General features: G+C 64.7%; 54 protein-coding genes and 1 tRNA gene (2 of these 55 only partly in view). 27 read left to right on the top strand and 28 right to left on the bottom strand.

Annotation, left to right across the window (positions count from 1 at the left end):
• The 3 genes from FMZ75_RS02120 to FMZ75_RS02110 form a co-directional block, all read left to right on the top strand.
• Positions 1-575, top strand: the 3' portion of a protein-coding gene (locus tag FMZ75_RS02120; protein WP_142863338.1) for a hypothetical protein. The gene continues 49 nt to the left of window position 1, outside the view; only the last 575 of its 624 coding nucleotides appear in the window; its start codon lies off the left edge, out of view; the stop codon is at positions 573-575.
• Positions 576-1,091: 516 nt separating this feature from the next.
• Complete coding sequence (locus FMZ75_RS02115; protein WP_166141135.1) at positions 1,092-2,492, top strand: pitrilysin family protein; 1,401 nt, start codon at positions 1,092-1,094, stop codon at positions 2,490-2,492.
• A gap of 17 nt (positions 2,493-2,509) precedes the next feature.
• On the top strand, positions 2,510-3,790 hold the full coding sequence (locus FMZ75_RS02110) for a pitrilysin family protein (RefSeq protein ID WP_142863336.1): 1,281 nt from the start codon (positions 2,510-2,512) through the stop codon (positions 3,788-3,790).
• A gap of 525 nt (positions 3,791-4,315) precedes the next feature.
• On the opposite strand, the gene FMZ75_RS02105 is transcribed toward FMZ75_RS02110, so the two are convergent.
• Positions 4,316-5,407, bottom strand: a complete 1,092-nt coding sequence (locus FMZ75_RS02105) for a PAS domain S-box protein (protein WP_166141134.1) — start codon at positions 5,405-5,407, stop codon at positions 4,316-4,318.
• A gap of 588 nt (positions 5,408-5,995) precedes the next feature.
• On the bottom strand, positions 5,996-7,240 hold the full coding sequence (locus FMZ75_RS02100) for an AAA family ATPase (protein WP_166141133.1): 1,245 nt from the start codon (positions 7,238-7,240) through the stop codon (positions 5,996-5,998).
• A 135-nt stretch (positions 7,241-7,375) separates the two neighbouring features.
• Here FMZ75_RS02100 and FMZ75_RS02095 point away from each other — a divergent pair, with 135 nt between their 5' ends.
• From FMZ75_RS02095 to FMZ75_RS02075, 5 genes are all read left to right on the top strand, one after another.
• Entirely contained in the window at positions 7,376-8,263 is an 888-nt protein-coding gene (locus tag FMZ75_RS02095) for an IS1 family transposase (RefSeq protein ID WP_166141132.1), read from the top strand.
• 269 nt (positions 8,264-8,532) lie between these two features.
• A complete protein-coding gene (locus FMZ75_RS02090; protein ID WP_166141131.1) occupies positions 8,533-9,396 on the top strand; it encodes a Bro-N domain-containing protein in 864 nt (287 codons plus the stop codon).
• Between the two features lie 474 nt (positions 9,397-9,870).
• Positions 9,871-10,170 carry a hypothetical protein gene (locus FMZ75_RS02085; protein ID WP_142864615.1) on the top strand — a complete coding sequence of 100 codons (300 nt, stop codon included), beginning with the start codon at positions 9,871-9,873 and terminating at the stop codon, positions 10,168-10,170.
• Positions 10,171-10,299: 129 nt separating this feature from the next.
• Positions 10,300-11,451 (top strand): FIST N-terminal domain-containing protein, encoded by a 1,152-nt coding sequence (locus FMZ75_RS02080; RefSeq protein ID WP_142864614.1) that lies wholly within the window; start codon positions 10,300-10,302, stop codon positions 11,449-11,451.
• Between the two features lie 18 nt (positions 11,452-11,469).
• On the top strand, positions 11,470-12,348 hold the full coding sequence (locus FMZ75_RS02075; protein ID WP_166141130.1) for an aldo/keto reductase: 879 nt from the start codon (positions 11,470-11,472) through the stop codon (positions 12,346-12,348).
• Positions 12,349-12,920: 572 nt separating this feature from the next.
• Here the strand turns inward: FMZ75_RS02075 and FMZ75_RS02065 are convergent.
• Positions 12,921-12,997 (bottom strand) — tRNA-Asp (locus FMZ75_RS02065).
• Positions 12,998-13,300: 303 nt separating this feature from the next.
• On the opposite strand from FMZ75_RS02065, the gene cydP reads away from it, so the two are divergent.
• From cydP to FMZ75_RS02015, 10 genes are all read left to right on the top strand, one after another.
• The gene (gene cydP, locus FMZ75_RS02060) at positions 13,301-13,471 is read left to right on the top strand and encodes a cytochrome oxidase putative small subunit CydP (RefSeq protein ID WP_166141129.1); all 171 of its coding nucleotides are present in this window, start codon (positions 13,301-13,303) and stop codon (positions 13,469-13,471) included.
• 21 nt (positions 13,472-13,492) lie between these two features.
• Complete coding sequence (locus tag FMZ75_RS02055) at positions 13,493-15,055, top strand: cytochrome ubiquinol oxidase subunit I (RefSeq protein WP_108915815.1); 1,563 nt, start codon at positions 13,493-13,495, stop codon at positions 15,053-15,055.
• Positions 15,056-15,236: 181 nt separating this feature from the next.
• Positions 15,237-16,376: a cytochrome d ubiquinol oxidase subunit II gene (gene cydB, locus FMZ75_RS02050; RefSeq protein WP_166141128.1), complete on the top strand. Its 1,140-nt coding sequence runs from the start codon at positions 15,237-15,239 to the stop codon at positions 16,374-16,376.
• 33 nt (positions 16,377-16,409) lie between these two features.
• Complete coding sequence (cydX, locus tag FMZ75_RS02045) at positions 16,410-16,511, top strand: cytochrome bd-I oxidase subunit CydX (protein ID WP_024878255.1); 102 nt, start codon at positions 16,410-16,412, stop codon at positions 16,509-16,511.
• Between the two features lie 197 nt (positions 16,512-16,708).
• Positions 16,709-17,077 carry a 30S ribosomal protein S13 gene (gene rpsM, locus FMZ75_RS02040; protein ID WP_018267193.1) on the top strand — a complete coding sequence of 123 codons (369 nt, stop codon included), beginning with the start codon at positions 16,709-16,711 and terminating at the stop codon, positions 17,075-17,077.
• 124 nt (positions 17,078-17,201) lie between these two features.
• Positions 17,202-17,591, top strand: a complete 390-nt coding sequence (rpsK, locus tag FMZ75_RS02035) for a 30S ribosomal protein S11 (protein WP_018267194.1) — start codon at positions 17,202-17,204, stop codon at positions 17,589-17,591.
• Between the two features lie 89 nt (positions 17,592-17,680).
• Positions 17,681-18,700, top strand: a complete 1,020-nt coding sequence (locus FMZ75_RS02030) for a DNA-directed RNA polymerase subunit alpha (protein ID WP_108915574.1) — start codon at positions 17,681-17,683, stop codon at positions 18,698-18,700.
• 173 nt (positions 18,701-18,873) lie between these two features.
• Positions 18,874-19,290 (top strand): 50S ribosomal protein L17, encoded by a 417-nt coding sequence (gene rplQ, locus FMZ75_RS02025; protein WP_166141127.1) that lies wholly within the window; start codon positions 18,874-18,876, stop codon positions 19,288-19,290.
• A 5-nt stretch (positions 19,291-19,295) separates the two neighbouring features.
• On the top strand, positions 19,296-19,703 hold the full coding sequence (locus tag FMZ75_RS02020; protein WP_166141126.1) for a DUF4260 domain-containing protein: 408 nt from the start codon (positions 19,296-19,298) through the stop codon (positions 19,701-19,703).
• Positions 19,700-20,374 carry a hypothetical protein gene (locus FMZ75_RS02015; protein ID WP_166141125.1) on the top strand — a complete coding sequence of 225 codons (675 nt, stop codon included), beginning with the start codon at positions 19,700-19,702 and terminating at the stop codon, positions 20,372-20,374. The genes FMZ75_RS02020 and FMZ75_RS02015 overlap by 4 nt, the downstream gene beginning before the upstream one ends.
• 12 nt (positions 20,375-20,386) lie before the next feature.
• Here FMZ75_RS02015 and FMZ75_RS02010 read toward each other — a convergent pair whose 3' ends face one another.
• Positions 20,387-22,144, bottom strand: a complete 1,758-nt coding sequence (locus FMZ75_RS02010) for an ABC transporter ATP-binding protein (RefSeq protein WP_166141124.1) — start codon at positions 22,142-22,144, stop codon at positions 20,387-20,389.
• A 244-nt stretch (positions 22,145-22,388) separates the two neighbouring features.
• Between FMZ75_RS02010 and FMZ75_RS02005 the strand changes: the two genes are divergently transcribed.
• The 5 genes from FMZ75_RS02005 to FMZ75_RS01985 all read left to right on the top strand — a co-directional run bounded on the left by FMZ75_RS02005 (position 22,389) and on the right by FMZ75_RS01985 (position 25,714).
• Positions 22,389-23,816 (top strand): Do family serine endopeptidase, encoded by a 1,428-nt coding sequence (locus tag FMZ75_RS02005; RefSeq protein WP_166141123.1) that lies wholly within the window; start codon positions 22,389-22,391, stop codon positions 23,814-23,816.
• Complete coding sequence (locus FMZ75_RS02000) at positions 23,816-24,142, top strand: hypothetical protein (protein ID WP_166141122.1); 327 nt, start codon at positions 23,816-23,818, stop codon at positions 24,140-24,142. Before FMZ75_RS02005 ends, FMZ75_RS02000 begins: the two co-directional genes overlap by 1 nt.
• A gap of 43 nt (positions 24,143-24,185) precedes the next feature.
• A complete protein-coding gene (locus FMZ75_RS01995) occupies positions 24,186-25,025 on the top strand; it encodes an RDD family protein (RefSeq protein WP_166141121.1) in 840 nt (279 codons plus the stop codon).
• Positions 25,026-25,053: 28 nt separating this feature from the next.
• Complete coding sequence (locus FMZ75_RS01990) at positions 25,054-25,350, top strand: hypothetical protein (RefSeq protein ID WP_142864214.1); 297 nt, start codon at positions 25,054-25,056, stop codon at positions 25,348-25,350.
• A 106-nt stretch (positions 25,351-25,456) separates the two neighbouring features.
• Positions 25,457-25,714, top strand: coding sequence for a hypothetical protein (locus tag FMZ75_RS01985; protein WP_166141120.1), 258 nt, complete (start codon positions 25,457-25,459; stop codon positions 25,712-25,714).
• Positions 25,715-25,724: 10 nt separating this feature from the next.
• On the opposite strand, the gene FMZ75_RS01980 is transcribed toward FMZ75_RS01985, so the two are convergent.
• A complete protein-coding gene (locus FMZ75_RS01980) occupies positions 25,725-26,411 on the bottom strand; it encodes a response regulator (protein WP_108915638.1) in 687 nt (228 codons plus the stop codon).
• 156 nt (positions 26,412-26,567) lie between these two features.
• Between FMZ75_RS01980 and FMZ75_RS01975 the strand changes: the two genes are divergently transcribed.
• Genes FMZ75_RS01975 through FMZ75_RS01965 form a run of 3 tightly spaced genes read left to right on the top strand, consistent with a single transcriptional unit; the run spans position 26,568 to position 28,978 of the window.
• Complete coding sequence (locus FMZ75_RS01975; RefSeq protein ID WP_166141119.1) at positions 26,568-27,212, top strand: thiamine phosphate synthase; 645 nt, start codon at positions 26,568-26,570, stop codon at positions 27,210-27,212.
• Positions 27,209-28,102 (top strand): tetratricopeptide repeat protein, encoded by an 894-nt coding sequence (locus FMZ75_RS01970; protein WP_166141118.1) that lies wholly within the window; start codon positions 27,209-27,211, stop codon positions 28,100-28,102. The genes FMZ75_RS01975 and FMZ75_RS01970 overlap by 4 nt, the downstream gene beginning before the upstream one ends.
• A gap of 6 nt (positions 28,103-28,108) precedes the next feature.
• Positions 28,109-28,978: an alpha/beta hydrolase fold domain-containing protein gene (locus tag FMZ75_RS01965; protein ID WP_166141117.1), complete on the top strand. Its 870-nt coding sequence runs from the start codon at positions 28,109-28,111 to the stop codon at positions 28,976-28,978.
• 77 nt (positions 28,979-29,055) lie between these two features.
• Here the strand turns inward: FMZ75_RS01965 and FMZ75_RS01960 are convergent, their stop codons facing one another.
• The 20 genes from FMZ75_RS01960 to msrB all read right to left on the bottom strand — a co-directional run bounded on the left by FMZ75_RS01960 (position 29,056) and on the right by msrB (position 52,610).
• The gene (locus tag FMZ75_RS01960) at positions 29,056-30,360 is read right to left on the bottom strand and encodes a UDP-glucose/GDP-mannose dehydrogenase family protein (protein ID WP_166141116.1); all 1,305 of its coding nucleotides are present in this window, start codon (positions 30,358-30,360) and stop codon (positions 29,056-29,058) included.
• A gap of 102 nt (positions 30,361-30,462) precedes the next feature.
• Positions 30,463-32,742 (bottom strand): NADP-dependent malic enzyme, encoded by a 2,280-nt coding sequence (locus FMZ75_RS01955; RefSeq protein ID WP_166141115.1) that lies wholly within the window; start codon positions 32,740-32,742, stop codon positions 30,463-30,465.
• Positions 32,743-32,914: 172 nt separating this feature from the next.
• Positions 32,915-34,024: a GTP-binding protein gene (locus FMZ75_RS01950; RefSeq protein WP_166141114.1), complete on the bottom strand. Its 1,110-nt coding sequence runs from the start codon at positions 34,022-34,024 to the stop codon at positions 32,915-32,917.
• Between the two features lie 10 nt (positions 34,025-34,034).
• Complete coding sequence (locus FMZ75_RS01945; RefSeq protein WP_166141113.1) at positions 34,035-34,586, bottom strand: DUF3617 family protein; 552 nt, start codon at positions 34,584-34,586, stop codon at positions 34,035-34,037.
• Positions 34,587-34,669: 83 nt separating this feature from the next.
• The gene (locus FMZ75_RS01940) at positions 34,670-35,605 is read right to left on the bottom strand and encodes a metal ABC transporter substrate-binding protein (protein ID WP_142864714.1); all 936 of its coding nucleotides are present in this window, start codon (positions 35,603-35,605) and stop codon (positions 34,670-34,672) included.
• 1 nt (position 35,606) lies between these two features.
• The gene (locus tag FMZ75_RS01935; protein WP_108915636.1) at positions 35,607-36,476 is read right to left on the bottom strand and encodes a metal ABC transporter permease; all 870 of its coding nucleotides are present in this window, start codon (positions 36,474-36,476) and stop codon (positions 35,607-35,609) included.
• Positions 36,466-37,224 carry a metal ABC transporter ATP-binding protein gene (locus FMZ75_RS01930; protein ID WP_166141112.1) on the bottom strand — a complete coding sequence of 253 codons (759 nt, stop codon included), beginning with the start codon at positions 37,222-37,224 and terminating at the stop codon, positions 36,466-36,468. Before FMZ75_RS01930 ends, FMZ75_RS01935 begins: the two co-directional genes overlap by 11 nt.
• Positions 37,225-37,235: 11 nt before the next feature.
• Positions 37,236-37,409, bottom strand: coding sequence for a hypothetical protein (locus tag FMZ75_RS01925; RefSeq protein ID WP_158271729.1), 174 nt, complete (start codon positions 37,407-37,409; stop codon positions 37,236-37,238).
• Between the two features lie 49 nt (positions 37,410-37,458).
• Positions 37,459-38,736 carry a glycerate kinase gene (locus FMZ75_RS01920; RefSeq protein WP_166141111.1) on the bottom strand — a complete coding sequence of 426 codons (1,278 nt, stop codon included), beginning with the start codon at positions 38,734-38,736 and terminating at the stop codon, positions 37,459-37,461.
• Between the two features lie 220 nt (positions 38,737-38,956).
• Entirely contained in the window at positions 38,957-39,391 is a 435-nt protein-coding gene (locus FMZ75_RS01915) for an endonuclease domain-containing protein (protein WP_166141110.1), read from the bottom strand.
• Positions 39,392-39,608: 217 nt separating this feature from the next.
• Positions 39,609-40,583: a CoA ester lyase gene (locus tag FMZ75_RS01910; protein WP_166141109.1), complete on the bottom strand. Its 975-nt coding sequence runs from the start codon at positions 40,581-40,583 to the stop codon at positions 39,609-39,611.
• A 27-nt stretch (positions 40,584-40,610) separates the two neighbouring features.
• Complete coding sequence (locus FMZ75_RS01905; RefSeq protein WP_166141108.1) at positions 40,611-43,361, bottom strand: phosphoenolpyruvate carboxylase; 2,751 nt, start codon at positions 43,359-43,361, stop codon at positions 40,611-40,613.
• 187 nt (positions 43,362-43,548) lie between these two features.
• Positions 43,549-44,436, bottom strand: coding sequence for a succinate--CoA ligase subunit alpha (gene sucD, locus FMZ75_RS01900; protein WP_142862962.1), 888 nt, complete (start codon positions 44,434-44,436; stop codon positions 43,549-43,551).
• A 22-nt stretch (positions 44,437-44,458) separates the two neighbouring features.
• The gene (locus tag FMZ75_RS01895; RefSeq protein ID WP_166141107.1) at positions 44,459-45,628 is read right to left on the bottom strand and encodes a malate--CoA ligase subunit beta; all 1,170 of its coding nucleotides are present in this window, start codon (positions 45,626-45,628) and stop codon (positions 44,459-44,461) included.
• Between the two features lie 48 nt (positions 45,629-45,676).
• Entirely contained in the window at positions 45,677-46,306 is a 630-nt protein-coding gene (gene fchA, locus FMZ75_RS01890; RefSeq protein ID WP_108915553.1) for a methenyltetrahydrofolate cyclohydrolase, read from the bottom strand.
• A 17-nt stretch (positions 46,307-46,323) separates the two neighbouring features.
• Positions 46,324-47,184, bottom strand: coding sequence for an NADP-dependent methylenetetrahydromethanopterin/methylenetetrahydrofolate dehydrogenase (locus FMZ75_RS01885; RefSeq protein WP_142862960.1), 861 nt, complete (start codon positions 47,182-47,184; stop codon positions 46,324-46,326).
• A 221-nt stretch (positions 47,185-47,405) separates the two neighbouring features.
• Positions 47,406-48,347 (bottom strand): D-2-hydroxyacid dehydrogenase, encoded by a 942-nt coding sequence (locus FMZ75_RS01880; RefSeq protein WP_166141106.1) that lies wholly within the window; start codon positions 48,345-48,347, stop codon positions 47,406-47,408.
• A gap of 118 nt (positions 48,348-48,465) precedes the next feature.
• Positions 48,466-49,659, bottom strand: a complete 1,194-nt coding sequence (locus FMZ75_RS01875) for an aminotransferase class V-fold PLP-dependent enzyme (RefSeq protein ID WP_036293367.1) — start codon at positions 49,657-49,659, stop codon at positions 48,466-48,468.
• 148 nt (positions 49,660-49,807) lie between these two features.
• A complete protein-coding gene (locus FMZ75_RS01870; protein ID WP_166141105.1) occupies positions 49,808-51,532 on the bottom strand; it encodes a formate--tetrahydrofolate ligase in 1,725 nt (574 codons plus the stop codon).
• A 667-nt stretch (positions 51,533-52,199) separates the two neighbouring features.
• Positions 52,200-52,610 (bottom strand): peptide-methionine (R)-S-oxide reductase MsrB, encoded by a 411-nt coding sequence (gene msrB / locus FMZ75_RS01865; protein ID WP_166141104.1) that lies wholly within the window; start codon positions 52,608-52,610, stop codon positions 52,200-52,202.
• A 176-nt stretch (positions 52,611-52,786) separates the two neighbouring features.
• Between msrB and FMZ75_RS01860 the strand changes: the two genes are divergently transcribed.
• Positions 52,787-54,277 (top strand): hypothetical protein, encoded by a 1,491-nt coding sequence (locus tag FMZ75_RS01860; RefSeq protein ID WP_166141103.1) that lies wholly within the window; start codon positions 52,787-52,789, stop codon positions 54,275-54,277.
• Between the two features lie 179 nt (positions 54,278-54,456).
• On the opposite strand, the gene FMZ75_RS01855 is transcribed toward FMZ75_RS01860, so the two are convergent.
• From FMZ75_RS01855 to FMZ75_RS01845, 3 genes are all read right to left on the bottom strand, one after another.
• Positions 54,457-55,146: an MOSC domain-containing protein gene (locus FMZ75_RS01855; RefSeq protein ID WP_166141102.1), complete on the bottom strand. Its 690-nt coding sequence runs from the start codon at positions 55,144-55,146 to the stop codon at positions 54,457-54,459.
• Positions 55,147-55,245: 99 nt separating this feature from the next.
• Complete coding sequence (locus FMZ75_RS01850) at positions 55,246-55,482, bottom strand: thioredoxin family protein (protein ID WP_142862950.1); 237 nt, start codon at positions 55,480-55,482, stop codon at positions 55,246-55,248.
• A gap of 130 nt (positions 55,483-55,612) precedes the next feature.
• Positions 55,613-56,220 carry the 3' portion of a MarR family winged helix-turn-helix transcriptional regulator gene (locus FMZ75_RS01845; RefSeq protein ID WP_246728720.1) on the bottom strand. It continues 76 nt past the right edge of the window, so the window shows 608 of its 684 coding nt (coding positions 77-684); its start codon lies beyond the right edge, outside the window — the gene reads right to left on this strand; its stop codon occupies positions 55,613-55,615.

The following is a 56,220-nucleotide window of genomic DNA, read 5'->3' as shown; positions in this document are numbered from 1 at the left end:
TCACGCTCGTCCTTCTCGGGGGAGCGGGGGTCGCGCCGGCCGCGGCCTATGACGACAAATCGACGGTCACTTCGGTGCTGGGCTTCATCGGCGTCTATTCCGACGATGAGGAAAATCAGAAGATCGTCTTCCGCGAGCATCCCAAGATCGTCGTCCCGCCCAATCGACAAGCCCTTCCCTCTCCGCAGGCGGAGACCGCGCGGCCCGCCTCCTGGCCGGTGGACCAGGAGATCGCCCGCCGCAAAGGCTCCCAGGCGCCGGCGCGCCAGCCGGGGCTCAATGAAAATCCCAATGTCGCCGGCTCCAAGAATGGCGAGCATGACGGGCCGCGCAAATGTCTCGTCGCGGCGGCGGACGGCCATTGCACCATCGCCACCGACGCCGATGAGCCCGGCGCCGCCAGCGCGGCCAAGACCCGCGGCGCGGGAGAGAGCTCGACCCGCTCCTATCTGACCGAGCCGCCGCAGGCCTATCGCCAGAAGGTCGCGGGCGGCAAGGGCGCCAAGGAACAGGAAGAAAAGCCGGGCTGGACCAATCCGATCGGCATGATCGGCAGCCTTTTCGGCGGCTCCTGAGCCGCCGATCTCGCGCCCCGCCGCTCAACCGCCGCTCAGCACGATGCGGCGATGCGTCGGCTGCAGCGGGCGGGCGTTCATCGGGAACAGCGCCTCGAGGGCGTCTATATTCGGCTTCGCCACTGCCGCCGGCTCGGCGAAGACCTTCCAATGCCCCACTTCCGAACAGGCAGCGTCGTCAGCGAGCCCTCATAGCGGAAGAATTTCTCTCCCATGGGCAGCAGAACCGAGGCGTCGAGCGGCGCCTTCGGCGCGGCCCTGCCCTCCTCCTTCGCCATCAGCGCCGAAAACGCCTTGTTCGACGTCGCTGGATAATGAGGGTCACAGCCGCGGCGACGCTGGCGCGCCCGGTTTCCGCCCGGCGCCTGACAGGCCTCGCATTCGAGCTTATATAGGTCGAATGCTTCCGTCGAAGCGTCCGAACGAACGCGACCCGAACTGGCGCCGAATTCTCTTGGCCGGCGCGCGCCCGGGCGCCGGACGCGGTCGAACGCGCTATAGCGAGGACAAATTATCATGCCGATGACACAGCCGGGGGCCGAGGCGATCGCGGCCGATCATGCCGCCAGCTCCGCCGCCGCCAAAACCGACGCCGCGCGCGCCGGGACCGCCAAAAGCGAGAGCGCCGCCGCCGGAGTGGTCCATTCGCGCCTCGCCAATGGGATGGAGATCGTCGTCATCGCCGACCGCCGCGCGCCGGTCGTCACCCATATGGTCTGGTATCGCAACGGCTCCGCCGACGATCCGCGCGGCAAGTCGGGAATCGCGCATTTTCTCGAGCATCTGATGTTCAAGGGCACACATGCGCATCCGCAGGGCGAATTCTCCAATCTCGTCTCCGACCTCGGCGGCCAGGAGAACGCCTTCACCAGCTATGACTACACGGCCTATTTCCAGCGCATCGGCAAGGAGCATCTCGGCACGCTGATGGAATTCGAGGCCGATCGCATGACCAATCTCGTTCTCTCCGACGAGGTGGTGGGGCCGGAGCGCGAGGTGGTGCTCGAGGAGCGCCGTATGCGCACCGAGAACGATCCTTCCGCCCAGCTCGACGAGGCGGTGCAGGCGGCGCTGTTCCCGCATCACCCCTATGGCACGCCGATCATCGGCTGGGGCCATGAGATCGAGACGCTCGGCCGCGAGGATGCGCTGCATTATTACCATCGCTTCTACACGCCCGAGAACGCCATACTCATCGTCGCCGGCGACGTCGACTTCGAGACGGTGCGCGCGCTCGCCGAGAGAACCTATGGCCACATCCCCGCGCGCGACGATGCGCCGAGCCGCAAGCGCCCGCGCGAGCCGGAGCCCCGCGCCCATCGCCTGGTGACGCTCGCCGACGAGAAGGTCGAGCAGCCCACGCACGAGCGCGTCTTCCTCGTGCCCTCCTACACGACCGGCGCGCCCGGCGAGGCGGAGACGCTGGAAGTTCTCGCCCATGTGCTGGGCGGCGGGCCGTCGAGCGTGCTCTATGATTCGCTGGTCGTGGAGCAGAAGCTCGCCGTCAACGCCGGCGCCTATTACATGGGCTCGGCTTTGGACGACACGCGCTTCTGGGTCTTCGCGACGCCGGCGCCGGGCGTCTCGCTGCAGCGGCTGGACGACGCGATAGAGGCGACGCTCGATAAATTCGCCGCCGCCGAAATCGCCGAGGCCGATCTGAAGCGCGCCAAGAATCGCCTCGTCGCCGACGCGGTCTATGCGCAGGACAGCCAGGTCTCGCTCGCCCGCTGGTATGGCGAATCGCTCGCCACCGGCCTCGCGGTGGAAGACGTCGCCGCCTGGCCGGACCGCATCGACGCCGTCTCCGCCGCGGACATCGCCGCCGCAGCCCGCAAATGGCTGCAGAAGCGCCGGGCCGTCACCGGCTTCCTCGAATCCGAGGACGAAGCCGAAGACGCCGAGCTCGCCGCCTGACATCGGAGCCAAAATCAATGACAGCCCAAGCCATCGCGCCTGCGAGCAGCCGCGCCGAGACCATTCAGCGCGTCGTCACGCCCGGCGGGATCGAAGCCTGGCTGGTCGAGAGCTACGCCGTTCCGCTCATCGCGCTCGAATTCGCGATGCGCGGCGGCGCCGCCCAGGATCCGGCCGGCAAGGCCGGCCTCGCGACGCTGCTCGCCGGCCTGCTCGACGAAGGCGCCGGACCCTTTGACGCGCGCGCCTTCCACCTCGCCATCGAGGATCTGGCGATACGTCTCGGCTTCGGCTGTGACCGGGACTCGATCTCCGGCCATATGCAGACGCTCGCCCGCAATCGCGACGAGGCGTTCGAGCTGCTGCGCCTCGCGCTCTGCGAGCCGCGGCTCGAGCAAACGGCGATCGACCGCGTGCGTGGCCAGATCGCCGCCGGGCTGAAACGCGACGCCAACGACCCGGACGCTCTGGTCGCCAAGGCCTTCCGCGAGGCGGCCTTCCCCGACCATCCCTATGGCCTGCCGGTGCGCGGCGACGCGACCAGCCTCGAGACGCTGACGCGCGATGATCTCGACGCGCTGAGGACCCGCCTGCTGGCGCGCAGCGATCTGAAAATCGCCGTCGTGGGCGCCATAGACGCGAAGACCCTCGCCGCGGAGCTGGACGCGACCTTCGGCGCCCTGCCGGCGCAGAGCCTGCTCACCCCTGTGCCCGAGATCGGCATTCATGCGCTCGGAGAGCGCCGCATCATCGATCTCGACGTGCCGCAATCGGCGATCCGCTTCGGCCGGCCGGGCATGAAGCGCCACGATCCCGATTATTTCGGCGCGGTGGTGGTCAACCACATTCTCGGCGGCGGCGCGTTCACGGCGCGGCTCTTCAACGAGGTGCGCGAGAAGCGCGGCCTCGCCTATTCGGTCTATTCGCATCTCAACGAATATGACAAATGCGCCATGCTGGTCGGCGGCGCGGCGACGAAGAACGAGCGCGCCCGCGAGTCGCTGGAGGTGATCCAGAGCCAATTCGCCGATCTCGCCAATGAGGGGCCGAGCGCGGACGAGCTCGACAAGGCGAAGAAATATCTGACCGGCTCCTATGCGCTGCGCTTCGACACATCGACGAAGATCGCCGGCCAGCTGGTCAATCTCCAGCTCGACGGATTTGCGCCCTCCTATCTCGACGAGCGCAACGGCCGAATCGAGGCGGTGACGCTCGACGACGCCCGCCGCGTCGCCAAGCGCCTGCTCGGCGACGGCGAGCTGCTGGTGTCGGTCGCCGGTCGTCCGCAGGGTCTCTGAGCGCCGTCTCCGCCTTTCGACGGCGAAAGGACGGCCGCGAGCCTTTCGGAGCGCATTGCTGGCATAGTCGGATCGATTCAGCGATCTTCTGAAAAGAAAACGGGCGCCGCTACTCGCGGCGCCCGACGGATCGTCTGAAAAAAGGGGTCCGGCAGACGCCGAACCCCTGCGCCGTTGTAAATTCCGTCGGGGAATAATTGATCCACTATCGATCGACAACGTCTCTTCTTTAGCGCGCCCCGATCGTAAAGGAAACTTCCTAATATAAATCTCGAGCAGAAAGACGACGCCTGTGGCTCGTAGGTAACACTAGTACTAATACGATCGGAGAATTACTTTTAGTGATCTTTCTTGGTACTAATACTAATCGAAGCCATAAGCAGTTTTACTTTCAATCGCTTGCACTCAGGCGAAACGATGCTTCAACGCAGCCATTCGTTGCTCCCCCGTTACCGATTCGGTCGAGGGCCGGAAATTATGCTCATTTGTCGATGACACGCCAGCTGTGGCCGCTGAAGACTCCCGTTATCCACAGGGCTCGGCGATCAGGGGCAGGGTGAGCTCGAAGGCCGCGCCGCCCGTCTCTGTGGAAAGCTCGCCGACGAAGTGGATTTCGACCGCGATCTCGCCGCCGCTCGCCGAGGTCGCGACGATCAATCCCGCGTGCGGCGCGGCGAGCGCCGCCGCGACCGCGGCGCGCATCAAATCCACCAACGCCCGCTCGATTTGCAGAGGATCGCCGATCACGAGATCGCGCTCGGAGAGAAGGCGCAGCTCGGCGCGAACGCTATCGCCACAATCGAGACGGACTCTCTGCCATGCGTCGCAGATCGCCGCGTGCAGCGCGATCGACGCCTGCGCCTCCCGAGCGCACAGCTCGCGCCATTCGGCGACGAGCCGCGCGGCGCGATGCAATTGCGCGCCGGCGCGATCCATGGCGGCGAGCTGCTCTTCCGATCCCGCGCCACCGCCGAGAGTCGCCCGCCGACGCGCAGCCTGGAGATAGGCGGCGGCGGCGGTGAGCGGCTGATTGACGTCATGGGCGAAGCCGACCGCCTCCCGCGCCAGCGCGCCCGATCGCTCAGCGCGACGCCGCAGCTCCTGCGTTTCCGCGACATCCTGCGCGAAAGCCACGCCTCGCGCGGGCCCTTCGTCGAGCGCGACGAAGCGCAGCCGCATCCGGACGCTCGCGCCGTCCCGACGCGCGAACTCCGTCTCGGTCGCGCTCGCGGCCGGCGATCGAAGCCGCGTCGCCTTCCGCCAATCGATGCGGCCGGCCGTAAGATCGTCGCGACCGTAGCCGGTCATTCGGAGGAATTCGTCATTGGCCTCTGTCACCTCGCCGCCGACGCCCCAACAAAAGGCGCCGATCGGCCCGCTCTCCCACAAGGCGCGCAAGGCCTCGTCGGCGCAGCGATCGGCGCGCGCGTCGCCGCGCGAGCGAAGGCGCAAAGCGTCGACGATCACGGCCGTCAGAATGGCGAGAACGAAGGCGATGGCCAGTCCGGCCAGAGCGGAAGCGTCGAGCGCCTCGAAGAAAATCTGCGCCAATAGGCCGGAGGCGAGCGCCGCCGATCCCACTGCGGCGAGGCCGCCGACGAGAGCGGCGAATTGCATGGCGACGCAAAAAGACGCCGGGTAGTGTCTCAGTTTGAATTTTGGCGCTCTTGACGCCGGCTCGCGTCGCTCCGATCTCCCGTGCTATGCTTGTCGCAAAGCAGAGGGGCGGCCATATGCAGATAGAAGATGACGAAAGGCCGCTAGGCGAACTATGCGGGGTTCCTCCCATCCCCCACAAGCAAAACAAAGCGGGGCGGACGATTATCGATGATTTTATCGACCGCCTAAAGCGAGAGGATGCGAGCAAAACGGCTGAGGCCCAAGATACCGCACGCCGCCCAATCGCGGGCACGCGCTACGACATAAATGGCTATGCTGGGGGCCCAACGACCATCCGCGACCTATGCTTCGTCGAAAAAAGAAAAGCACGGTAAGACATGCCCACAGGACCTAAAGGCGAGAAGCGCCCTGCCGACGCCATCGCGCGCGCCGTGAAGGTGATGCGCATCGCCACTGGCGAAGAGCCGGAGGATTACGGCGACGCGCCCGCGACGCGTGCGGATGTCGCTAGAAAGGGCGGACATGCGCGCGCTGAGAAGCTAAGCTCAGATCGCCGAAAGCAGATCGCATCAGAGGCTGCCAAGGCTAGACATCAAGTTCCCGCTGCTCCTTGTGAAAAAGAAGATTCTTAGCATCGTCATCGATCATCTGACTCTGTATTCCTTTGATAATCACATACGGCTGCATCATAGGATCAGCAAACCGAAACGTTTGCTGTCTGTCTCCGCCACGTTTTATCAGAATATTCCCGCCATGGTCGCTGCTGAATCGCCGCAAATGCTTATCAAAGTGGGCTATCCTTCGTTTGTCTTTCATAATAGCACTCAATGGCTCAATCAGGTCCGCAGCTTTAAAAAAACCCTCATCATCGCATTTCGCAAGCGCACAAGCTAAAAGCGACTCTTGCAAATTATTCTTCTGATTTGTCCGTGTCGCCGCGCGGTAAGCGTCTCGGAATGAAATTGCTGTATCCTCAATAAATCGCTTCATCGCCGCTTCAACATCTGCATTGCCAACATTAAGTCTTCTGTTATTGAGCGCATGCAAAGCTGCCAGCTTAGACAATGTCTGAGTAAAGAACGGTAAGCCGCGCGACAAAATAACAATCGTCCACATAGCATCGTTACTAAACGATATCGGAGTCTTTTTCGCGCGTTGATAGATTATTTCTCTCAGCTCGTCTTCTGACATCCTATTCAATGGGACATCAACAAGCGCCCTGCCTATTGATGCATGATCACCAAGCAGTTGTGATACATTTTCGGCAACGCCAACCAAAATAACAGTAGTATGAACGGAAAAGTCATATAATTCCTTGATAAGATTAGCGGTTAATATTTTTGCGTCCCTGTCTACAAGCTTGTCATATTCATCGAAAATAATGATAGGAAGTGCATTTTGATTGATTTTCTGAAGTTCGCGCCGAACCTGCGAGGGTGTAATTGATGAAAAATCCACGTCAAAGGTCACGTATTCCGGCTTTCCTCTGGAAATACCCATTGCCTTAAGTTCTTCAAGGGCTCTGACCCACAATGAGGAAAAATCGTCTTGCGGACCGCATTGCACCCTGGCGACGATAAAACTTTGCAATGTCTTCCCATAACGTTTCCAAAAAATATTTGAGAGCGAAGTCTTACCGACCCCGCGCTCCCCAAAGAGGACGACATGTCGCGAGCGCTCCATGACGGTCTGGAGCATCTTGGTTACCTCAGCTAGCCGCCCGGCAAAAAGTTGCTCTTCGTCGACTGGAGCGCCGTCGAATAGGCGTTGAATCTCAAACTCCAACGACATCCAATCCGCAGCCGTAGTCGGCTTCTGTTGCTGGGCCATAGGTTCCCTCAAGCGTCCGGTTAATCAACGCAGGGATGACTAGCACATCAAAAGCTCTGACTAAATCAAAAAAAGGTATGACTGCGCTGCTTCAATATGCTTGCTTAGTTATAACAAATTCAGTATGAAATGCCTATGAACAAGCTCGACACCAAAACCCGCGCCCAAATCCTCGCGATGCTCTGCGAGGGGGCCTCGATGCGATCTGTCTCCCGTCTGACGGATACGAGCATCAACACCGTGTCGAAGCTTCTGGTGGACGCTGGCCGCTTCTGTGCGGGCTTCCACGACGCCAAGGTTCGCGGCGTGAAGGCGAGCAAGGTTCAGGTGGACGAGATTTGGTCTTTCACTGCCGCAAAGGAGAAGAATGTCGCCGGCATGAAAGCGCCGGTTGATGGCGCTGGCGACACTTGGACGTGGACCGCGATCGAAGCCGATACCAAGCTACTGATCTCGCACTTCGTCGGCGGCCGCGATGGCGAATGCGCCAAGTGGTTTATCGATGACTTGGCCGCTCGGCTGGCGAACCGCGTCCAACTCACGTCAGACGGCCACAAGGCCTATCTGGAAGCCGTCGAAGGCGCGTTCGGTGCCGATATCGATTACGCTATGCTCATCAAGCTTTATGGCTCAACGCCAGAGAGCGCGAAGGGCCGCTATTCGCCTGCCGATTGCACGGGGATCAAGAAAACGAAGATCGAAGGCAAGCCGGATATGGCGCACGTGTCGACCTCCTATGTCGAGCGCCAGAACCTCACTATGCGGATGCACAACCGCCGCTTCACGCGCCTGACGAATGCGTTCAGCAAGAAGTTTGAAAATCACGCGCACATGGTTGCGATCTACGCCGTTTGGTATAACTGGCTGCGCATCCACAAGACGCTTCGCGTTACCCCCGCCATGGCGGCGGGCGTGTGCGATACCGTCATGACGTGGGAACAAATCGTCGAGGCGATGGACGCGGATGCGCCGAAGCCGGGGAAGCGCGGCCCCTATAAGAAGGTTCAAAAATCCGAAGAGTGAGGACGGCCGGGCTCTTCGTGCATCATATAACAGCATGTTTATATGAATATATCCCCAAAACATGTGGGGTCATAGGCGTTAGCAATAGACACCGGCGAGTGCCAGCGATAGCTTCAATACTTCGGCAAAGAAAAGGGCGCTGACGATTCCCGCCAGCGCCCGAAACTGAGACCGAGCCTAGAGGCCCGCTCCTCCCTAGACAAGAGGAACCGTATGCCGAAACGGATGGCGGACGCTAGCGCAGAAAGGTCGCAATCCAAAGGAAAGTTATGCAATACGTAATGCAGATATTCGAGGACGAGAGGCATGACGAGTTCCGCGTCGTCGATCGGAATGGTGAGCCATGGTTTGTTCTTGCTGATGTATGCCGTTCTCTGGGGATTAAGAATCCGTCTGATGCTGCCGCGAGGCTCGATGACGACGAAAAAATGACCCTCGAACTAACCGAGGGTCAATCTGGCGTCCGTGGCGGCGCTAGAAAAATGAACATAATCAATGAGTCAGGCCTATACTCCTTAATCATTCGTTCCGACAAGCCAGACGCGAAGAGATTCAAGAAGTGGGTGACGGCGGAAGTCCTCCCGTCGATTCGAAAGACAGGGGGCTATCGCGGCGGCGTTCCCGCGTTCATCCGGCGCTTCAACCAGAATTGGGATCGGACCTCTGCCGGGTATTTTTCCGTAATATCTGAGCTTGCAATCCGGCTTCATGGCAGGATGGAGATGCTCGGCCATGTAATGGCGGACCGCGCACCTGATGGAAGGGAGCTAAGACCTGACAATAGTGTTGGCCGCGTTTTCAGTGATTGGCTCAAAAAACATCACCCAAATTTAGTAAGTCTTGTTCGCTACTATGTCCATACAACCCCAGAATGGGAGGGGGATGCCAAGCAGTACCCGGTATCAATGCTGCCGCTTTATATCGAGTTCGTCGACACGGTATGGATACCAGAATACGCAGCGGCGTATTTCAAATCGCGTGACCGGGCAGCGCTCGCATATCTTCCATCGCTTCTTCCAAACGCGACCCCGCCAAAGGCCGCTCTGCCGAAGAGTCCAATGGCGAATTCTAATCGAGCGATTCGCCGTCCTATCGATCGAGATCACGCCGCCCGCAATCGAAAGGCGGTTTAACAAAACACGCGGCTCGCCCTTCTCGGCGGGCCGCATAAAAATTCAAACTGAGACACTACCAGACGCCGACGCCACTTGCGTTCCGATCGTCGCCTCCAATGCGAAACGCGCCAGCGCCACGATCGCCGCGAGCGTCGCGCCGAAACCGATCGGCCGACGCATGGCGAATTCGCGACATCGGATAAAACGACTCCAAAGAGCGCGGAGCCCGGCGACGGCGGCTGCGCTCATAAGTCGTGAGGCTCCTGCAACCCCCGACGAATCCTCATGCTCGGCACTAGCAATTTCCGACAATCGACGAATGCGACGCCGCAAGACTGGCTCAGATCAATTGAGTTTGCAATCCTTTCGCAATGATCGAACGAAGGCGCATGGTCGCGACGTCCGGGCGCCGCAATTCGCCGCGGACGACGCGGCGCTGTTTCGGCGCGCGCAAATCTGCTAGAAGCTATCCAACAGAAAGGCTTTTCGAAAATGGCGCGCACCTCTCTCCTCTTCCTGCTTGTGGCCGGGACCGTCTCCTTCCTCGGCGGCCTCGCGCCGAAGGCGGCCTTCGCCGGGCCCAATGTGCCGCTGTGTTTCGCCATGCAGAACAATTACAATGATTGCGTGCGGCGCGAGCGTGCGCGGGAGCGGCGCCGTCACGAATATGAGGACGAGTGGGGCCGCGGGCCCTATGAGCGCGAGTGGGGCCACAGGCCGCATGAGCGCCGCCGCCGCGGCTCGGAATGCGACGCTTGGCTCGTTCAGCTGAAGGCCCAAGGCTGCTTCTGAACGACCTGCTTCTGAACCATTCTCCCGCCCGGCTCGGCCGCCCTGGAGCGCTCCAGCGACCTTGGCGCTCATGCACACGGCGAGCGGCACGGTCGTTGCTACCCGCGTCGGAACGCGGGGAACGAGACCATGAGCAAGTTCATTTACGCCCATGCCGGCGACGCCGACTGGAAGAGCGCCTTGGCCTCCTGCCTCGAGCAGATCGAGCGGCGGCTCGCGGACGCGCCCGCGCCCAATCTCGGCTGGTGCTATCTCACCGATTATTTCACCCAGGCCGCGAACGATATTTTGTCGGCGCTGCGCGCACGCCTGCCCGGCGTGCGTTGGGTGGGGACGGTCGGAGTCGGCGTCGGCGCCGAGGCGGTGGAATATTTCGACGCGCCGGGCCTCGCAATCATGCTGGCAGATCTTCCCGCCGGCTCCTTCGAGCTGTTCTCGGCGCCGGCGCAGCTCGACGGCGCCGCAAAGGGTTTCGAGCCCTTCACGGCGCTCGTCCACGCCAGCGGCGGAACCCCCGATCTTCAGGCCGAGCTCGAAGCCGCCAGCGCCAGGCTCGCCACCGGCTATTTGTTCGGCGGCCTCTCCTCGGCGCGCAACAAGGCTCTGTGCTTCGCCGACGATGTGCTGCCCGGCGGCCTCACCGGCGTCGCCTTCGGACCGCAGGCGACCGTGTTCTCGCGCGTCACCCAAGGCTGCCAGCCGATCGGCCCGCTGCGCACGGTCACACGCGCGCAGGGCAATTACCTCGTGACTCTGGACGAAAAGCGCGCGCTCGACTGCGTGCTCGAGGATATGGGCCATACGCTCGACATAGACGACGCCGCGCTGCGCCTCGAGCTGGCGCAGACTCTGGCCGGAATCGTCGCCACTGGCGAGGACGTCTCCGCCAAGCCCGGCCAGTTCGGCGCCAATACGGAAGTGCGGCACATTGTCGGCGTCGGCCGCAAGGGCGGGCTGCTGATGATCGCCGAGCAGATAAAGGACGGAATGCGGCTCGCCTTCTGCAAGCGCAACGCCGAGGCGGCCAAGCATGATCTGCTGCGCATCGTCGCGGAAGTGCGCGCCCAGGCGGAGGCGGCCGGCGGCATGAGAGGCGCGCTCTATATCAGCTGCTCGGGGCGAGGCGGCCCGCATTTCGGCGAGCCCAACGCCGAATTCCGCATGGTTCACGAGGCGCTGGGAGGCGAGACGCCCTTGATCGGCTTTTTCGCCGGCGGCGAGATCGCCCGCCATCATCTCTACGGCTATACTGGCGTGCTGACGGTTTTCGCCGGAGCCTGAGAAAGAGGAAGCCCCAAAATGAGCGCCGAGCCGCGCGGCGAGGATCCGAGCCGGATCGTCTCGCCCTTTGGGGTCGTCATGCCCCGCGTCATCTATGGGACGGCCTGGAAGAAGGAGCGCACCGCCGCTCTGGTGGAAGAAGCGCTGCGGACCGGCTTTCGTGGGATCGACACCGCCTGCCAGCCCAAGCATTACAATGAGCCGGGCGTCGGCGAAGGTCTGGCGGCGGCGTTCGGCGCCGGGCTCGCCCGCGCGGATATTTATCTGCAGACCAAATTCACGCCCTTCGGCGGGCAGGACCCCGAGAACATCCCCTATGACGCCTCCGCTCCGATCGGCGAGCAGGTGCGGCAATCCTTCGAGGTCTCGCTGCGCAATCTGCGCGTGGATCGCCTCGACGGATTGGTGCTGCACTCCCCCTACCCCGAGGACAAGGACACTCTGGAAGCCTGGCGCGCGATGGAGAGCCTGGCGGCGCAGGGCGGCGTGCGCCAATTGGGCGTCAGCAATTGCTACGAGCCTGCGCGGCTGAAGATGCTGTGGAAGAAGGCGCGGGTGAAGCCCGCCGTGATCCAGAACCGCTTCTACGCCAAGACCGGCTATGACCGCGAGATTCGCGCTTTCTGCGCAAAGCACGAGATTTTCTACCAGAGCTTTTGGACGCTCACCGCCAATCCCGAAACGCTGGCGAAGCCGGAGCTCGTCGCTCTCGCCGAAAAATATGGGCGCGGCCGGGCGCAGATTTTCTTCCGCTTCCTGACGCAGCAAAACATTCTGTGCCTCACCGGGACGTCCTCGCAAGAGCATATGCGCGACGATCTGGCGATATTCGACTTCTCCCTGACTGCGGAGGAATGCGCGACCCTGGACGCTCTGCTGACCAGCGCGCCGGCCTGAGCGGCTCGAAAAGACGCGGAAACCGCCCTTGCATTCTCGATCCCGGCCGGACTCCGAGGCGCTGGAGATCGACCGCGCGCAATGCGCGCGCATTTCCCGGATGGCGCGCCGAGGGGCGGGGCATGGGCCATTTCGGCTTTTTCCGCGACCCGGGCCGGCCTTATCGGGGCGATTGCGCGCGCAGGCTTGCTGGGGAGCCGAAGGGAGAGACCGCCGCTCACTTCACGAATTTGACGGCGGCGAGAATGACGCCGCCGAGCACGATCTGCGTGACGACCAGCCAGCGGAGACTATCGACCTTCAGATCGGCCATTTCCGTGCGCAGCTCGCCGGCCAGCTCTTCGAGGTCCGCTTTGGTGGCGACGGAATCGCGCAGCGCCGCGTCCAGCGCATCGGCCTGCGCGGCGCCTGCTTATCGTCGAAGGCGGCCTCTTTCAGCCGATCGATATAGGCGAGACGATCGAAGGTTATCGCCGACGAGGTCATGCTCATAGAATAGGCGCAGGCCCGGCCAGGATCAATCGACGAACTCGGGCCATGGCCACGACGCTATGAGGACGACGGATTCGAAATGGCGAGAGAGACGGGGCTCGAACCCGCGACCTCCGGCGTGACAGGCCGGCGCTCTAACCAACTGAGCTACTCCCCCGCGAGCGCGGCGCAACGCATTGCGCTAGCGAGAGGCGCCGAATAAGGCACGCGCCGGCCAAAGTCAAGGAAGATGGCGGCGGGATTTGTCAGGGAACTGTCCAAGACCGCCGTCCGCGCCAGCGGCGACAAAACCGCGCAGCGACAGTTCGAACCTTCGAATCGCGGCGGTCCTGTGCTTTTTATAGCGAGACCGGAGCCTTCGGCGACCACCTAGGGGCTTTAGGGAGTTTCCGGTCATGAAGGCGAGGCCGTTCGGGGATAGTGTGTCCGGCGGCCCGGCGCTTCGGGCGGGGAGAAACGCATGTCGGCCAATTCGGCGACGCATCGGCTCGGGCGAGAAATCGCCGTCGCCATCGCTCTCAAGGTCGCGGCCCTGGCCCTGCTCTATGTCCTTTTCTTCCCCCCTTCGCAGCGGCCGCATATGTCGCCGGCCGCCGTGGCGGAGAAGCTCTTCGCTCGAGACCGCGGCTGATCCTTCTTTCAGGAGCGCATGATGTTCGAACTCGACGTGGTGACGCTTTCACGACTGCAATTCGCGCTGACCGCCCTCTACCACTTCCTCTTCGTGCCGCTGACGCTCGGACTGTCGATCCTCCTCGCCATAATGGAGAGCGTCTTCGTGATGACCGGCCGCACCATATGGCGCGACGCGGTCAAATTCTGGGGCACGCTGTTCGGCATCAATTTCGCGATGGGCGTCGCCACCGGCATCACCATGGAGTTCCAGTTCGGAACCAACTGGTCCTACTACTCGCATTATGTCGGCGATATTTTCGGCGCGCCGCTGGCGATCGAAGGGTTGATGGCCTTCTTCCTCGAGGCGTCCTTCGTCGGCCTGTTCTTCTTCGGCTGGAACCGGCTGAGCAAAGTGGCGCATCTCGCCGTCACCTGGCTGGTCGCCATCGGCGCCAATTTCTCGGCGCTGTGGATTCTCATCGCCAATAGCTGGATGCTCAATCCGGTCGGGGCGGCGTTCAATCCGCAGACTTTGCGCATGGAGCTGACCTCCTTTGCAGAAGTGTTCTTCAACCCCGTCGCGCAATCGAAATTCGTGCACACCGTCAGCGCCGGCTATGTGACCGGCGCCATGTTCGTGCTGTCCATCTCGGCCTATTACCTGCTCTACAAGCGCGAGCATCGCGAGATCGCGCGGCGCTCGGCCAATGTAGCGGCGAGCTTCGGCCTCGCCTCGGCGCTCTCCGTCGTCGTGCTCGGCGACGAGAGCGGCTATACGGCGAGCTTCAACCAGAAAATGAAAATCGCCGCCATCGAGGCCATGTGGGAGACGGAGCCGCCGCCGGCCTCCTTCACCATTTTCGGCATTCCCGACGTCAAGGAGCAGACGACGCATTTGAAGGTCGAGGCGCCCTATCTCCTCGGCCTGATCGCGACGCGCTCGCTGGATACGCCCGTCGAGGGCATAAAATCGCTGGTCGAGAAATCGCAAACGCGCATTCGCGCCGGAATGCCCGCCTATGAATGGCTTTCCGCGCGTCCCGACGGGCCGAACGCTCCCATTCCCGACGAGCTGCTGCCCGCCTTCAAGGACCTCGGCCATTCGCTGCTCTTGAAGCAGATCCGGCCAGACATCGAGAACGCCACCGACGCGCAGGTGCGTGAAGCGGCGCTCACCACCATTCCCAATGTGCCGGTGCTGTTCTTTGCCTTCCGCATCATGGTGGCGCTGGGATTTTATTTCATCTTCCTGTTCGCCGCGGCCTTCCTCGTCGCCAGCCGGCGGCGGCTCAGAGACAATCCCTGGCTCTTGAAGCTCGCCTTCTACAGCCTGCCTCTGCCCTGGATCGCGGCCGAGCTCGGCTGGATCGTCGCCGAATATGGCCGCCAGCCCTGGATCATCGACAGCGTGCTGCCGACCTTCCTCGGCGCGTCCAATGTGCCGGCCTATAATGTTCTGCTGAGCCTCGGCGGCTTCGTGCTGTTCTACAGCGCGCTGGCCATCGTCGAAGTCTGGCTGATGCTGAAATACATCCGCCTCGGCCCGACGATCGAGACCTTCCCGAAAGAGGCGCCGGAGCGGCCCTTCCAAATCGCGTGACGCGCTTCCCCCTCCCCTCCAGGGGAGGGTCGGACCGCCATAGGCGGTCCGGGGTGGGGTAAGGCCCGAAACTCGGGGCGTCACCCCCCTCCCGCCCGCCTTCGGCGGTCGACCTCCCCCCTCGAGGGGGAGGTGGGAGCGCGAGCTTTTGAACGCCTGCCTCATCGAGGAGATTCCCGACATGATCGATTATGGAATTCTGCGGCTCGTCTGGTGGGCCCTGCTCGGAACGCTGCTCATCGGATTTGCGATCGCCGACGGCTTCGATCTCGGCGCCGCCGTCCTCCACCCCTTCGTCGCGCGTACCGACTCCGAGCGCCGGCAGACGCTCAACGCCATCGGCCCGGTGTGGGAGGGCAATCAGGTCTGGCTGATCCTCGGCGGCGGCGCGATCTTCGCCGCCTTTCCGGCGCTCTACGCCGTCTCCTTCTCGGGCTTCTATCTGGCGATGTTCCTCGTCCTGCTGGGCCTCATTCTGCGGCCGGCGGCGATCGTCTATCGCAGCAAGGTGGAGACGCATGGCTGGCGACGCGCCTGGGACTGGATATTCTTCGTCTCCGGCTTCGTGCCGGCGCTGCTGTTCGGCGTCGCCTTCGGCAATGTCTTGCTCGGCGCGCCCTTCCGCTTCGACGATCAGATGAACATCGTCTATGAGGGCGATCTCTTCGGCCTGCTCACCCCCTTCGCCCTGCTCGCCGGAGTCGTCAGCCTCGCGATGATCACGCTGCAGGGCGCGTGCTGGCTCGCGAGCAAGACGCAGGGCCAGCTCGCATTTCGCGCCAAGCTCGGCGGCCTTCTGGCGGCGATCGCGCTGCTGGCCGCCTTCACCTATGCCGGCTATTGGGGCTCCGAAAATATCGAGGGCTATGTGCTGACCAGCGCCGTCGATCCGTTCGCCCCCTCCAACCCGCTCGCGAAAACCGTCGCTCATGAGGCCGGCGCCTGGCGGGCCGCCTATGAGGCGCGGCCGTGGACGCTCGCCGCCCCGGCCGCCGTCTATTTCGGCGCGCTGGTCGCCGTGCTGGCGCTGGCCTTCTCGGCGCCGCTGATCGCCTTCATCGGCTCGAGCCTGGCGACGGCGGGCGTCATCGCCACGGCGGGCTTCACTCTGTTCCCCTTCGTGCTGCCGTCTTCGATCGAGCCCAATCACGGCCTGACGCTCTGGGACGCCTCGTCCAGCCAGCGCACATTGACGCTGATGCTGGCGGCGGTCGTCGTCTTCCTGCCCATCGTCCTCGCCTATACGGCCTGGATATATCGCGTCCTGCGCGGGCCGGTGTCGCAGGCGAGCGTCGGCGACAAGGACAATTATCCGTATTGAGCGCAGCTTCCCCATCGCGCATAGGAGATCGCCATGTGGTATTTTTCCTGGATTCTCGGCCTCGGCCTCGCCTGCGCCTTCGGCGTCATCAACGCCATGTGGCTGGAGCTCGAGGAATATAGCGAGGAAAAGTGATCGACCTGCGGGGCGGACGCCTTGACGGGTCGACGGCTTTCGCCTAGGAAGCCCACCTTCACCACTTCGGCGATGCGCTCCGTTCCTCGGCGGGAACGGAGCCGTCGTCGTATAAAAAGCCCGCAGGGGCCGGCCTCCACCGGACGCGGGTCTGATCGGCGAACCTCGAGTTCGACCTCACATGGAGAGACGAGAAAATGGCCCGTATAGCCGGCGTCAACATTCCGACCAATAAGCGCGTCGTCATCGCTCTGCAGTATATCCATGGAATCGGGCCGAAAAAGGCGCAGGAGATCATCGAGAAGGTGAACATCCCGGCCGAGCGTCGCGTCGCCCAGCTGACCGACGCCGAAGTGCTGCAGATCCGCGAGACGATCGACCGCGACTATCTGGTCGAAGGCGATCTTCGCCGCGAAGTAGCGATCAACATCAAGCGCCTGATGGACCTCGGCTGCTATCGCGGCCTGCGCCATCGTCGCCAGCTGCCGGTGCGCGGCCAGCGCACCCACACCAACGCCCGCACCCGCAAGGGCAAGGCGAAGCCGATCGCCGGCAAGAAGAAGTAATCAGGCTTACGTGTCGCGGGCTCTCCCGCGACGATCACCTGGGCGCGGAGCGACGAGCGCTTGCGCCCTCATCGAGCCCTAGCGCCCGGCATTACGGGCGCGTTCGAAGGACGAGAAAGAGACTATGGCAAAAGAGACCACCCGCGTTCGCCGCAGGGAGCGCAAGAACATCGTTTCCGGCGTCGCGCATGTGAATTCGACGTTCAACAACACGATGATCACCATCACCGACGCGCAGGGCAACACCGTGTCCTGGTCGTCCGCCGGCACGATGGGCTTCAAGGGCTCGCGCAAATCGACGCCCTACGCCGCGCAGATGGCCGCCGAGGACGCGGCCCGCAAGGCCGGCGAGCATGGCGTGCGCACCCTCGAGGTCGAGGTTTCCGGGCCGGGCTCCGGTCGTGAGTCGGCGCTGCGCGCGCTGCAAGCCGCGGGCTTCACCGTGACCTCGATCCGCGACGTGACGCCAATTCCGCACAATGGCTGCCGCCCGCGCAAGCGCCGCCGCGTCTGACGAGACCTGTTTCATCGAGACGAATTGCGACGGGGTCTCGCGCCGCAGGCGCGCGGGATCCGGCCGAGAGCTGAAGGAAAGGCGCCACAGTGAGCATCCAGAAGAACTGGCAGGAACTCATCAAGCCCAGCAAGCTCGAGGTGACGGCGGGTTACGATCCGCGCCGCATCGCGGTGGCCGTCGCTTCGCCGCTCGAGCGCGGCTTCGGCTTGACGTTGGGCAATGCGCTGCGTCGCATTCTGCTCTCCTCCTTGCAGGGCGCGGCGATCACCTCGATCCATATCGACGGCGTGCTGCACGAATTCTCGTCGATCCCCGGCGTGCGCGAGGACGTCACCGACATCGTCCTCAACATCAAGGACATCGCCATCAAATACAGCGGCGAGGGCGTGAAGCGCCTGACGCTGAAAAAACTGGGTCCGGGCCCCGTCACGGCCGGCGACATCCAGGCCACCGGCGATCTGCAGATTCTCAATCCCGATCTCGTCATCTGCACGCTGGACGAGGGCGCCGAGTTCCGCGTGGAGTTCACCATCGCGACCGGCAAGGGCTATGTGCCGGCCGACCGCAACCGCGCCGAGGACGCGCCGATCGGCCTCATCCCGATCGACAGCCTCTATTCGCCGGTCAAGAAGGTGAGCTATCGCGTCGAGAACACCCGCGAGGGCCAGGAGCTCGACAAGGACAAGCTGACGCTGACGATCGAGACCAATGGCGCCATCTCGCCGGAAGACGCGCTCGCCTATGCGGCGCGCATTCTGCAGGATCAGCTGTCGGTGTTCGTGAACTTCGAGGAGCCGCGCCGCGAGGAGGCCGCCCCGTCCATCCCGCAGCTCGCCTTCAACCCGGCGCTGCTGAAGAAGGTGGACGAGCTCGAGCTCTCGGTGCGCTCGGCCAACTGCCTGAAGAACGACAATATCGTCTATATCGGCGACCTCATCCAGAAGTCGGAGGCGGAAATGCTCCGCACCCCGAACTTCGGCCGCAAATCCTTGAACGAGATCAAGGAAGTGCTGGCGCAAATGGGCCTGCACCTCGGCATGGAAGTGCCCGGCTGGCCGCCGGAGAACATCGACGATCTCGCCAAGAGATTCGAAGAACATTATTGATCCGCCCTCTCCCTTTTCCCGCGTGCGGGAGAAGGTGTCGCGCGAATGCGCGACGGATGAGGGCCCTCACCCGACCCCGCTCCGCGGGGCCACCCTCTCCCGCAAAGCGGGAGAGGGAATAATGGAACGGCCGTTCCTTGGCACGGCGGCCGCTAAAATAACGGAGACGCCAAATGTATCATCGTAACAAGAAGCGCCGCTTCGGCCGCACCCACGAGCATCGTCAGGCGATGTTCGTCAACATGGCCCAGGCGCTCATCAAGCATGAGCAGATCGTCACGACTCTGCCCAAGGCCAAGGATCTTCGCCCCATCGTCGAGAAGCTGGTGACGCTCGGCAAGCGCGGCGACCTCCACGCCCGCCGTCAGGCCATCTCCCGCCTGCGCGACGTCGATCTGGTCAAAAAGCTCTTCGACGTGCTCGGCCCGCGCTACAAGGAGCGCAATGGCGGCTACACGCGCGTGCTGAAGGCCGGCTTCCGCTATGGCGACAACGCCCCGCTCGCCGTGATCGAATTCGTCGACCGCGACGTGGACGCCAAGGGCCAGGATTCCAGCCCCGTCCAGACGGCGACGGAAGAAGCGGCGTAACGCCGATGCTCCCCGGCCCCGCGAGCGGAAGCGTTCTCGGTTGGCCGAAAATTCTGTTGAGATTAGAAGGGGCGGCGCTGATGGCGGCCGCCCTTTTCGCTTATTTCGGCCTCGGCGCCGATTGGCGCCTGTTGGCCTGGCTGTTCCTTTTCCCCGATCTGTCGATGGCTTTCTATCTCGCCGGTCCGCGCATCGGCGCCATCGCCTATAACACCGCTCATACGACCATCATCCCCTTCGCCGTGCTCGGCGCCGGCGTCTATCTCGGCCAGGGGCTGATGATCTCGATCGCGCTGATTCACCTCGCGCATATCGGCTTCGACCGAATGCTCGGCTTCGGTTTCAAATATGGAACCGCCTTCGGCGACACGCATCTCGGCCGCGTCGGCCGCCCGCCGGACGCGACGGCGTGATCCTCGAGCCCTGGGACGAACTCGCCCGCGCCCGCACCGCCGCGGGCGATGAGCTGCTGCTGCGCCAGCGCGGCGGCGTCTATGAAATCCGCTGCAACGGCTATGATCTCATGTCCAACCGAGCCCATCGCTCGGAGGAGGCGCTGGCTCGTCTCGCCCTCGCCGAGACGCGCGCCGCCACGCCGCGCATTCTGGTCGGCGGCCTCGGCATGGGCTTCACCCTGCGCGCCGCGCTCGACGCCGCGCCGAGAGATGCGCGCATCATCGTCGCCGAGCTGCTCCCCGAGATCATCGCCTGGAACCGCGGCCCCCTCGCGCCGCTGGCCGGCCGGCCGCTGGAGGACGCCCGCGTCCAATTGCGGGAGGGCGACGTCGCCGTGCTGATGGAGGCGGAAGCGGGCGCCTATGACGCCATCCTCCTCGACATAGACAATGGCCCGGAGGTGGTGCTCTGCGACATCAACTCCTCGCTCTTTTCCGCGCGCGGCCTGCGCAAGATGCGCCGCGCCCTCGCCCCTTCCGGCGTGCTCGCCGTCTGGTCCGCCGATCCGTCGCCGCGCTTCGAGGAGCGGCTCGAGGAGACGCGCTTTTCCTTCCGCGCCGAGGAGATCGCCGCGCGCGGCGCCGAAGGCGATCCCCGCCACACCCTTTATCTCGCGCGCGCCCGGTGATCGCAGTCCGCGTCACGCCGGCTCCAGAGCCGCCTCCGCATCCTCGCGACGCTGCGCCGCCCACATTTTCGCATAGCAACCATCGGCGGCGAGCAGAGCGTCATGCGAGCCGCGCTCGACGATAGCGCCCTCCTCGAGCACGATGATCTCGTCGGCCTCGACCACGGTCGATAAACGATGCGCCACGACGAAGCGCGTCACGCCTCGGGCCACATCGGCGATCCGCTCTTGAATGAGCCGCTCGGTGCGCGTGTCCAGCGCAGAGGTTGCCTCGTCGAGGACGAGAAGCCGAGGACGCTTCAACAGCGCACGCGCGATGGCGACGCGCTGCTTCTCGCCGCCCGAGAGCCGCAGCCCGCGCTCTCCGACGATGGTGTTCTCGCCCTGCGGCAGGCGCCCGACGACGTCGTCCAATCCGGCCGCGCTCATCGCCGCCTCTATCTCCTCGCGCGTCGCCTCCGGCCGCGCGAAGCGGATGTTGTCGACGAGCGTTTCATTGAACAGCACGCAATCCTGCGGCACCAGAGCGAGAGCGCCGCGCAAGGCGCGGAGATCCAGATCCTCGATAGGGACGCCGTCGAAGCGGATCGCGCCGCGCTGCGGCTCGTGGAAGCGGAACAGTAGCCGCGCGAGCGTCGACTTCCCACCGCCGCTAGGCCCGACGACCGCGAGCGTTCGTCCGGGCGGAATGACGAAACTCACCTTGCGCAGCGTCGGATGATCCGGATGATGCGAATAGAGCAGCCCTTCGACACCGACCGACAGCGGTCCCTCGCCGGGCAGCGCCTCGCCGCCGGGTGAAAGCTCGGCCTCGGTCTTCTCCGTCAGAATGGCGAGCATACGCTCGACCTGAGCGCCGCTGCGGATGACCTCACGCCAAACGAGCGTGAAATGCTCGATCGGCCGGACGACTTGCGTGAGATAGAGCGCGACGAGCAGCAGATCGCTCGGCGGGCCGCCGCTCGTCACGAGCCGCTTCACGGCGAGAGCGAATATGCCGCCGAACGACAAAGTGAAGACGACCGTCAGCGCGATCTGGTTTCGCGCGCCTTGCGCGGAATGGCGCAACCATCCCCCCTCGGCTTGGTCGAAGAGATCGCGGAGCCGCGCCATCACGGCGCGCTCGGCGACGAAAGCCTTCACGGTCTCGAAATTCAGCAGGCTTTCGATGAAGAGATTGGAGGCCTTGCCGTCCTGCTCCAGCGCCAGCAGCGCCGTTTCCCTGTACCCCTTCGCCGAGATCGCGAAAGTCGCCGCATAGAGCGCGACGAAAGCCGTATAGGCCGCGAGCATGGAAGCGTCGAAGAGATGCGACAGGACGCCGGCGGCCGCGACTATCTCGATCGCCATCGGCAGAAGGCCGGAGACCATGGAGAGCAAATGACGGCAGGCGTTGACGCCTTCCGAAATGGTGCGGCCGAGCTCGCCGGTCTTGCGCGTCAGATGATACGCATATGGCAGATCGAGCGCATGCGCATAGACTTTGCTCGAGATCGCATGGACGAGCCGCCGCTCGACCGACATTGTGAAGGGCGTCGCGATCGTCGGCGCCAGCCGCGCCGCGCCGAGCAGCCCCACATAGAGGCAGACCGCGAGCGTCGAGCCAGCGGCGTCGGCGTGGCTGAAGAGATCGACCGCGCGGCCGAGCGCCAGCGGCGCCACCGCCTGGAACAAAGCGCCGAGCGCCGTGAGCGCAGTTGTCGCGACAGTGAGGCCGAGAAGCCGCGGCCCTACCGCCTCCAGAATGAATTTCGGAACGCTTTTCATCATTTGCGAGCCTTTCGCCGCTTCGGCTCCGCGCAAAAAATAAAAGAACCAGCCGCTTTCGATCGAATCGAAAGGGCCGCATCCGGTAATAGAGAAGCCCGAGCCGCGCAAGCCTGTGGCGCGGACGACGTTCGAATTCTTCACCCGCCCCTACGCGCTCATGCGAATTCCACGAGTCTGACGCTTTTCGGGCTAATATGCGGGAACGAATCTCACCCCGACGAATCTCACCCCGAGAGGACGATCGATGATTTTTCTTCGGCGCCAATTCCTTGCGGCTCTCGCCATGCTCGCGCTCGCCGCCCCGGCGGCGCAGGCGGAGGCCCTGCTCGCGCCCCAGCAGGAGCGCGCCCTGCCGCAGTCGCGCGCCGATGTGATCTTGTCCTTCGCGCCCATCGTGAAACGGGCGACGCCCGCCGTCGTCAATGTCTTCGCGACGCGCGTCGAGCAGCGGCCCGCCAATCCTTTCTTCGACGATCCGATCTTCCGCCGCTTCTTCGGCGAGGGCGGCGGCGGCCAGCGCGGGCCGACGGCGCAATCGCTCGGCTCCGGCGTCATCGTCGACGCCTCCGGCCTCGTCGTCACCAATAATCACGTGATAGAGGGCATGACCGACGTGAAGGTCTCGCTCTCCGACAAGCGCGAGATACCGGCAAAAATCCTGCTGCGCGATCCGCGCACCGATCTCGCCGTGCTGAAGCTGACCGAGGCCGCGACCTATCCGATGATGGAGCTCGGCGATTCGGACGCGCTCGAGGTCGGCGACCTCGTCCTCGCCATCGGCAATCCTTTCGGCGTCGGGCAGACGGTGACGCAGGGCATCGTCTCGGCGCTGGCGCGCACGCAGGTCGGCATTTCCGACTATGGCTTCTTCATCCAGACCGACGCCTCCATCAATCCCGGCAATTCCGGCGGCCCTCTCGTCGATATGAGCGGACGCGTCATCGGCATAAATTCGGCGATCTTCTCCAAATCGGGCGGCTCCGTCGGCATCGGCTTCGCCATCCCCGTCAATATGGTCAAGATCGTCGTGGCGGCGGCCAAGGGCGGCGGCAAGCAGGTCAAGCGCCCGTGGCTGGGCGCGACGCTGCAAAATCTCTCCAAGGAGATTTCCGACAGCCTCGGCCTCGAGCGCCCCGCCGGCGCGCTGATCGCCGATCTCTACCCCAAGGGCCCGGCGCTGGAGGCCGGCTTGAAGCGCGGCGACGTCATCGTCGCCGTCGACGGACAATCGGCGGACGATCCGGAGGCGGTCGGCTATCGCCTCGCCACCAAGCCGCTCGGCGGACAGGCGACGCTCGGCGTGCTGCGCGCCGGCAAGACCATCGCCGTGCCTCTGAGGCTCTCCGCCGCCCCGGAAGTCCCCGCGCGCGACGCGGTGAAGGTGAAAGGCCCTTCGCCCTTCGCCGGCGCGACGGTCGTCAATATCTCGCCCGCCGTGCTCGAGGAATTCTCCGTGCAGGGCGCGGCCAATGGCGTCGTGGTGGCGGAGATCGATCCGCAATCGGTCGCCGCGCAGCTCAATCTGCAAAAGGGCGACGTGATTCTCGTCGTCAATGACGAGAAGATCGGAACGACGCGCGACCTCGAGCGAGCGACGATCAACCGCCATTATTATTGGAAGATCACGCTCGCCCGCGAGGGGCAGGTGATCACGACGGTGGTCGGGGGGTAATGGACCGTATCGAATATCGCCTCGGGCTCTGCGACATATCGGGCGAGCATCGCCCAATAGCGATACTGCGCGCGGCGAGCCCGTTTCCATCGGTCGCGGTCGGCGAGCGTTTCGACGACGAAGGCTGGCCGCGCCTCGATCCGAACGATCCGCCCGGCTCCGCAACGGCGCCGAAGCGTTACACAATTCGTTCCGTCAAGCATGTCGTCACTCGGGGTGACGGCGTAATCATCGCTCGCTATTGTCTCAATCTCGCGCCTTTCGACGGCGATCGATCGCCGGTGTGGGGCGCGAACAATCCGATCCGCTCGCAAGCGGATCGCTGACTGTCGCCCTCGTCTTTGCGTCTATTTCGTCCAAGGTCCTTTCATGTTCTCCATCCGAGACGATGGATTGCTGCGCGGCGGAATTTTTCGTCGGATGATCGCCTTCACGATCGACATGACGCTCGTCGCCTTCCTGCTGCAGCTCGCCGGCGTCGCCGGCTTTTGGCTGACCGACGGCCATATTCGGGCGTCCTCCGGTTTCGGCTCGACGCTATGCCAGTCGCGCGCCGCGCCGCCCCTCGGCTTGGCGATCCCGCAGAGCTTTCGAGTCGATTTCGTGACCGAATGCGCCGCGAGCCTCTTCGGCGCGCCCTATTCGCGATCCGCCAAGATCGGCCGCCGGACGCGCATCGACGCTGTCATGCGGGAAGAAGCGGTCACCATCCCCCTCGACGCCAGCGGACGCGCGGGCGCCATTCTCGATCTGTCGCTCTTCATCCTGCCGCTCTTCGCGGCCATGCGCATTTTTTTCGAGCGCGACGGCGGCCGCACATTGGGGCGACGCCTCACCGGGCTGCGCCTCATCGCCAAGGATGTGGCGATCCTCGACCGGCGTCGCCTCGTCATTCGCTATGCGGCTATGTTCGCTCCCCTCGCGCCCGGCGTCGCTTTCGACGCCTGGATCGCCACGCTGCCGCCCTTCGGCCTTATGGGAGCGGCTCGATCTCTCGCAGTTTTTCGAGGCCTATGCGACGGTCGCGGCGCCCGTCGCGCTCGCCTTTCTCTGGGCCGCGATCGACATGGCGCGCGGAGCCGACGCCTATTACGACCGTCTCATCGGCGGCGCCGTCGTGCGCGACTGACAGGATTTTCTCCCCTGTGCGCCTACGCACAAACACGCAGCCGCCGCTCCCTTAGAAACAGCATCGTTCGACGGGCATGAAGCCCGCGACGCTGGGGGAGTAGAGACAATGACCTTCGCCGTTTCGGAACTCGCTTCGCGCCCTGTGCAGACCGCCGCCGCCATGCGGATGGCCTTCGTCATTCTCGGCGCCACTGTCGCGCTCGCCGGCGCCAAGGCTTTCACGGCGCGGAGCGTCGCCGCCCCCATTCTCCCGAGCGCGCCCGTCGCGCCGATCGCCGAATCCGTCGCTCTCGCCGACGCCGAGGCGACGCAGGACGTCTGTCGCCGCGTCGTGGTCGAGATCGACGAAGGCTATGGCGTGCGCGGCCATGTCACGCGCTGGATCTGCCGCAAGGCGTTTTGATCGGCGCTCTGTGTCCTCGCGCACAAACGCCGGGCCTCGGCCGTCGTAAAACCCCCTCATGCGCTGGGCGAGCCGCCCGGACACGCGCCTTCCGAGGATGAGACAAATGACCTTCGCCGTCACCGAATTCGCGTCGCGCCCCGTCGAGACCGCTTCCGCCGTGAAGATCGCCTTCGTCATTCTCGGCGCGACCGTCGCCCTCGCCGGGACCAAGGCGCTGCTGTCGCGCAATGCTGCACCGATCGCCGAGCCGGCCGTCTTCGCCGAGCACGCGGAAGACCGCTGCCGTTACGTCTCGGTCGAATCCCACGGCGGGCTCGCCGAGGGCAAGGCGCTGCGCGTCGTCTGCCGCAAGACGCGTTGAGCTTTCGCTGTCATAGCCGCACGAAACGATAGCCGACTCCGGGCTCGGTCACGAGGATTTTCGGCGCCGCGGCGTCTTCTTCGATCTTGGCGCGCAATTGGCCGATGAAGACACGCAAATATTGCGTGTCTTCGCCATGGGCGGGGCCCCATACCGCCGTCAATATCTGCCGATGGGTGAGCAAGCGGTCGGCATGGCGCGAGAGCGTCGCCAACAGCTCATATTCCTTGGGCGTCAGCTTCACGACGACGCCGTTGCGGGTCACGAGGCGTCGGCCGAGATCGATGCGCAGCCCGCCGCTTTCTATCTCGCTCGCCTCGGCCGCGGTTTTCCCGCCATGACGCAACGCGGCCCTCAAACGCGCCAGCAATTCGCCGATCGAAAAGGGCTTTTCCACATAATCGTCGGCGCCGGCGTCCAGCGCCGCGATCTTCTCCGCCTCGCGCTCGCGCGCCGAGAGAATGATGATCGGAACCTGTGAAAAGGCGCGCGCCCGGCGCAGAACCTCCTTGCCGTCCATATCCGGCAGGCCGAGATCGAGCAGAACCGCGTCCGGGGCATGGGCGGCGATCGCCTTCAGCGCCTCACGTCCGGTCGCGGCCTCCAGCGTCTCATAGCCGCTGGCGGCGAGCGCGGGCCGCAGCACGCGCAACATTTGCGGTTCGTCGTCGACGATCAATATGCGCGGGCCGCTCATGCCGTTTCGCCGCTCTGTCTTTCTCTGCCGCAGTCGCATAATCCGCTCCGCAGCGCCATACAACGGCGCCGATTCGCGCCGAATTGATCCGGCCGCCGCCACCGCCGAACGATCGAACGATTCCGTTCGATCGGAAAGCGCACTAGAAACGAGCCGATGACGCAAGCTCAATCCGAAGACTTCGCCCGCCTCTATCTGGCGACGCCCCGCCTCGCCGAGGTCGAGGCCTTTTTGCCGCGCCTCGCCGCGGCGCTCGCGGCCGCCGAGGTCGCGAGCCTGCTGCTGCGCCTCGACAATCTGCAAGGGCCGGCTGCGGAGCGCGCCGTGGGCGCCGTCGCCGCGATTGCGCAGCCCGCAGGCGTCGCTCTGCTGATCGAGGGCGATCCGGAGCTCGTCTCGCGCTGCGGCGCGGACGGGCTGCATCTTCCCTATGACGAGAAGCGCCTCGCCGCGGCGTCGAAGCGCCTCTCGCCGGATTATATCGTCGGGGTGGGCGGTCTTTCGACCCGCGACGAGGCGATGCGGGCCGGCGAGGCGGGCGCGGATTATCTCCTCTTCGGCGATGTCGGCGAGAATGGCGCGCCGCCGCCGCTCGAATGGACCGCCGAGCGCGTCGCCTGGTGGGCGGAGATTTTCAACACGCCCTGCGTCGCCTTTGCGCGCAGCCTCGCGGAGGTCGGCCCGCTCTCCGCCGCCGGCGCGGAATTCGTTTTGCTGGCCGAGGCCGTGTGGGACGATCCCCGCGGCCCCGCCGAGGCCGTTCGCGACGCCGCGCGGCTCGCCCGCGAGGCGGGGCGATGAGAGCGCGCCTCGCCCTCGCTCTCGCCCTGCTGGCGAGCCCCGCCCCGGCCGCCGAGTCGACGCCGCCCGCCGCCGATCTCGCCTTCGGGGCCTATCAGCGCGGTGACTTCGTCGCCGCCAGAGGCGAGGCGGAGAAGCGCCTCGCCGCAAATCCCAAGGACGCCGCCGCTCTGACCTTGATCGGCCGGCTCTATCTCGATGGGCAAGGCGTGGCGCGCGACCGGGCGCAGGCGATGCAATGGTTTCGCCGCGCCGCCGACGCCGGCGGCAGGGACGCGGCCTATTTCTTCGGCGCGGCGGCGCTCACCGGCCGCGACATCGCCAAGGACCACGCGCTCGCCCGCGCCTATCTCGAGAAAGCGCAGGACCATCCTGCGGCGCTCGAGCTGCTCGGCGAGGCCTCGCTCGAGAACGACGGCAAGGAGCCCAATTTTGCGCGCGCCATCGGCTATTTCCGGCGCGCGGCGCAGCTCGACAATTCCGACGCCGCCTATGCGCTGGCGCTGCTCTATAAGACCGGCCGCGGGGTCGCCGCCGATCCCGCCGAGGCGGCCAATTGGCTGCGCAAGGCCTCCGAGGCCGGCCATACCGCCGCCATGGTGGAATTCGCGATCATGGAGTTCAACGGCGTCGGCGTCGCGCGCGACCGCGCCGACGCGGTGAAGCTGCTGCGGCGGGCGGCCACGGCCGGCAATATCGTCGCGCAAAATCGGCTGGCGCGCTTGCTGGCGGAAGGACTCGGAGTCGAGAAAAATCATTCCGAGGCCATGCTGTGGAACAGCCGCGCCAAGGCGGCCGGCCTCGTCGACGACAAGCTCGACGCGCTGCTGGCGGCGACCACGGCGGCCGCGCAAAAGCCCGCGCCCGCCGCGCCGGCCGCCGCGAAATAGCCCGCCATGGCGAGCCTTGCGGCGCATTTGTCGCGCGCGGTCCTGCGGCGCTCGCTGCGTCCGCGCCTTTGCGGCGATGCGGGAGACGAAGCGGCCGTCCGGGCGCTGAATCTGCGCTGGCCCTGGCCTCCGGCCGGCGCCGCGGAGACCGATCCGCAAACGCCCGGCGAGTGGATCAGAGCAGACTCTGCCGAGGCGGCGACGCTGCTCTATCTGCACGGCGGCGCCTTCATGGCCGGCTCGCCGCGTCTCTACCGCTCGACCGCGCGTTTTTTCGCGCGGGCCGGTTTCGACGTCTTCACCCCCGCCTATCGGCTGGCGCCCGCGCATCGTTTTCCGGCCGCGCTCGACGATGTGACCGCCGCCTATGAGCGCCTCCCGGCGCTGGGGCCGCTCATGCTCGCCGGAGATTCCGCCGGCGGCGGATTGGCGCTGGCGCTGATGCTGCGGCTGCGCGCGCGCGGCCTGCCGTTGCCGCGCGCAGCGGCGCTGTTCTCGCCCTGGACCGATCTATCCGCGAGCGGCGCCTCGACGCGCGACAATGAGGGGAAAGACCCGATCTTCACGCGGCGCGCGCTGCGGCTGGCCGCGCGGCAATATCTCGGCGAGGCGAGCGCGCGCGAGCTCGAAGCCTCGCCGCTGTTCGGCGATCTCACCGGCCTGCCGCCGCTCCTATTGCATGTGGGCGCGGACGAGCTGCTGCTGGACGATTCGCGCCGTCTCGCCGAGCGCGCCGCAGCGGCGGGAACAAAGGTGGAGCTGACGATTTTCGCGTCTGTGCCGCATGGCTGGCAATTGGGCGTCGCCTTCATGCCGGAGGCGCGCGCCTCGCTGCGCGAAGCGGCCGCGTTTCTCGCGCGCTACGCCGGAGACTGAGCCGCTCGCCCGGCGCTCTCCCCGCGCGAGCGGGAGGAGCGCCGGGCGGGCGGCTCGATATTCTATCGTATTCCGCCTTACTCGCGGCCGACGCTCAGATAGGTGAAGCCGCGTTTGCGAATGTCGGCCGCGCGGTAGATGTTGCGCAGATCGACGATCACCGGCGTCTTCAGCAGCGTCTTGACGCGATCGAGATCGAGCGCGCGGAACGCGTCCCATTCGGTGACGATGACCAGCGCATCGGCGCCTTCCGCCGTCTGATAAGGGTCGTCGCAGAAGGTCACTTCCGGCATCAGCGGCTTCGCCTGACCCATGCTCTCGGGGTCATAGGCGTGGACCTTGGCGCCGTCGCCGGCGAGCGAGGCCACGATGGCGAGCGAAGGCGCGTCGCGCATGTCGTCGGTATTGGGCTTGAAGGCGAGGCCGAGCAGGCCGATCTTCTTGCCGCGCACCGAGCCGCCGAGCGCCGAGATCACTTTGCGCGCCATGGCGCGCTTGCGGGAATCATTGACCGCGACGACGGTCTCGACGATGCGCAGCGGCGCGGAATAGTCCTGGCCGGTCTTCAGCAGGGCGAGCGTGTCCTTGGGGAAGCAAGAGCCGCCATAGCCCGGCCCGGCGTGCAGGAATTTCGAGCCGATGCGATTGTCGAGGCCGATGCCGCGCGCGACATCCTGCACATCCGCGCCCACTTTCTCGCAGAGGTCGGCGACCTCGTTGATGAAGGTGATCTTGGTGGCGAGAAAGGCGTTGGCCGCATATTTGGTGAGCTCGGAAGTGCGGCGGCCGACGAAGACCAGCGGCGGCTGGTTGAGGCTCAGCGGACGGTAGATTTCCGCCATCACCTCGCGGGCGCGGTCGTCCTCGACGCCGATGACGACGCGGTCCGGGCGCTTGAAATCCTCGATCGCCGCGCCTTCGCGCAAAAATTCCGGATTGGAGACGACCGCGAAATCGGCCTTGGGATTGACCTCGCGGATGAGGCGCTCGACCTCGTCGCCCGTGCCCACGGGAACCGTAGATTTGTTGACGATGACGGTGAATTTGTCGAGCGCGCGGCCGACCGTCTCGGCGGCGGCGTAGACATAGGAGAGATCGGCATGGCCGTCGCCGCGGCGCGAGGGCGTGCCGACGGCGATGAACACAGCGTCCGCGCCGCGCACGGCGGGGGTGAGATCGGTGGTGAAGAACAGGCGGTTCTGCTTCACATTATTGGCGACGAGCTCGTCGAGGCCGGGCTCGTAGATCGGAATTTCGCCGCGCAGCAGCCGCTCGATCTTGGAGGCGTCGCTGTCGACGCAGGTCACGACATGGCCGAAATCGGCGAAGCAGGCGCCGGATACGAGGCCGACATAGCCCGATCCGATCATGGTGATGTTCATCGTATGTGGTCTCTCATTCGGTCCAATGGAGTGTCATTGCAGCGAAACTATTTCGTCGCCATGACAAAATGGCAGTTCGGGCCGCGCGCCGGCGGGCCGGCCCTAACCTCCGACCCCGAAAGCCGCCAAAGCGGCCATATTGACGATATCGGCGTCGGTCGCGCCCAATTGAACGATTTGGATCGGCTTGTCGAGCCCGACGATCAAGGGACCGAGCACGGTCGCCCCGCCCAGCTCCTGGAGCATTTTGGTCGAAATGGAGGCCGAATGAAAGGCCGGCATGACCAGCACATTGGCGGTGTCGCTGAGACGCGAGAACGGATAGGCCGCCATTGCGTGGCGATTGAGCGCCACATCGGCCGCCATTTCGCCCTCATATTCGAAATCGACGCGTCGAGCGTCGAGCGCGCGCACCGCATCATGGACGCGGGCGGTGCGCTCGCCCGGCGGATAGCCGAAAGTGGAGAAGGCCAGCATGGCGACGCGCGGCTCGAGGCCGATGCGCCGCGCCACCCCGGCCGCCTCTATCGCTATATCGGCGAGGTCGGCGGCCTCGGGCATTTCGGTGATCGCCGTGTCGGCGACGACGACGATGCGCCCATGCGCCAGCACCAGCGAGACGCCGATGAGCCTGTGTCCCGGCTTCTGATCCACGACATGGCGCACATCTTCGAGCGCATTGGAGAAATTGCGGGTGACGCCGGTCACCATCGCGTCGGCGTCGCCCTGCGCCACCATGGCCGCGGCGAAATGATTGCGGTCGGTGTTGATGAGGCGTTGGCAATCGCGGAACAAATAGCCCTTGCGCTGCAGCCGCTCGAACAGAAATTGCGCATAGACGCCATTGCGCGAGGAGAGCTTGGCGTTGTGCACCTCGATCTGATCGCCGAGCTCCAATCCGGCGCTCTTGGCCATCTGCGCCACGCGCTCCTCGCGGCCGACGAGAATGGCGCGGCCCAATCCTTGCGCGACGAAGGAGAGCGCGGCGCGAATGACCTGCTCCTCCTCGCCCTCGGCGAAGACGACGCGTTTGGGATCGCGCCGCACGCGGTCATAGATCGTGTGCATCAGCCCGGCGATCGGATCGCGCCGCGCGGACAGCTCGGCGCGATAGACGTTCATATCGACGATCGGATGGCGCGCGACGCCCGAATCCATCGCGGCGCGCGCCACCGCCGGCGGCACGATGGCGATGAGGCGCGGATCGAAAGGCGCGGGAATGATATAGTCGCGGCCGAAGCGCGGGCGCGCGCCCTGATAGGCGTTGGCGACCTCGTCCGGCACATCCTCACGCGCGAGCTCGGCGAGGGCTTTCGCCGCGGCGATCTTCATTTCCATATTGATCGTCTTGGCGCGCACATCGAGCGCGCCGCGGAAAATATACGGGAAACCCAGAACATTGTTGATCTGATTGGGATAGTCGGAGCGTCCCGTGGCGACGATGGCGTCCGGCCGCGCGGCGAGCGCCTCCTCCGGCGTGATCTCGGGATCGGGATTGGCCATTGCGAAGACGATCGGGTCCGGCGCCATGGTCTTCAACATGTCGGGCGTCAGCGCGCCTTTCACCGAGAGGCCGAAGAAAATATCGGCGCCGTCCAGCGCCTCGGCGAGCGTGCGCGCGCTCGTCTCGACGGCATGGGCGCTCTTCCATTGATTCATGCCCTCGACGCGGCCGCGATAGACGACGCCTTTCGTGTCGCAGAGAATGACATTCTGCGGCGCGAAACCCATGGCCTTGGCGAGATCGAGACAGGCGATGCCGGCGGCGCCCGCGCCATTGCAGACGAGGCGCGTGTTCTTTATGTCGCGGCCGGTGAGATGCAGCGCATTCAAGAGGCCGGCGCTGGAGATGATCGCCGTGCCGTGCTGATCGTCGTGAAAGACCGGAATGTCCATCAATTCGCGCAGGCGCTCCTCGATGACGAAGCACTCGGGCGCTTTGATATCCTCGAGATTTATGCCGCCGAAGGAAGGGCCGAGATAGCGCACGGCGGCGATGAAGGCCTCTACCTCCTGCGTGTCTATCTCGAGATCGATGGAGTCGATATCGGCGAAGCGCTTGAACAAGGTCGCCTTGCCTTCCATCACGGGCTTGGCCGCGAGCGCGCCGAGATTGCCGAGGCCGAGGATCGCCGTGCCATTGGTGATGACGGCGACGAGATTGCCCTTGGCCGTATAGTCGAAAGCGAGGGACGGGCTTTCCGCTATGGCCAGCACGGGCGCGGCGACGCCGGGCGAATAGGCGAGCGAGAGATCGCGCTGCGTGGCCATCGGCTTGGTGGGCACGACGGCGATTTTGCCGGGCCGCCCGCGCGAGTGATAGAGCAGCGCCTCCTTGTCGGTGAAGACCGGACGTTCGCGTTTCGGCGGCTTTTCGGCCATTTTTCACCCTCTCGTTCCGAATCATCGGATTGCCGGCGGCAGTTAGCAAGAGGTTTGCGACGACAATATGCCGAAGGTCGCGGCGGCGCGCCGCTTCCGCCCGTCGCGCGCGCGACGGGCGTCGTCTTTCGGCCGACAAAAATCCGCCGCAGGCGCGGGAGACCGCCGGAAGCTACATCCGCCGCAGCACTTCCGTCTCGAAGCTCTCGCGGATCGCCTCTTCCTTCAGCTTGCGTCCGATGAAGACGAGGCGGGCGCTGCGCTTTTCGTCCGGGCGCCAGTCGCGCTGCAGATCGCCGTCCAAAATCATATGCACGCCCTGGAAGACGAAGCGCTTCGGCTCGCCGGTGAAGGCGACGATGCCCTTGCAGCGCAGAATATCCGCGCCTTCGCGCTGCACGAATTCATTGAGCCAGGGCACGAAGACATTGGGATCGAGCTCGCCTTCGTGGAGGATGGAGACCGAGCCCATCTCCTCATCGTGATAATGCTTCAGCCCATGGCCATGATCATCGTGATGCGCGGGCTCGTGATGCTCGTGCTCGTGATGATGATCGTGGCTGCAATCCGGCCCGCACTCGTGATCGTGCTCATGCGCATGATGATCATGTTCATGATCATGGTGGTCATGATCCTCCGCCTCGAGGAACTGCGGCTCGATCTCCAATATGCGATCGAGATCGAAAGCATTGCGCTCCAGCACCGCCGCGATCGGCACATCGGCCTTCACCGCATGATGCAGCGTCGCATAAGGATTGATGGCGCGAATGCGGCCCTCGACCTCGGCGAGTTCCTCGCGCGTGACGAGATCGGTCTTGTTCAGCACGATGACGTCGGCGAAAGCGATCTGATTCTTCGCCTCCGGCGCATCGGCGAGGCGCTGCGCCAGAAATTTGGCGTCGGCGAGCGTCACCACGGCGTCGAGCCGCGCCGCCTCCTTCACATCGGCGTCGACGAAGAATGTCTGCGCCACCGGCGCCGGATCGGCGACGCCGGTCGTCTCGACGATGATGGCGTCGAATTTGCCGCGGCGCTTCAGCAGACCTTCGATGATGCGGATGAGATCGCCGCGCACGGTGCAGCAGATACAGCCATTGTTCATCTCGAAGATTTCCTCGTCCGCGCCGACGACGAGGTCATTGTCTATGCCGATCTCGCCGAACTCATTGACGATGACGGCGTAGCGCCGTCCGTGCTGCTCGGTGAGGATGCGGTTCAGCAGAGTCGTCTTGCCGGCGCCGAGATAGCCGGTGAGGACGGTGACGGGAATCTTGTCGGTCAAGGGGCTGCTCCTATTGCGCGCCTTTGCGGAGCTGATCGCGCATTTTCATGAGCTCCTGCATGTTCATCTGTCCGCCCGGGCCGCCGAGCGCCTTCAGCGCCGGCGCGTCCACATCGCCGGGCTTCTGCCCCGGCTTGCAGGGACCGAGCCATTTCGCCTCCATCACAATGTCGGAGGGGGCGCGCGAGGACAACGGCGGGTCGAAAGTCATATGCAGCTCGGCGCGATAGGCGGACTGGAAGCTGCCGGTGAAAGTCCCCTCCGTCGTCGCCACGCGGTCGCCGATCTTGCAGACCGAGTTCATGCGATATTTGTCGCCCTCTCGCCGAAAGCTCATCTTCTCACATTGCTGCTCCTGCCCGCCGAAGCGCTGGCGCAAGAGGTCGTCGGTCTTCTCGTCGACACAGGTCTCCATCGGTCCGACGAGGCGCGAGGCGGCGCCCTGCGTATGCTCGATCCGCCACAGCCCCGCCTTGCGGCGCGGAATCTCGTCCGCCGCAGCGGCTACGACGGACAAGGCCAAGATGGCGCCGGCTACGCCGAGAGGAAAGGGACAATGCATGAGAACAAGGCTCCGCGACGCGCGGCAATCTCGCGCCCTTCGCGCAGTATAGACGAAAATCCGGCCGAAAGTCGTCGGCGACGTCAGGGCCTCAGCGCCTGGGTCAATTGCGTCACATTGAAGCGCATCAGCCGAAGATAGTTCGGCGCCGGGCCGTCCGGCGCGGAGAGCGCGTCCGAATAGAGCGTGCCGCCGACCTTGGCTCCCGTTTCCGCGGCGATGCGCTTGGCGAAGCGCGGATCGACGACATTCTCGAGGAACACAGCCGCGACCTTATGCGCCTTCACCGCATCGACGATGCGGGCGATGTCGCGCGCGCTCGCCTCGGCGTCGGTGGAGACGCCCTGCGGGGCGATGAATTCCACGCCATAGCGCGCGGCGAAATAGCCGAAAGCGTCATGGGTGGAGACGACGCGGCGGCGCGCCCGCGGAATGGCGTCGATCGCCGCGACGATCTCGGCGTCGAGCGCGCCGAGCGCATGGAGATATTGCGCCGCATTGATCCGATAGCGCTCGGCGCCGTCGGGATCGGCCTCTATGAGCGCGTCTCTTATGTTGGCGGCATAGATTTTCACATTGGCGACATCCTGCCAGGCGTGCGGATCGACCCCCTCGCCATCCTTGCGCGGCGTGACGGCCCGGCTCACGGTGACGATGCGCGCCTTTGTCTTGGAGGCGGAGACGAGGCGGTCGATCCAGCCTTCGAAGCCGAGGCCGTTGACGAAGACGAGCTTCGCCGCGGCGAGGCGGCGCCCGTCCTGCGGGCTCGGCTGATAGACATGGGCGTCGCCGTCCGGCCCGACAATGGTCGCGACGTCGACGCGATCGCCGCCGACGATGCGGACGAGATCGCCGAGAATGGAAAAGCTGGCGACGACGGGAAGCCGGGGCGGCGGCGGCGGCGCGGGCTGGGCGCGCAGCGGCGAGGCGAGGAGCGCGAATGTCGCCAGCACGGCGCGACGCGTCACGAGGCTCAGGGGGCCGGGAAATTTCGAGGACGTCTCGCGCAACGATTCCATGTCATCCCTCCAAATGTCGCTTCGGCCTCCGCAAGCGAATCACGCCGCCTGTCTTTCCGAAAATCAAAGAGAGGAAATAAGCGCCGCCCGCCATGAGGATGATCACCGGCCCCGCGGCGAGGCCGGAATGGAAGGACAGGACGAGGCCGAAATAGGAAGAGGCGGCGCCGATCGCCGCCGCCAGCGGCAGCGCCCCGGTGAGACCGCGGGTCCACAGCCGCGCCGAGGCGGCCGGCAGCATGATGATTCCGACCGCCATCAGCGTGCCGAGCGCGTGGAATCCGGCCACCAGATTGAGCACCACCAGCGCCAGAAAGGCGAAGGGAATCCATTCCCCCAAAGGGGTGACGCGGCGCGCGAACAAAGGATCGAAAGTGTCCAGCGCCAGCGCCCGATAGGCGAGCGCGAGCGCCGCGAGCGTGACGCTCGCAATGGCGGCGAGGAAGATCAGAGTGGCGTCGTCGAGCGCCAGCACCGAGCCGAACAGCACATGCAGGAGATCGACATTCGAGCCCTTGAGCGAGACGAGGGCGACGCCGAGCGCCAGCGAGACGAGATAGAAAGCCGCGAGCGAAGCGTCCTCGCGCAGGGCCGTCCAGCGCGCCGCCGCGCTCGAGGCGACGGCGACGGCGAGGCCGGCGAGCAGGCCGCCGAAGGTCATGGCCGGCAGCGACAGGCCGCAGGCGAGATAGCCGAGCGCCGCGCCCGGCAATATGGCGTGCGAGAGCGCGTCGCCGGCGAGCGACATGCGCCGCAGAATGAGAAACACGCCGAGCGGACAGCCGGAGATGGAGAGCGCCACCGCGCCGATGAGGGCGCGGCGCATGAACTCATAATCGAAGAAAGGCGCGATGAAGAGATCATGCAGCATCGGGAGTCTCGTCGCGCCGGCATTCCTCCGCATCGCGGTCGAAAGCCTCGACCATGCGATTCGCCTCGGCGAGGCGGGCCTCGGACAAAGCCTCGCGCGTCGCGCCCCAGAATATGGGCTCGCGCGCCAGCAGCAGCGCCTGCGGAAAGACCCGGCGGGCGAGATCGAGCTCGTGCAGAACCGCGATCACGGTGCGGCGCTCCTCGCGCCAGCGGGCGATGATTCGCACCAGATCGTCGATGGTGGCGGCGTCGATGGCGCCGAAAGGCTCATCGAGCAGAATGACCGGGCGATCCTCGACCAGAAGCCGCGCGAACAGCGCGCGCTGCATCTGGCCGCCGGAGAGCGTGCCGATCTGCCTGTCCTCGAAGCCGTCGAGACCGACGGCGGCGATCGCCGCGGCGACGCGCGCGCGCTCCTGCGGCCCGATGCGGCCGAAGAGGCCGATGCGGCGCATCGCGCCCATGCAGATGAAATCCAGCACATCGATCGGAAAGGCCTGATCGATCTCGGCCGCCTGCGGCAGATAGGCGATATCGCGCGGCGCGAGCCCGTCGAAGGCGATGCGCCCGCCGAGCGGTGCGAGCAGACCGGCGAGGCCTTTCAGCAGGGTGGATTTGCCGGCGCCATTGGGCCCGCAGACGGCGAGCGCCGCGCCGGCCTCGACGACGCCGGAAAGATGATGCACCGCCGGGCGGCGCTCATAGCCGAGCGTCACATTCTCCAGCCGGATCGCTCCAGCGCTCATGAATCGCGCCTTCAGTTCAGCGCCCAATAGACGCCGGCCCACAGCAACGCCGATACGGCGGCGGCGGCGAGGAGCCGCTCGCCCGCCGAGAGGCGCAGGAACGAGACGCGGTCGTCGGGGCGCGCGGCCTGCGCGTGAGCGGCGGGCGCATGCTTATGGAAAAGCGCCGATTGCGGACGGTTCATTTCCGAATGTTATATTATTACACCCGACGCCGGCAAGCTCGGAATGCCGTCAACTCGCGCGCCCGGGCACCAGAATGACGCGGAAGTCGTTCACATTGGTGCGGGTCGGGCCGGTGACGAGCAGATCGCCGAGCTTCTCGAAGGCGGTATAGGCGTCATTATTGGCGAACAGCGCCTTGAGATCGACGCCCTGCGCCGCCGCCCGCGCGAAGCTGTCGGCGGTCATGATCGCCCCGGCATTGTCCTCGCTGCCGTCGATCCCGTCCGTGTCGCAGGCGATGGCGGAAATGCCGCCGAACCCCTCGAGCGCCAGCGTCAGCGCCAGCAGGAACTCCGCGTCGCGGCCGCCCTTGCCATTGCCGCGCACGGTGACGGTGGTCTCGCCCCCGGAGATGATGGCGACGGGCGGCGCGATCGGCTGCGCATGGCGGGCGATCTGCCGGGCGATGCCGGCGTGCACCAGCGCGACGTCGCGCGACTCGCCCTCGAGATCGCCGAGGATGAGCGGCGTGAAGCCGGCCTTGCTCGCGACGGCGGCGGCGGCGTCCAGCGAGCCTTGCGGCGTCGCGATGAGAATATTCTCGACGCGATCGAAAATCTTGTCGCCGGGCTTGGGCGTCTCGCAGGCGTCGGTCGACAGATAGGCGAGCACGGCGGCCGGCGCATCGATCTTATATTTGGCGATGACGGCGAGCGCGTCCTGGCGCGTCGTCGGGTCCGGCACTGTGGGGCCGGAGGCGATGACGGAGAGATCGTCATTCGGCACGTCGGAGATCATCAGCGCGACGACCTTGGCCGGCGCGGCGGCGCGGGCGAGACGTCCGCCCTTGATCGCCGAGAGATGCTTGCGCACGCAATTCATCTCGGAAATGGTCGCGCCGCTCTTCAGCAGCGCCTTGTTGACGGCCTGCTTCTCCTCGAGGCTGACGCCATCGGCCGGCAGCGCCATCAGCGCCGAGCCGCCGCCGGAGATGAGCGCGAGAACGAGATCATCCTCGGTGAGGCCCTGAACTTTTTGCAGGATACGGCCCGCGGCGGCGCGGCCGGCGGCGTCCGGCACCGGATGCGAGGCTTCGATCACCTCGATCTTGGAGGTGGGAGCGCCATGCTCGTAACGGGTGACGACGAGGCCCTCGATCGGATGCGGCCAATGCGCTTCGACCGCCGCGGCCATGGAGGCCGCCGCCTTGCCCGCGCCGACGACGATGGTGCGGCCTTTGGGCGGCGCGATCTTCTCGAGGAAGGGCGGCAGGCAGACGGACGGATGCGCCGCGCCGACAGCAGCGTCGAACATGGCGCGGAGAAGCGTGCGGTAGTCGTCAGACATAGTCTAATCCCTAAATCTCGACGTTCTCCCTTCTCCCGCACGGCGGGAGAAGGTGGCCCCGCGGAGCGGGGTCGGATGAGGGCTCTCGCCGATCCGAAATGTTCTTAGCCGCCTCGCGAAGAGTTTCCAACGGAATCCGGTTCTCTTCGCCGGCCCTCATCCGACCCTCGCTAACGCGAGGGCCACCTTCTCCCGCCCTGCGGGAGAAGGAAAAGGCACGCTACGATCTTCGTGTTCTCCCTTCTCCCACTTGTGGGAGAAGGTGGCCCGACGAAGTCGGGTCGGATGAGGGTCCGCGACGATTTGCGATCGCTTCCCGAATCCGCCCCAGCGGAATATTGCCGCCGCCGATGACGAGATCATTGTCGAGGCGGAGAACATGGTAGCCATTGTCACGCAGCCATTGGTCGCGAATGGCGTCATGGCGGCGTTGGTCTTCTTGTTCATGCGGCCGGCCGTCCAGCTCGACGATCAGCCTATGTTCGATGCAGAGAAAATCGGCGACATAACTCCCTATCGGGACTTGCCGCCGAAATTTCAATCCATCGAGCGCCGAGCCGCGCAACGAACGCCAGAGGATTTCCTCCGCGTTCGTCATCTCGCGCCGCAAGCGTCGAGCGAATGCTGTCTTCGACTTCGAGACTCGTGCGGGCATGAAGAGCCCTCATCCGACCCGGCTTCGCCGGGCCACCTTCTCCCACGAGTGGGAGAAGGAGCGCGCCCGACGATTCTCGTAATATCCCCACCCTCGCCGTTCTCCCTTCTCCCGCAGGGCGGGAGAAGGCAGCCCCGCCAAGGGCGTCCTGTAGGACGCCCGTCGCAAGCGACGGGCTTTGGCGGGGTCGGATGAGGGCCGGGCCGATTGTCCCGCCTTACGCAGCGCCGATCTGGTCCGCCTTGTCGATCAGCGCCTGGGCCATGCGGATGCTGGCGATGTCGATCAGGCGGCCGTCGAGAGACACGGCGCCGCGGCCTTCCTTGGCGGCCTGCTCCATCGCCTCGAGAATGCGGCGGGCCTTCTTAACTTCCGCCTCGGAGGGGGTGAAGACCTGATTGGCCAGATCGATCTGCGAGGGATGAATCGCCCACTTGCCCTCGAAGCCGAGGACCGCGGCGCGCTTGGCGGCGGCGATATAGCCGTCCGGATCGCCGAAATCGCCGAAGGGACCGTCGATCGGACGCAGGCCATAGGCGCGCGCGGCGACGAGGAAGCGCGTCTGCGCGGCGTGCCACTGGTCGGCCCAGAAATACTGGCGATTGCCCTCGGCGTCCTTGTCCGAGAGAACGCCGTAATCCGGGTTCACGCCGCCGATGACGGTGGTGCGGGCGCGGGTCGAGGCCGCATAGTCGGCGACGCCGAAGGAGAGCGCCTCATTGCGCTTCGAAGCCTGAGCGATCGCCTCGACATTGGCCATGCCGAGCGCGGTCTCGATCAAGAGCTCGAAGCCGATGCGCTTGGTGCGCTTCTTGTAGCTCTCGATCTGCGTGACCAGCATGTCGATGGCGTAGACGTCCTGCGGAACGCCGACCTTCGGAATGAGGATCACGTCGAGACGCGGGCAGTTCTCGACGACATCGACCACGTCGCGATAGGCGTAATGCGTGTCGAGGCCGTTGATGCGCAGCGTCATCGTCTTATTGCCCCAATCGATCTCATTGAGGCCCTGAATGATGTTCTTGCGCGCCTGCTCCTTGTCGTCCGGCGCCACGGCGTCCTCGAGGTCGAGGAAGACCTGGTCGGACTTGGAGGCCGCGGCCTTCTCGAACATGCCGGGGGCGGAGCCCGGAACGGCCAGCTCGGAGCGATGGAGACGCGGCGTCGCCTGCTCGATCAAAGTGAAACTCATGATGACTCCCTTTCCCTGTGTAAGAGTTTATCCGGTGGCGCCGAGGCCGGCGGCGATGCAGCTGATCGACAGCAGCAGAGCCGACTTGTATTCCTCCTTCAGCGCTTCCTCTTCGGTGGTGCGGAACAGGCGCAGCAACTCCACCTGCTCGCGGTTGACTTCATTGATGGTGGCGAGGCGATGCGCGAGCCGCGCCTGATAGTCGGTGAAGCGCGCGCCGATCTCGCCGCCGCCGGTGATGCGCAGCACGCTCTCGCAAGTGAGGTGATATTCGGCCTCGATCGCCGAGAAGATCTTCTTGCGCACGGCTTCGTCGGCGACCAGCGAGGCGTATTGCCGCGCAATGCCGAGATCGACCATCGCCAGCGTTTTCTCCACCTCGTCGAGGATGAGGCGGAAGAGGCGTGAATCCTCGAACATGCGATGCAGCAGCTGCAGGCCGCGCTCGCCGCGCACCTCGATGAAGCTCGCGAGGCCGGAGCCGACGCCATACCAGCCGGTGATGGCGTGGCGATTCTGCGCCCAGGCGAAGACCCAAGGAATAGCGCGGAGATCCGCGAGGCTGCGCGCGCCGAAACGACGCGCCGGCCGCGAGCCGATATTGAGCAGCGAGATTTCCTCGAGCGGGCTCGCCGCCTGAAAATAAGCGACGAGATCGGGATCGGCGATGAATTTGCCATAGGCCGCGAGCGAGGCGCCGGAAAGCGCCTCCAGCGCATCGTCGAACTCCGCGCGCGGAACCAGCGCATCCTCGCGCTCGGACTTCAGCGCATGGGCGAAGACGCTGCTTGCCAGCAGCTCCAGCTGATAGGAGGCGGTGCCGCGATTGGCGTATTTGAAGGAGACGACCTCGCCCTGCTCCGTCACGCGGAAGCGGCCGCGAATGGAGCCCGCGGGCTGCGCGGCGATGGCGTGTCCGGTCGGCGCGCCGCCGCGGCTGACCGAGCCGCCGCGGCCGTGGAAGAAGGCGATGGCGACGCCCAGCTCCTCGCCGAGGCGCGTCAGCTTGGATTGCGCTTTCGCCAGCTCCCAATTGGACGACATGAAGCCGCCGTCCTTGTTGGAGTCGGAATAGCCGATCATCACCTCTTGCACATTGCCCTGCCAGCGCGTGCTGCGACGCACGACGGGCACGCGCAGCAACTCGCGCATGATGACGGGCGCGGCGCGCAGATCGGGAATCGTCTCGAACAAGGGCACGATCGGCAGGGTGCACAGCTCGAGGCCGGCGTCGTCCAGATAGAGCCCGCCCTCCTTGGCCAGCACATAGGCGCCGAGAACATCGGCGACCGAATGCGTCATGGAGAGGATGAAGCTGCCGAAGGCTTCGCGATCGAGGCGCGAGCGCATGTCCGCGACCAGCGCGAACATGTCGAGCGTGTCCTGCGACTCCGGCGAGAGGCCGGTGAGGACGACGCCATTGCGCGGCTGCGCCAGCTCGGCGATGAGCCAGGCCTGCCACTCGGGCGAATCCACGTCCGGCGCATCCTTGCCGGTCTTGATGCGATGAATGTCGCGCAGTGCATTATTGGTGCGCGTCGTGTTCTCGCGCAGATCGAGACGCACGGTGCTGAAGCGGAAAATCTCCACCGCGCGCCGCACCGGCCGCACCATGTCATTGGCGAGCGAAGGGCTGCGGCTCTCGATCAGCGCCTGCTCCAGAATGCGAAGATCGCGGATCAGCTCGTCGGCGTTGCCGTAGCGCGCCTTGCCGCGGCCTTCGCCCTTGGTGGCGAGGATCGTCTCGTCGAGCTTGCGCAGCACGCAGGTGAGATATTGCCGGAAGGCCTCGCCGTGATTGCGCGTCTTGATCCTGTCGGCGTCCTCGACCTGCGCCAGCTCCGCCTCGAGCGCGGCGCGGAACTCGGCCGGGATCGTCACCGAGCCTTCGCTGATCGACAGGACGCGGGCGAGATCGAGAATGCGCTGGCGATAATAATCGAGGCTGGCGAGCGCGTTGACGACCATGGTCTCGCGCGTCACCGCATTGGTGACGAAAGGATTGCCGTCGCGGTCGCCGCCGATCCAGGAGCCGAATTGGAAGAAGGGCGTGATGTCGAAGCGCTCATTGGGATAATGAGCGGCGAGCGCGCTCTCGAAGGAGGCGAGCATTTCCGGCGCGAGATCGAAGAGATTTTCGGCGAAGAAATGCAGGCCCCAGGCGACCTCGTGCTCGACGGTCGGCTTCTCGAGATGCAATTCGCCGGTGAGCCACAAGAGCTCGATCTGATCGCCGACGGCGCCGATGCGGGCGGCGCGCTCGCGATCGGTCCAGCGCGAGGATTCGAGATCCTTGAGCAGCAGATAGATTTTGCGATTCTTCTCGAGGACGGTGACGCGCTTGGCCTCGGTCGGATGCGCGGTGATGACCGGGCGAATGCGCAGCGATTTGAGCTGCGCGCGAATCTCGTCGGCGGTGACGCCGGCCTTGGCGGCGTCGGCCAGAACATGGGCGAAGGAGCCGAGCAATTCGTCGCGGCCCTTGGCGCGCTCTATGGTGCGGCGGCGGCGCATGGCCGAGGCCTGCTCGGCGATCGACAGAAGCTGGAACCAAATGCCCTGCGCCTGCAGAGCGCGCCCCAGCAGCGCCGGCGGCAAGCCGGCGGAGGATGCGAAGCCGCGCAGCACGGGCGCGATTTCCGGCTGATGGCGCTGCGCCACGCCGACGAGCTGGTCGAACAGAAAGGCCGCCGCCTCTTTGACCGATCGCGTCGCCAGCGCCGAAGGGGCGGCGGACGAGATCGATTCGGACAATGAGACCTTCGGGTCGGCGGTCATGCAGTCTTCCTGGCGGTTTGCTCCTCTCCCCGTTTTGCGGGGAGAGGCCGGGTGAGGGGCCGGGGCTTTATCCCGAACTCGGATGACAGGAGGAATGCGCCGGCGTCATCTACATGGCGCGCGACGCCCCGAGCCTTTCACCCTCGCTCGGCCTCGCCCCGCAGAACGGGGAGAGGCCATTTTTTCGTCACGCGCGCTTCAGCACGGAGGCGACGGCCGAGCCGAACTCCGCCGGGCTCGGCGCGACGGCGAGGCCATAGGACTTCATGATCTCGGTCTTCTCCGCGGCGCTGTCGCCGGTCGCCGAGATGATGGCGCCGGCATGGCCCATGCGGCGGCCCTTGGGCGCGGTAAGGCCGGCGACGAAGCCGACCACCGGCTTCGAAAAATTCTCCTTGATCCAGGCCGCGGCCTCGGCCTCCTGCGGACCGCCGATCTCGCCGATGATCAGCACGGCTTCCGTCTCCGGGTCCTGATCGAACAGCACGAGATGATCGAGGAAGGACGAGCCGTTGATGGGATCGCCGCCGATGCCGACCGAGGTCGAGATGCCGAGCCCGAGCTCCTTCAGCTGCGAGGCCGCCTCGTAGCCGAGCGTGCCGGAGCGCGAGATGAGGCCGACGTTGCCCTGCTTGTAGATGTGGCCGGGCATGATGCCGAGCATCGCCTTGCCGGGGCTGATGATGCCGGCGCAGTTCGGCCCGACCATCATCGGCCGGCGCTCGCGCGGATAGCGCAGGAAATAGCGCTTCACGCGCATCATGTCCTGAGCCGGAATGCCGTCGGTGATGGAGCAGATGAGATGAATGCCGGCGTCCGCCGCCTCCATGATCGCATCGGCCGCAAAGGGCGGCGCCACGAAGGTGATGCTGGTGGTCGCGCCGGTCTGCTTCACCGCCTCGCGCACCGTGTCGAAGATCGGCACGCCATGCACGGTCTTCCCGCCTTTGCCCGGAGTGACGCCGGCGACGACATTCGTGCCGTAGTCGATCATCTCCTTGGCGTGAAAGCTGCCCTTGTCGCCGGTGATGCCCTGGACGAGGATGGGCGTTTTTTCGTCGATCAGAATGCTCATTGTTTCCTCCCGGCCTCGCCGCTCACTTCACGGAGCGCCAAGCGGCGACGGCCTTTTGGGCGGCGTCGGCCAGCGAATCGGCGGTGATGACATTGATGCCGCTCTCGTCGAGCAGCTTGCGGCCGGCCTCGACATTGGTGCCGGCGAGACGCACGACCAGCGGCGCGGTGATGTTGGTCGCCTTCACCGCGTCGATGACGCCCTGCGCGACCCAGTCGCAGCGGTTGATGCCGGCGAAGATATTGACCAGCACCACTTTCACATTCGAGTCGGAGAGCACGAGGCGGAAGGCCGTCGCGACGCGCTCGGCCGAGGCGCCGCCGCCGACATCGAGGAAGTTCGCCGGATTGCCGCCGGCGTGCTTGATCATGTCCATCGTCGCCATCGCGAGGCCGGCGCCATTGACGATGCAGCCGATCTCGCCGTCGAGGCCGATGTAGTTGAGCGAATGCTCGAGCGCCTGCGCCTCGCGCGGGTCGGACTGCGAGGGATCGTTCATGTCGACGATGTTGCGGCGACGGAACAGGGCGTTGTCGTCGAAGGACATTTTCGCGTCGAGCGCGAGAACCTTGTCGTCCTTGGTGACGACCAGCGGATTGATCTCCAGCATGGTCGCGTCATTGTCGCGGAACGCGCGATAGGCGCCGAGGATCGACTGGACCGCGCGGGAAACCTGCTTGAGGTTCAAGCCGAGCTGGAAGGCCAGCTCACGCGCCTGGAAGGGCAGCAGGCCGACGGCCGGCTCGACGATGACCTGAAGAATAGCGTCGGGATCGGTCTTGGCGATCTCCTCGATCTCCATGCCGCCATGCTTGGAGGCGATGACGCGCACGCGCTCGAGCTTGCGGTCGAGCACGAAGCCGAGATAGAGCTCGCGCTCATAGGGGTCGGCGAGTTCGACATAGACGCGCTGCACCGGCTTGCCTTCCGGCCCGGTCTGCTTGGTGACGAGACGCTTGCCGAGCAATTCGCGCGCGGCCTGCTGAACCTCGTGATAGGTGCGGCACAGCTTGACGCCGCCCGCCTTGCCGCGCGCGCCAGCGTGAATCTGCGCCTTCACCACCCAATGCGAGCCGCCGAGCTCGGTCGCCGCGTAAACGGCCTGGTCGGGGCTGAAAGCGACGGTGCCGGGGGGCACGGCGACGCCGCAGCTCGCCAATAATTCCTTGGCTTGATACTCATGGACGTCCATGTTTCCACTCCCCTTGCAGTTTTTGTCGCCGCTTTGCGCGACGAAATCTCACGAGCCGATCTTGTCTCTCACGACCTTGTAGACGGCCTCCGTCTTCTCGGCCGCCGCGGCCAGCAGAGCCTCGACCTCGGCGATCTGCTTTTCGGCGAAATCGCGATCCTTGATCGCCTTTGCATTGATGTAGACGTTGAGAGCGGCGCTCCGCAATCCGGCATTGGCCGCGAGAACGGCGACGCCGGCGTCGCTGATAACGTTGAGATTGCCCTTGTCGGCAGCGGCCTCGGAGAGAACGATCACCTCGAAGCAGGCTTTCACGGCGCGCAGCGGGGCGAGCGTGGCGTCCTTCAGCGCGGCCTGAATGGCGGCCGAGCGCGCGGCCTTGTCCTCATCAGTGGCGCGCGGCAGGCCATAGGCCCCCATCACAGAATTGAAGGCGACGACGTCTTCCTCGATCGCCGCGGTCAGCTCGGCGCGAACGCGCTCCGCCTCGGCCCGGGCCGCCTTCAGATCTTCCTCGACGGCTTCGTAATTCTTCTTGCCGATGGTGAGATTGGCGACCATCGACACCAGCGCCGCGCCGATCGCGCCCATCACCGCGGCGGCGCCGCCGCCGCCCGGCGTCGGGCGCTCGCTGGCGAGATCGTCGAGAAATTTGCCGATCGTTTCGTCCTTGGTCATTCTCGTCGATCCTCAGGTCAGGCGTTGGCCTTGGCTTGCGCGTAGATTTCCTCGGCGTCGAGCACCTTGTCCGAGGCTTCGAACAGCTGGCTGATGCAGGCGCGATGCAGCTTCAGCTTCAAGCCGCCGACGCCGAGCGCGCCGATGACGATCTTGCCGTGACGCTCCTTCGCCTTGTCGGTCGCCTCGACGCCGCCGATTCCGAGCGGCGGCTGCGCATTGACGTCGGCGAGCAGCTCGATCGTCGGATCGTTCTGCCAATCCTTCTCTTCCAGCAGCTGCACGCCGATGGCGCCGGCCGCGAAGACGATATTGGTTCCCTTCACCGCCGCGGCGCGGGCGGCGTTATCCACCGCCTCGATCGCGGTGGGCGTGAAGCCGAAACGCTCCTGCAGCGCGGCCGCCGCAGCGTCGGCGCGCGACTTCTGGCGCGAGGTGATGGCGACCTCGGCGCCCTCCGAATGCAGGAAGGCCGCGGCGCGCAGACCCACCGGGCCGGTGCCGGCGAGCACGATGGCCTTCTTGCCGGCGAGCGGCTTGGCCTTGGCGAGCAGCGCCACGCCAGCGGCGGCGGTGGTGTTGGAACCGTTGGAGTCGAGCATCACGGAGACGCGGAAATTCGAGAAGAAGCGTTTGCGCACCGCTTTGAACAAGGTCTCGCCGGCAACCATATCGCCACCGCCCACGAAGAGCGCGGTGAACTGCTTCTCCTTCGGACCGCGCGTGTAGATCGCGCCATCGACCAGCGCGCCGACATTCGCAGGCGTCACATTGGCGTAGCCGATGACATGATCCGCGCCGCCGTCATAGGCGACGACCGTGTCGAACACGCTCGGGACCGCATCGGTGTCGAGAAGGAAGAGCAGCTTCTGGGTCATATCAGTTCCTGCGAAAGGCTGGCCGTCATTGCCGGGCTGGTCTTGTCGGGCTCGTCATGGCCGGGCTCGTCCCGGCCATCCACGCCATGAGATCGCGCGCGACGCCCGCGGCGTTCTCATGCATTTCAACTTTTATCTCGTCCATTCCGCCGCCTCTCGGCGTGGATGGCCGGGACGAGCCCGGCCATGACGCCTGGTCGGGCGCGAAACTGCAACTGCGCTTACGCCGTCACCAGATTGCGCGGCGCGCCAGCGACGAAAGCGTCGACATTGTCGATCAGCTGATCGGCCAGCACCTGCATCGCCTCCTTGGAGGCCCAGGCGACATGTGGCGTGACGATGAGATTGGGAATCGTCGGATCGAGCAGAATATTGCCCTGCTTGGGCGGCTCTACAGTCAGCACGTCGAAGCCCGCGCCGGCGATGACGCCATTGCGCAGCGCATCGGCGAGCGCCTGCTCGTCGACGATGCCGCCGCGCGCGGTGTTGATGATGATCGAGGTCTTCTTCATCGAGGCGAGCTCTTTCGCGCCGATGAGATTCTTCGTCTGCGGCGTCAGCGGCAGATTGAGCGTGACGACATCAGCCTCGCGCAGAATCGTCGGAATGTCGACAATGCCGGGGCCGGGAACGACGTCATTGATGAGCAGCTTCATGCCCAGCGCCTCGGCGCGCGTCGCGATCGACTTGCCGAGCGCGCCATAGCCGATGATGCCGAGCGTCGAGCCGGCGATGTCGTAGATCGGATAGTCGAAATAGCAGAACTGGTTCGCCTCCTGCCAACGGCCGCGGCGCACAGAATCCACATAGTTCACGAGATTGCGGCGCAGCGCGAAGATCAGCGCGATCACATGCTCGGGAAGCGTGTTGTAGGCGTAATTGCGGATGTTGGAGACCGTGATTCCATTGGCCGTCGTATAGGCCTTGTCGATCACGTCGGTGCCGGTGGCGGCGACGGCGATCAGCTTCAGATCGGGAAGCTGCTTCAGCGTCTCCTCGCGCAGCGGAACCTTATTGGTGATGGCGATGGTCGCGCCCTTCAGACGCTCGACCACATCGGCCGGAGAGCTCTGCGCATATTCCGTATAGTCGTGCGGGAAATTCGGCTTGCGCAAATTGGCGTCGAGCGTCTCGCGATCGAGAAAGACGATTTTGTGCGACATGTTTGCTGCTTCCCCCGAAGTCGCTCGGCCGTTTCGGCTCGACATTTTGCGACGTCGAAACGTCGCCTCTCGTTTTGAAGAAGCGGCCTCGCCCTCGCGAGGGCGAGGCCGCGAATCATCAGGCCTGGAGGATCGGATTGGCGCGATACACGGCCTGGGCCGCCGCGACGCCGCTGCCGGCCGTGACCGGAATGCCGACGTCGAGCATCGCCATTTCCGCGCCCGCGATGGCGCCGAGCAGCATCAGCTCATTGAGGTCGCCGAGATGGCCGATGCGGAACACCTTGCCGGCGACCTTGTTGAGGCCGGCGCCGAGCGCGAGATTGTAGCGCTTATAGGCGATCTCGATGACCTTGGCGGCGTCGAAGCCTTCCGGCACCACGATCGCGGTCACAGTGTCGGAGTTCCACTTCGCCTCCTTGGCGCAGGGCTTGAGGCCCCAGGCCGCGACCGCGGCGCGCACGCCCTCGGCGAGGTGGTGATGACGCGCATAGACCTGATCGAGGCCTTCCTCGAACAGGACATTGAGCGACTCGCGCAGGCCGTAGAGCAGCGGCAGCGCCGGCGTGTAGGGGAAGTAGCCGGTGGCGTTCGCCTTCACATGATCCTGAAAGTCGAAATAGGCGCGATGCAGCTTGGCGGTCTCGCCGGCCTTCAGCGCCTTCTGGCTGACGCTGAGGAGGGCGAGGCCCGCCGGCAGCATGAAGCCCTTCTGCGAGCCGGAGACGGCGACGTCGACGCCCCACTCGTCCTGCTTGAAGTCCAGCGAGCCGACCGAGCTCACGCCGTCGACGAACAGCAGCGCCGGATGCTTGGCGTTGTCGATCGCCTTGCGCACCGCGCCGATGTCCGAGGTCACACCCGTGGCGGTCTCGTTATGCGTGGCGAAGACGGCCTTGATCTCGTGATTCTTGTCGGCCTTCAGCGTCTCTTCGATGCGGTCGGGATTGTTGCCGACGCCCCACTCCTCGTCCTGCTCGATCACATCGAGGCCGATGCGCTTGGCGAGGTCGATCCACAGATGGGTGAACTGGCCGAAGCGCTGCGCGATGACCTTGTCGCCGGGCGACAGAGTATTGGTGATCGCCGCTTCCCAGCCGCCGGTGCCCGAAGCCGGGAAGATGAAGGCCTGGCCGGTCTCGGTCTTGAAGACCTTCTTCAGCTGGGTGAACAGCGGCAGCGTCAGCTCGGGGAACTTCGGAGAACGATGGTCCTCGGAGACGACATTCATCGCGCGCAAAATGCGGTCGGGAATATTGGTCGGGCCGGGCACGAACAGAAAATTGCGGCCCGGAATTCTGGAATTCGACATGTCTTGGGCTCCCTTCGAGCTCATCGGTTCGAGTTTGTTTTGGTCGGACGCGGGGAACGAGGCCCGGCGCCCATTGCTTCTTCTCGCGGCGAACGCGTTCAGAGCGGACTCTGATCGCTCGAACGAGGTCGTTCGAGCGAAGAGCGCTCTAGAACAGGCCGGCGATCCGCCCGTCCGCGCCGACCTCGATATTGTTGGCGGCGGGAACCTTGGGCAGGCCCGGCATGGTCATGATGTCGCCGCAGACGACGACGACGAATTCCGCGCCCGCCGACAGCCGCAGCTCGCGCACCGGGATCACATGACCCGAGGGCGCTCCCTTGGCGTTGGCGTCGGTCGAGAAGCTGTATTGCGTCTTGGCGATGCAGACCGGCAGATGGCCGAAGCCCTCTTTCTCCAGCTCCGCGAAGCGCGTCTTCACCGAAGGATCGAGCGCGATGTCCGAGGCGCCATAGAGCTCGCGGGCGATGGTGCGCACCTTCTCGACGAGCGGCAGATCGTCCGCGTAGAGCGGCTTGAACTGCGAGGGCTTGGCCTCGATCGTCGAGACGACCTTATGGGCGAGCTCCGCCGCGCCCGGACCGCCCGAGCCCCAATGATCGGCGAGCACGCAATCGACGCCCTCGGCCTCAGAAAGCTTCTGCAGCAGCTCGATCTCCGCCTGCGTGTCGGTGCTGAAGCGGTTGACGGAGACGATCACCGGCACGCCGAACTTCTGCACATTGGCGATATGGCGCTTCAAATTGGCGAAGCCCTTCTCCAGCGCCGCGACATTCTCGACCTTCAGATCGTCCTTGGCGACGCCGCCATGCATCTTCAGCGCGCGAATTGTCGCGACGATGACGGTGACGTCCGGCTTGATGCCCGCCTTGCGGCATTTGATGTCGAAGAACTTCTCCGCGCCGAGGTCGGCGCCGAAGCCGGCTTCCGTCACCACATAATCGGCGAGCTTCAGCGCCGCCTTGGTGGCGATGACCGAATTGCAGCCATGGGCGATATTGGCGAAAGGCCCGCCATGGATGAAGGCCGGATTATTCTCGAGCGTCTGCACCAGATTGGGCGCGATGGCGTCCTTCAGCAGCGCGGCCATCGAGCCCTGCGCTTTCAGCTCGGAGGCGCGAATGTTCTTCTTGTCGCGCGTCTGGGCGACGATGATGTCGCCGAGCCGGCGCTGAAGATCCTCGAGGCTGGTGGCGAGACAGAAGATCGCCATCACCTCCGAGGCGACGGTGATGTCGAAGCCGTCCTCGCGCGGGAAGCCATTGGCGACGCCGCCGAGCGAGGAGACGATCGAGCGCAGCGAGCGGTCGTTCATGTCCACAGCGCGGCGCCAGGAGATGCGGCGCGGATCGACGCCGAGCGAATTGCCCCAATAGACGTGATTGTCGATGAGCGCGGAGAGCAGATTATTGGCCGCTCCGATGGCGTGGAAGTCGCCGGTGAAATGGAGGTTGATGTCCTCCATCGGCACGACTTGTGCATAACCGCCACCGGCGGCGCCGCCCTTCACGCCGAAGCAGGGGCCGAGGCTCGGCTCGCGAAGGCACATGATGGCCTTTTTGCCGATGTGATTGAGCGCATCGCCGAGGCCCACCGTGGTGGTCGTCTTGCCTTCGCCAGCGGGCGTCGGCGTGATGGCGGTGACGAGGATCAGCTTGCCGTCCGGGCGGTCCTGCAGGGAATTGAGATAATCGAGGGAGATTTTCGCCTTGTAATGTCCGTAAGGCAACACATGTTCGGCGGGGATGCCGAGCTTCTCGCGGGCGACGTCGACGATCGGACGCATGGACGCCGCTTGAGAGATCTCGATATCGGATTTGGGAGAAAGATGCTGGTTGCCTTTCCCGCTGGCCGGGATGGACGTATCGGACATTACAATTTCTCTCCCCTCGCAGAAAGCGTTTCGCCCGCCCTCGAAGATTTATCCGGGCCGAATGGCCTCGTTCCGCGCAGTGGATTTTCTGCGCGCGCAGCCAACGACCGTCGGGCCGAAATCGGGAAGCGCCCGATCTCCGCCGTCATTGTCTCGTGAAACTAGAACCTACCGATAGTTTCATCAAGAACCACGGCTAGCGGATGTCGGGCTCTGCGCGAGGTCGTCTCCTCGCCCGCAAAACGTCGATTTTAAATCCGCGGCCCTGTGGCTATGGAGAGATAGAATTTCCTCGTCAAGCGAAATTATCGCGCGCGATCGCCCATGGTTTCCGCACAATTCGGGCGATCGCGACGCTCTCCTCTTCGTTCGGCGACGTCTCGCATTTTCTTCGCACATTCCAATAGCCGGGGCCTTCGGCCTACCCGTGCCCTACCCGTTCAGAGGAGCAGCCGCCCATCGCCGGTCGTGGGCGCAGGAAGGCGGGCGGCCGGCGTTTTGCTGGATAAATCGATCTTTGCGCGTCGGAATCGCCTCGCGCGTCCATCCAGCCTCGCCCGAAAGTCGGGGCCGAGGCGGCATGGAAAAACGGCCACAACCTACCCGTACCCCTTCGAGCGGGGGAGGGAAGGGTCGCTCGACGAATGGGATAGCGCCCGCCCGTTCGTCACTCTGGAAAAAAAGTCAGAGCGAGGCCGTTGATGCAATAGCGCAGGCCGGTGGGCGGCGGCCCGTCGGGAAACACATGGCCGAGATGCGAGCCGCAACGGCTGCAATGCACCTCGGTGCGTGTCATCCCATGCGAGTGATCGACCGAGGTGGCGACGGCGCCGTCGAGCGGATCGAAAAAGCTCGGCCAGCCGGTGCCGCTCGCGAATTTCTGGCGCGTGGCGAAGAGCGGCTGATCGCATCCGGCGCAGGCGAAGACGCCGGGACGCTTCTCCTGCTCGAGCGCGCAGCTTCCCGGCGGCTCGGTGCCATGACGACGCATGATGACATATTGGTCGGGCGTGAGCCGCGCCCGCCATTCTTCCTCGGTGCGGGTGACGGGGAATGGGGCGTCATCGGATTGGACCATGGACAATTCCTCCGGGCGATCCTTTGTCGAGATACATAGCATGGATTGCGCCGCGTTCGCGGCGCATTGAGCTCGGTAAACATTGCGACTGTGGTTCCGATTGAGATAAATAGCGAGTCCGTAGTCCGACGACTCGTCGGCGGGATTCGCGCTCTTGCAGCGAACAAGAGGGAAAAATGGCTAATTCGAAAAATTATTCTGAGACCTTTGCTCCTCTGTCGGACGAAGAATTCATTTATCTTCTCGGTTTGGGTCGATTGCCCTCCGAATGGGAAAGAAAGAAGAATGTAGAACTCGCCTTGCTGCGGCCGAAAATCGCCAACAGCGCCGAGTTCGAGGCGAGAAATCCTCGCTGCCCGGAATTCGTGAACGACGGCTTCGATCTTTTGATGACGCCGGAGCCCGACTTCATCGATCGGGCCTATCGGATCGTGCTCGAACGTGAGCCGACGATCGAGGAAACGAACCTCTGGATGAGCGAGACTCCGCTCAACCCAGCCAAGCTCGCCAGCGCGCTTTTTCACTCCGACGAATTCACTTGTCGATATGGCGCCCATCCGAGCGAGACGCCCGACAGAATAGGCCAGCAACAAATATTGCAATTTAAAGTGGATACGATCAACTGGGATTTATACTGTAGATACGTATCCACCAGACGAAATGGGCAAGATAGAAGACGCATCGCCAAATTATCACTGCTAAAAAAATCTACGATATCCATCGGGATGAATTTTTTCGCTATGGACTTCCCAGATTTAGAAAGGGTCGTTCGGAAAATTTGGGAAGATCACCGAGTCGATGTTCGATTTGAAATGACCTCTCTTTCGAAGATTCGAGATAGTGAAGCTAATTCAAGTATAGATATGTATATTACCAACAATAATTTTTTACAACATGAGCTTTATAATTGTTACGAATTCCTATCAGATCCTCCATTTTTGCTTGCTTGCTGGCTATGGGACAATCACCACTTGTTCAGCTTCAGTACAGGAGTAGCGCAAAATTTCGATATTGTGATTCCTGCACATTCAAATGGTCAGACCTATCTACATGGCGGTCGTGCGATCGTCAGCTCGGTGACGCCCTGCTGCGTGTTTCAGTGGTCATCCGACGAAGTAAAGTTTTACTTTGATCAAATTTCATCTCTGCCTCGCTCGAACGAATTGTATGGGCGTTTCAATTCTTACGCGGGCCGTTGTAGCCTGCGAGACGGCTTTTTGCAGCAAGCCTCGGAGGCGCTACAACCGAACCGGATCAACGTCGTCCCGGTCCACGAAAATAAATTTCTGCACGCGACCAACCAGGATAGATTCAACGAGATCGCCGGCTTCAAAGCCATTGTCTGCAATCCGATCTACAATGACGTTCCGGCCCGCGTCTTCGATGCTCTGGCGGTGGGGGCCGTTCCGATCGTGCCTCATGGATTGCCCGATCTGTCGCGTTGCTTCGACGCCGCCGCGCAAGTCGCGTTTCCGATCGTCTCTTATATTCCAGACAATATCGAATCTCTGCGCGCCGCTACCCGTGCCGCGATTGCCGCCTTCGACGCGGGAGGCGCGGAAGGCGTGAAATTACGCCACCAAGCTGCGATGGACGGCCATTTCCTGCACCATAGACTGACCGCGATGCTTTCCGAATTGATCGCACTGGCGAAAAGCAGTTGTTGAACCAAGATGAGAAGATCAATTTGGTCGGCGCTTTCGGGAGGTGAGCGATATCCACATGTCCAACGCTTCGCACGGTGGCGATCCGCTCTGACTTAGGCGACCTCTCCGCCGGGGGGGCTGCTCGTTGAGCAGGGCTATAGTGTGCTGCTGCTCGACCGCGACACGGCCGCGCCCGAGTCTCACCCGCCGACGAGACGCGTCGACCAATCCTCGACCACGCCGTGCGCGAGGCGCCGTGCGGCCAAATCCCGCCATGAGGTCGCGAGCTCGCGCAGCTCGGCCATTTGCGCCAGCGCGTCACGATCGAACATATGCAGATAGAGCAATTCATTGAGCCGCGACAATGGCCAGTCCGGCAGCGGCCGCTCGATGCGCCCCAGACGATCGCCGGGCGCGGCGACGCCCTCGCGCAGCACGCGATAATACCAGCCCGTGCGCCCGCTCGTCTGCACGCGCCGCGCCATATCGGGCCGCGCGAAGCGGGCGTTGAGCTTCCAGCAGGGCTGGCGTCCCTGGCTCACCTGCAGCAGCGCCGAGCCGAAGGCGAAGACGTCGCCGACGCAGACATCCCTCTCGGTGACGCCGAGCGTCGAAATATTCTCGCCGAAGGCCGGCGGCGCGGCGAGCGCCCCGACCAGCTCCGGCCCTTCCTTCGCCCATAGGTCGTAATGGTCGCGCGGATAATGATGCAGCGCCTTCTCCGGCCCGCCATGATGGCGCAGATCGCCCTGACGATCGCCCGCAAGACCATCACGCATGATGCGCCAGGGCGGCGCAGCGGCGCTTTTGACGATGCCGCTCGGCGCGTCGCGCGGGCCGAGCGGAACGAGCGCCGCGGCGGCGAACATGGTTTCGATCGTCGTAGACATGGTCGAAACGCCTCGTCCGCGAAAAGGCCTCGCGCGAGCGAAGCTCGGCGAGGCAAGTTTCGGAGTCGCCGAAGTGACATCGGCGGGGGTCGTCCAGAATTACTTCAGCGCCGCGAGGTCGGCGCCGAAATTGATGTGATAGGCGCGCCCGTCGATGACGAAGGCGGGCACGGATTTGACGCCGGCGTCCTCCGCCTCGCGAAGACGCGCCTTGTCCTCGCCGAGATGCACGATTTCGACGTCGAAGACATTCGGGTCGAGCGCTTTGGCGAAGGCGGTCTCCGCATCGGCGCAAACGGGGCAGCCCGCGTGATAGAATGTCGCTTTCGTCGCCATGGCCTTGGTCCTCCTCTCTCCTGGTTTCGGCGCGGCGGGCTCATGCGGGGCGCCGCCTTTCTGCGAGTTCGCCAGAGGCTTCGGGCGTCGCCGCCACAGTCCCCTGCGCCTCGAGAAGCTGCGATTCATTCTACGCCCCGGGGCCGGCCGGCTCGGGCGAGCGACGCGCGAACACGCTCCACGCCTCCTCGCGCGCCGGCGCGGGGGCGGGATCGTGCTCGGGACAATCGAGCCGCAAATGACGGCCGCCGAATGGGGCGTCGACCAGCGCGCAATGATGCGGCAGCTCGGCGTCCTCATGCGCATAGGGGCGGAAATGACGGCAGGTGACGCAGAGACGTTGCGGCGGAATGGCTTTCGCCTGCTGCAGAGCGCGGATCGTCTTGATGACCAGATCGAGCAGCGTCTGCTGCTCGCGCGGCGAGAGCGTCTCCAGCGCCTGTTCGGCGGAGGTCATGGCGAGGCCGATGGCGCGGACGACGTCGCAGCCGGCTTGCGTCACGCGAATGGCGACGGCGCGCTTGTCCGCCGGATCTGGAAGCTTGACCGCCAGCCCCTTGCGCACGAGCGCGGCGATGGAGTCGGTGGCCGTGGGCTGGGTGACGCCCAAATGCTCCGCCACGGCGCGCAGACGCATCCCGGCTTCCCCGCGCCCGGCGATGAAGGTCAGCGCATGGAGCTGCGTCGGCGTGAGTCCGGCCTCCTCCGCTACGCCCCATTCGTCCGAGCGCATCGCGG

This window comes from Methylosinus sp. RM1 (assembly GCF_011378635.1).
GTDB classification, from domain to species: Bacteria; Pseudomonadota; Alphaproteobacteria; order Rhizobiales; family Beijerinckiaceae; genus Methylosinus; species Methylosinus sporium.
This window is presented reverse-complemented; position numbering and strand designations above follow the sequence as displayed.

Bases quoted from the DNA above. Each gene is read 5' to 3' on its own strand.
- FMZ75_RS01930 (WP_166141112.1), bottom strand. From the start codon at position 37,224: ATGAGCGCTGGAGCGATCCGGCTGGAGAATGTGACGCTCGGCTATGAG.
- msrB (WP_166141104.1), bottom strand. From the start codon at position 52,610: ATGGTCCAATCCGATGACGCCCCATTCCCCGTCACCCGCACCGAGGAA.
- FMZ75_RS02000 (WP_166141122.1), top strand. From the start codon at position 23,816: ATGGACCGTATCGAATATCGCCTCGGGCTCTGCGACATATCGGGCGAG.
- FMZ75_RS01935 (WP_108915636.1), bottom strand. From the start codon at position 36,476: ATGCTGCATGATCTCTTCATCGCGCCTTTCTTCGATTATGAGTTCATG.
- FMZ75_RS01940 (WP_142864714.1), bottom strand. From the start codon at position 35,605: ATGGAATCGTTGCGCGAGACGTCCTCGAAATTTCCCGGCCCCCTGAGC.
- FMZ75_RS01975 (WP_166141119.1), top strand. From the start codon at position 26,568: ATGACGCAAGCTCAATCCGAAGACTTCGCCCGCCTCTATCTGGCGACG.
- rplQ (WP_166141127.1), top strand. From the start codon at position 18,874: ATGTATCATCGTAACAAGAAGCGCCGCTTCGGCCGCACCCACGAGCAT.
- FMZ75_RS01945 (WP_166141113.1), bottom strand. From the start codon at position 34,586: ATGCATTGTCCCTTTCCTCTCGGCGTAGCCGGCGCCATCTTGGCCTTG.
- FMZ75_RS02010 (WP_166141124.1), bottom strand. From the start codon at position 22,144: ATGATGAAAAGCGTTCCGAAATTCATTCTGGAGGCGGTAGGGCCGCGG.
- FMZ75_RS01920 (WP_166141111.1), bottom strand. From the start codon at position 38,736: ATGTCTGACGACTACCGCACGCTTCTCCGCGCCATGTTCGACGCTGCT.
- fchA (WP_108915553.1), bottom strand. From the start codon at position 46,306: ATGACCAAGGACGAAACGATCGGCAAATTTCTCGACGATCTCGCCAGC.
- rpsM (WP_018267193.1), top strand. From the start codon at position 16,709: ATGGCCCGTATAGCCGGCGTCAACATTCCGACCAATAAGCGCGTCGTC.
- FMZ75_RS01995 (WP_166141121.1), top strand. From the start codon at position 24,186: ATGTTCTCCATCCGAGACGATGGATTGCTGCGCGGCGGAATTTTTCGT.
- cydX (WP_024878255.1), top strand. From the start codon at position 16,410: ATGTGGTATTTTTCCTGGATTCTCGGCCTCGGCCTCGCCTGCGCCTTC.
- FMZ75_RS02100 (WP_166141133.1), bottom strand. From the start codon at position 7,240: ATGGCCCAGCAACAGAAGCCGACTACGGCTGCGGATTGGATGTCGTTG.
- FMZ75_RS01870 (WP_166141105.1), bottom strand. From the start codon at position 51,532: ATGTCCGATACGTCCATCCCGGCCAGCGGGAAAGGCAACCAGCATCTT.
- FMZ75_RS02020 (WP_166141126.1), top strand. From the start codon at position 19,296: ATGCTCCCCGGCCCCGCGAGCGGAAGCGTTCTCGGTTGGCCGAAAATT.
- sucD (WP_142862962.1), bottom strand. From the start codon at position 44,436: ATGAGCATTCTGATCGACGAAAAAACGCCCATCCTCGTCCAGGGCATC.
- FMZ75_RS02005 (WP_166141123.1), top strand. From the start codon at position 22,389: ATGATTTTTCTTCGGCGCCAATTCCTTGCGGCTCTCGCCATGCTCGCG.
- FMZ75_RS02095 (WP_166141132.1), top strand. From the start codon at position 7,376: ATGAACAAGCTCGACACCAAAACCCGCGCCCAAATCCTCGCGATGCTC.
- FMZ75_RS01990 (WP_142864214.1), top strand. From the start codon at position 25,054: ATGACCTTCGCCGTTTCGGAACTCGCTTCGCGCCCTGTGCAGACCGCC.
- FMZ75_RS01970 (WP_166141118.1), top strand. From the start codon at position 27,209: ATGAGAGCGCGCCTCGCCCTCGCTCTCGCCCTGCTGGCGAGCCCCGCC.
- FMZ75_RS01875 (WP_036293367.1), bottom strand. From the start codon at position 49,659: ATGTCGAATTCCAGAATTCCGGGCCGCAATTTTCTGTTCGTGCCCGGC.
- FMZ75_RS01895 (WP_166141107.1), bottom strand. From the start codon at position 45,628: ATGGACGTCCATGAGTATCAAGCCAAGGAATTATTGGCGAGCTGCGGC.
- FMZ75_RS01910 (WP_166141109.1), bottom strand. From the start codon at position 40,583: ATGAGTTTCACTTTGATCGAGCAGGCGACGCCGCGTCTCCATCGCTCC.
- FMZ75_RS02110 (WP_142863336.1), top strand. From the start codon at position 2,510: ATGACAGCCCAAGCCATCGCGCCTGCGAGCAGCCGCGCCGAGACCATT.
- FMZ75_RS01880 (WP_166141106.1), bottom strand. From the start codon at position 48,347: ATGTCGCACAAAATCGTCTTTCTCGATCGCGAGACGCTCGACGCCAAT.
- FMZ75_RS02075 (WP_166141130.1), top strand. From the start codon at position 11,470: ATGAGCGCCGAGCCGCGCGGCGAGGATCCGAGCCGGATCGTCTCGCCC.
- FMZ75_RS02105 (WP_166141134.1), bottom strand. From the start codon at position 5,407: ATGCAATTCGCCGCTCTCGTCGGCGGCCTCGCCGCAGTGGGATCGGCG.
- FMZ75_RS01960 (WP_166141116.1), bottom strand. From the start codon at position 30,360: ATGAACATCACCATGATCGGATCGGGCTATGTCGGCCTCGTATCCGGC.
- FMZ75_RS01980 (WP_108915638.1), bottom strand. From the start codon at position 26,411: ATGAGCGGCCCGCGCATATTGATCGTCGACGACGAACCGCAAATGTTG.
- FMZ75_RS01925 (WP_158271729.1), bottom strand. From the start codon at position 37,409: ATGAACCGTCCGCAATCGGCGCTTTTCCATAAGCATGCGCCCGCCGCT.
- FMZ75_RS02080 (WP_142864614.1), top strand. From the start codon at position 10,300: ATGAGCAAGTTCATTTACGCCCATGCCGGCGACGCCGACTGGAAGAGC.
- FMZ75_RS02090 (WP_166141131.1), top strand. From the start codon at position 8,533: ATGCAATACGTAATGCAGATATTCGAGGACGAGAGGCATGACGAGTTC.
- FMZ75_RS01965 (WP_166141117.1), top strand. From the start codon at position 28,109: ATGGCGAGCCTTGCGGCGCATTTGTCGCGCGCGGTCCTGCGGCGCTCG.
- FMZ75_RS01955 (WP_166141115.1), bottom strand. From the start codon at position 32,742: ATGGCCGAAAAGCCGCCGAAACGCGAACGTCCGGTCTTCACCGACAAG.
- FMZ75_RS01850 (WP_142862950.1), bottom strand. From the start codon at position 55,482: ATGGCGACGAAAGCGACATTCTATCACGCGGGCTGCCCCGTTTGCGCC.
- FMZ75_RS01985 (WP_166141120.1), top strand. From the start codon at position 25,457: ATGACCTTCGCCGTCACCGAATTCGCGTCGCGCCCCGTCGAGACCGCT.
- FMZ75_RS02085 (WP_142864615.1), top strand. From the start codon at position 9,871: ATGGCGCGCACCTCTCTCCTCTTCCTGCTTGTGGCCGGGACCGTCTCC.
- FMZ75_RS02115 (WP_166141135.1), top strand. From the start codon at position 1,092: ATGCCGATGACACAGCCGGGGGCCGAGGCGATCGCGGCCGATCATGCC.
- FMZ75_RS01860 (WP_166141103.1), top strand. From the start codon at position 52,787: ATGGCTAATTCGAAAAATTATTCTGAGACCTTTGCTCCTCTGTCGGAC.
- rpsK (WP_018267194.1), top strand. From the start codon at position 17,202: ATGGCAAAAGAGACCACCCGCGTTCGCCGCAGGGAGCGCAAGAACATC.
- FMZ75_RS01855 (WP_166141102.1), bottom strand. From the start codon at position 55,146: ATGTCTACGACGATCGAAACCATGTTCGCCGCCGCGGCGCTCGTTCCG.
- FMZ75_RS02055 (WP_108915815.1), top strand. From the start codon at position 13,493: ATGTTCGAACTCGACGTGGTGACGCTTTCACGACTGCAATTCGCGCTG.
- FMZ75_RS01885 (WP_142862960.1), bottom strand. From the start codon at position 47,184: ATGACCCAGAAGCTGCTCTTCCTTCTCGACACCGATGCGGTCCCGAGC.
- FMZ75_RS01915 (WP_166141110.1), bottom strand. From the start codon at position 39,391: ATGCCCGCACGAGTCTCGAAGTCGAAGACAGCATTCGCTCGACGCTTG.
- cydP (WP_166141129.1), top strand. From the start codon at position 13,301: ATGTCGGCCAATTCGGCGACGCATCGGCTCGGGCGAGAAATCGCCGTC.
- FMZ75_RS01905 (WP_166141108.1), bottom strand. From the start codon at position 43,361: ATGACCGCCGACCCGAAGGTCTCATTGTCCGAATCGATCTCGTCCGCC.
- cydB (WP_166141128.1), top strand. From the start codon at position 15,237: ATGATCGATTATGGAATTCTGCGGCTCGTCTGGTGGGCCCTGCTCGGA.